Annotated in this window: 48 protein-coding genes and 3 pseudogenes; 26 read left to right on the top strand and 25 right to left on the bottom strand. The window is 69.1% G+C overall.

Going from position 1 to position 55,352, the window contains the following annotated elements:
* Positions 1–293 precede the first annotated feature (293 nt).
* The 4 genes from O1Q03_RS31865 (at position 294) to O1Q03_RS31850 (ending at position 3,515) form a co-directional block, all read left to right on the top strand.
* Entirely contained in the window at positions 294–1,577 is a 1,284-nt protein-coding gene (locus O1Q03_RS31865) for an isoprenylcysteine carboxylmethyltransferase family protein (protein ID WP_269508444.1), read from the top strand.
* Positions 1,578–1,613: 36 nt separating this feature from the next.
* Entirely contained in the window at positions 1,614–2,009 is a 396-nt protein-coding gene (locus tag O1Q03_RS31860; protein WP_269508442.1) for a hypothetical protein, read from the top strand.
* A 201-nt stretch (positions 2,010–2,210) separates the two neighbouring features.
* Positions 2,211–2,888: a histone acetyltransferase gene (locus tag O1Q03_RS31855; RefSeq protein WP_269508440.1), complete on the top strand. Its 678-nt coding sequence runs from the start codon at positions 2,211–2,213 to the stop codon at positions 2,886–2,888.
* A 54-nt stretch (positions 2,889–2,942) separates the two neighbouring features.
* Complete coding sequence (locus tag O1Q03_RS31850) at positions 2,943–3,515, top strand: NADPH-dependent FMN reductase (protein ID WP_269508438.1); 573 nt, start codon at positions 2,943–2,945, stop codon at positions 3,513–3,515.
* A gap of 19 nt (positions 3,516–3,534) precedes the next feature.
* On the opposite strand, the gene O1Q03_RS31845 is transcribed toward O1Q03_RS31850, so the two are convergent.
* The 5 genes from O1Q03_RS31845 to O1Q03_RS31825 form a co-directional block, all read right to left on the bottom strand.
* Positions 3,535–4,188 (bottom strand): DUF2894 domain-containing protein, encoded by a 654-nt coding sequence (locus O1Q03_RS31845; RefSeq protein WP_269508436.1) that lies wholly within the window; start codon positions 4,186–4,188, stop codon positions 3,535–3,537.
* A complete protein-coding gene (locus O1Q03_RS31840) occupies positions 4,185–4,829 on the bottom strand; it encodes an OmpA family protein (protein WP_269508434.1) in 645 nt (214 codons plus the stop codon). Before O1Q03_RS31840 ends, O1Q03_RS31845 begins: the two co-directional genes overlap by 4 nt.
* A gap of 3 nt (positions 4,830–4,832) precedes the next feature.
* The gene (locus tag O1Q03_RS31835; protein WP_269508432.1) at positions 4,833–7,880 is read right to left on the bottom strand and encodes a DUF802 domain-containing protein; all 3,048 of its coding nucleotides are present in this window, start codon (positions 7,878–7,880) and stop codon (positions 4,833–4,835) included.
* Positions 7,881–7,890: 10 nt separating this feature from the next.
* Positions 7,891–8,652, bottom strand: a complete 762-nt coding sequence (locus tag O1Q03_RS31830; RefSeq protein WP_269508430.1) for a DUF3348 domain-containing protein — start codon at positions 8,650–8,652, stop codon at positions 7,891–7,893.
* A gap of 184 nt (positions 8,653–8,836) precedes the next feature.
* Positions 8,837–9,475 (bottom strand): LysE family translocator, encoded by a 639-nt coding sequence (locus O1Q03_RS31825; RefSeq protein WP_269508428.1) that lies wholly within the window; start codon positions 9,473–9,475, stop codon positions 8,837–8,839.
* A gap of 150 nt (positions 9,476–9,625) precedes the next feature.
* Between O1Q03_RS31825 and O1Q03_RS31820 the strand changes: the two genes are divergently transcribed.
* Complete coding sequence (locus O1Q03_RS31820; RefSeq protein WP_269508426.1) at positions 9,626–10,090, top strand: GNAT family N-acetyltransferase; 465 nt, start codon at positions 9,626–9,628, stop codon at positions 10,088–10,090.
* A 206-nt stretch (positions 10,091–10,296) separates the two neighbouring features.
* Positions 10,297–11,679 (top strand): FAD-containing oxidoreductase, encoded by a 1,383-nt coding sequence (locus O1Q03_RS31815; RefSeq protein ID WP_269508424.1) that lies wholly within the window; start codon positions 10,297–10,299, stop codon positions 11,677–11,679.
* A gap of 136 nt (positions 11,680–11,815) precedes the next feature.
* On the opposite strand, the pseudogene O1Q03_RS31810 reads toward O1Q03_RS31815, so the two are convergent.
* Positions 11,816–12,037, bottom strand: a pseudogene (locus O1Q03_RS31810) (3-beta hydroxysteroid dehydrogenase); the annotation flags it as partial.
* Between O1Q03_RS31810 and O1Q03_RS31805 the strand changes: the two are divergent.
* The 3 genes from O1Q03_RS31805 to O1Q03_RS31795 all read left to right on the top strand — a co-directional run bounded on the left by O1Q03_RS31805 (position 11,951) and on the right by O1Q03_RS31795 (position 14,704).
* Complete coding sequence (locus tag O1Q03_RS31805; RefSeq protein WP_269508422.1) at positions 11,951–12,307, top strand: MmyB family transcriptional regulator; 357 nt, start codon at positions 11,951–11,953, stop codon at positions 12,305–12,307. The pseudogene O1Q03_RS31810 and the gene O1Q03_RS31805 sit on opposite strands and share 87 nt — an antisense overlap.
* Positions 12,308–12,561: 254 nt before the next feature.
* A complete protein-coding gene (locus tag O1Q03_RS31800; RefSeq protein ID WP_269508420.1) occupies positions 12,562–13,791 on the top strand; it encodes a cyanate transporter in 1,230 nt (409 codons plus the stop codon).
* 142 nt (positions 13,792–13,933) lie between these two features.
* Complete coding sequence (locus O1Q03_RS31795; RefSeq protein WP_269508418.1) at positions 13,934–14,704, top strand: ABC transporter substrate-binding protein; 771 nt, start codon at positions 13,934–13,936, stop codon at positions 14,702–14,704.
* 133 nt (positions 14,705–14,837) lie between these two features.
* On the opposite strand, the gene O1Q03_RS31790 is transcribed toward O1Q03_RS31795, so the two are convergent.
* Positions 14,838–15,221 carry a hypothetical protein gene (locus O1Q03_RS31790; protein WP_269508416.1) on the bottom strand — a complete coding sequence of 128 codons (384 nt, stop codon included), beginning with the start codon at positions 15,219–15,221 and terminating at the stop codon, positions 14,838–14,840.
* Positions 15,222–15,667: 446 nt separating this feature from the next.
* On the opposite strand from O1Q03_RS31790, the pseudogene O1Q03_RS31785 reads away from it, so the two are divergent.
* Both O1Q03_RS31785 and O1Q03_RS31780 read left to right on the top strand, forming a co-directional pair.
* Positions 15,668–17,142: pseudogene (locus O1Q03_RS31785) on the top strand (alkaline phosphatase family protein).
* 251 nt (positions 17,143–17,393) lie between these two features.
* Positions 17,394–18,956, top strand: coding sequence for a methyl-accepting chemotaxis protein (locus tag O1Q03_RS31780; protein ID WP_269508414.1), 1,563 nt, complete (start codon positions 17,394–17,396; stop codon positions 18,954–18,956).
* Positions 18,957–19,098: 142 nt separating this feature from the next.
* Here O1Q03_RS31780 and O1Q03_RS31775 read toward each other — a convergent pair whose 3' ends face one another.
* The 12 genes and pseudogenes from O1Q03_RS31775 to O1Q03_RS31720 form a co-directional block, all read right to left on the bottom strand.
* Positions 19,099–20,559: an amidohydrolase family protein gene (locus O1Q03_RS31775; protein ID WP_269508412.1), complete on the bottom strand. Its 1,461-nt coding sequence runs from the start codon at positions 20,557–20,559 to the stop codon at positions 19,099–19,101.
* Positions 20,560–20,662: 103 nt separating this feature from the next.
* Entirely contained in the window at positions 20,663–22,141 is a 1,479-nt protein-coding gene (locus O1Q03_RS31770) for a sodium:solute symporter family protein (RefSeq protein WP_269508410.1), read from the bottom strand.
* Positions 22,138–22,350 (bottom strand): DUF3311 domain-containing protein, encoded by a 213-nt coding sequence (locus O1Q03_RS31765; RefSeq protein ID WP_269508408.1) that lies wholly within the window; start codon positions 22,348–22,350, stop codon positions 22,138–22,140. The genes O1Q03_RS31770 and O1Q03_RS31765 overlap by 4 nt, the downstream gene beginning before the upstream one ends.
* Positions 22,351–22,389: 39 nt before the next feature.
* Positions 22,390–23,505: a porin gene (locus O1Q03_RS31760; RefSeq protein ID WP_269508448.1), complete on the bottom strand. Its 1,116-nt coding sequence runs from the start codon at positions 23,503–23,505 to the stop codon at positions 22,390–22,392.
* Positions 23,506–23,820: 315 nt separating this feature from the next.
* Positions 23,821–24,064, bottom strand: a pseudogene (locus O1Q03_RS31755) (hypothetical protein); the annotation flags it as partial.
* Positions 24,065–24,144: 80 nt separating this feature from the next.
* On the bottom strand, positions 24,145–25,497 hold the full coding sequence (locus O1Q03_RS31750) for a serine hydrolase domain-containing protein (RefSeq protein WP_269508406.1): 1,353 nt from the start codon (positions 25,495–25,497) through the stop codon (positions 24,145–24,147).
* A gap of 47 nt (positions 25,498–25,544) precedes the next feature.
* Positions 25,545–25,940 carry a BON domain-containing protein gene (locus O1Q03_RS31745; protein ID WP_269508404.1) on the bottom strand — a complete coding sequence of 132 codons (396 nt, stop codon included), beginning with the start codon at positions 25,938–25,940 and terminating at the stop codon, positions 25,545–25,547.
* 39 nt (positions 25,941–25,979) lie between these two features.
* Entirely contained in the window at positions 25,980–27,038 is a 1,059-nt protein-coding gene (locus tag O1Q03_RS31740) for a porin (protein WP_269508401.1), read from the bottom strand.
* Between the two features lie 169 nt (positions 27,039–27,207).
* Positions 27,208–28,506, bottom strand: a complete 1,299-nt coding sequence (locus tag O1Q03_RS31735; RefSeq protein WP_269508400.1) for an MFS transporter — start codon at positions 28,504–28,506, stop codon at positions 27,208–27,210.
* A gap of 44 nt (positions 28,507–28,550) precedes the next feature.
* Positions 28,551–29,693, bottom strand: a complete 1,143-nt coding sequence (locus O1Q03_RS31730) for a CaiB/BaiF CoA transferase family protein (protein WP_269508398.1) — start codon at positions 29,691–29,693, stop codon at positions 28,551–28,553.
* Positions 29,690–30,877, bottom strand: a complete 1,188-nt coding sequence (locus O1Q03_RS31725; RefSeq protein ID WP_269508396.1) for an acyl-CoA dehydrogenase family protein — start codon at positions 30,875–30,877, stop codon at positions 29,690–29,692. The genes O1Q03_RS31730 and O1Q03_RS31725 overlap by 4 nt, the downstream gene beginning before the upstream one ends.
* A gap of 11 nt (positions 30,878–30,888) precedes the next feature.
* Positions 30,889–32,442 (bottom strand): AMP-binding protein, encoded by a 1,554-nt coding sequence (locus O1Q03_RS31720; protein ID WP_269508394.1) that lies wholly within the window; start codon positions 32,440–32,442, stop codon positions 30,889–30,891.
* 101 nt (positions 32,443–32,543) lie between these two features.
* On the opposite strand from O1Q03_RS31720, the gene O1Q03_RS31715 reads away from it, so the two are divergent.
* Together O1Q03_RS31715 and O1Q03_RS31710 are read left to right on the top strand one after the other, a co-directional pair.
* Positions 32,544–33,461 (top strand): LysR family transcriptional regulator, encoded by a 918-nt coding sequence (locus tag O1Q03_RS31715; protein WP_269508392.1) that lies wholly within the window; start codon positions 32,544–32,546, stop codon positions 33,459–33,461.
* Between the two features lie 111 nt (positions 33,462–33,572).
* Entirely contained in the window at positions 33,573–34,910 is a 1,338-nt protein-coding gene (locus O1Q03_RS31710; RefSeq protein ID WP_269508391.1) for an MFS transporter, read from the top strand.
* A gap of 26 nt (positions 34,911–34,936) precedes the next feature.
* Here the strand turns inward: O1Q03_RS31710 and O1Q03_RS31705 are convergent, their stop codons facing one another.
* A complete protein-coding gene (locus tag O1Q03_RS31705) occupies positions 34,937–35,947 on the bottom strand; it encodes a 3-hydroxybutyryl-CoA dehydrogenase (RefSeq protein ID WP_269508389.1) in 1,011 nt (336 codons plus the stop codon).
* Positions 35,944–37,050, bottom strand: coding sequence for an NAD/NADP-dependent octopine/nopaline dehydrogenase family protein (locus O1Q03_RS31700; RefSeq protein ID WP_269508386.1), 1,107 nt, complete (start codon positions 37,048–37,050; stop codon positions 35,944–35,946). Before O1Q03_RS31700 ends, O1Q03_RS31705 begins: the two co-directional genes overlap by 4 nt.
* A gap of 149 nt (positions 37,051–37,199) precedes the next feature.
* Between O1Q03_RS31700 and O1Q03_RS31695 the strand changes: the two genes are divergently transcribed.
* Positions 37,200–38,174 (top strand): AraC family transcriptional regulator, encoded by a 975-nt coding sequence (locus O1Q03_RS31695; RefSeq protein ID WP_269508384.1) that lies wholly within the window; start codon positions 37,200–37,202, stop codon positions 38,172–38,174.
* Entirely contained in the window at positions 38,171–39,208 is a 1,038-nt protein-coding gene (locus O1Q03_RS31690) for a LysR family transcriptional regulator (RefSeq protein ID WP_269508381.1), read from the top strand. Before O1Q03_RS31695 ends, O1Q03_RS31690 begins: the two co-directional genes overlap by 4 nt.
* A gap of 80 nt (positions 39,209–39,288) precedes the next feature.
* Here O1Q03_RS31690 and O1Q03_RS31685 read toward each other — a convergent pair whose 3' ends face one another.
* Positions 39,289–40,428: a porin gene (locus tag O1Q03_RS31685; RefSeq protein WP_269508378.1), complete on the bottom strand. Its 1,140-nt coding sequence runs from the start codon at positions 40,426–40,428 to the stop codon at positions 39,289–39,291.
* Between the two features lie 410 nt (positions 40,429–40,838).
* On the opposite strand from O1Q03_RS31685, the gene O1Q03_RS31680 reads away from it, so the two are divergent.
* Entirely contained in the window at positions 40,839–42,236 is a 1,398-nt protein-coding gene (locus O1Q03_RS31680; protein WP_269508377.1) for a spinster family MFS transporter, read from the top strand.
* Between the two features lie 217 nt (positions 42,237–42,453).
* A complete protein-coding gene (locus O1Q03_RS31675) occupies positions 42,454–43,443 on the top strand; it encodes a PDR/VanB family oxidoreductase (protein WP_269508374.1) in 990 nt (329 codons plus the stop codon).
* Positions 43,444–43,699: 256 nt separating this feature from the next.
* Here the strand turns inward: O1Q03_RS31675 and O1Q03_RS31670 are convergent, their stop codons facing one another.
* The gene (locus tag O1Q03_RS31670; protein ID WP_269508371.1) at positions 43,700–44,617 is read right to left on the bottom strand and encodes a LysR family transcriptional regulator; all 918 of its coding nucleotides are present in this window, start codon (positions 44,615–44,617) and stop codon (positions 43,700–43,702) included.
* Positions 44,618–44,758: 141 nt separating this feature from the next.
* Between O1Q03_RS31670 and O1Q03_RS31665 the strand changes: the two genes are divergently transcribed.
* The 3 genes from O1Q03_RS31665 (at position 44,759) to O1Q03_RS31655 (ending at position 47,288) form a co-directional block, all read left to right on the top strand.
* Positions 44,759–46,042, top strand: a complete 1,284-nt coding sequence (locus O1Q03_RS31665; RefSeq protein ID WP_269508369.1) for an aromatic ring-hydroxylating oxygenase subunit alpha — start codon at positions 44,759–44,761, stop codon at positions 46,040–46,042.
* Positions 46,042–46,542 carry an aromatic-ring-hydroxylating dioxygenase subunit beta gene (locus tag O1Q03_RS31660; protein ID WP_269508367.1) on the top strand — a complete coding sequence of 167 codons (501 nt, stop codon included), beginning with the start codon at positions 46,042–46,044 and terminating at the stop codon, positions 46,540–46,542. The genes O1Q03_RS31665 and O1Q03_RS31660 overlap by 1 nt, the downstream gene beginning before the upstream one ends.
* Before the next feature lie 359 nt (positions 46,543–46,901).
* Positions 46,902–47,288 carry a 2-hydroxymuconate tautomerase family protein gene (locus O1Q03_RS31655; RefSeq protein ID WP_269508446.1) on the top strand — a complete coding sequence of 129 codons (387 nt, stop codon included), beginning with the start codon at positions 46,902–46,904 and terminating at the stop codon, positions 47,286–47,288.
* A gap of 248 nt (positions 47,289–47,536) precedes the next feature.
* Here the strand turns inward: O1Q03_RS31655 and O1Q03_RS31650 are convergent, their stop codons facing one another.
* Positions 47,537–49,090 (bottom strand): sensor histidine kinase, encoded by a 1,554-nt coding sequence (locus tag O1Q03_RS31650; protein WP_269508364.1) that lies wholly within the window; start codon positions 49,088–49,090, stop codon positions 47,537–47,539.
* Positions 49,091–49,225: 135 nt separating this feature from the next.
* Between O1Q03_RS31650 and O1Q03_RS31645 the strand changes: the two genes are divergently transcribed.
* From O1Q03_RS31645 to O1Q03_RS31625, 5 genes are read left to right on the top strand one after another with little or no spacing between them, the layout of a single operon-like run.
* The gene (locus O1Q03_RS31645; RefSeq protein WP_269508362.1) at positions 49,226–50,419 is read left to right on the top strand and encodes an acyl-CoA dehydrogenase family protein; all 1,194 of its coding nucleotides are present in this window, start codon (positions 49,226–49,228) and stop codon (positions 50,417–50,419) included.
* 60 nt (positions 50,420–50,479) lie between these two features.
* The gene (locus tag O1Q03_RS31640) at positions 50,480–50,857 is read left to right on the top strand and encodes a hypothetical protein (RefSeq protein WP_269508360.1); all 378 of its coding nucleotides are present in this window, start codon (positions 50,480–50,482) and stop codon (positions 50,855–50,857) included.
* An 8-nt stretch (positions 50,858–50,865) separates the two neighbouring features.
* Positions 50,866–51,417 (top strand): nuclear transport factor 2 family protein, encoded by a 552-nt coding sequence (locus O1Q03_RS31635; RefSeq protein WP_269508357.1) that lies wholly within the window; start codon positions 50,866–50,868, stop codon positions 51,415–51,417.
* 32 nt (positions 51,418–51,449) lie between these two features.
* Entirely contained in the window at positions 51,450–52,574 is a 1,125-nt protein-coding gene (locus O1Q03_RS31630) for an amidase (RefSeq protein WP_269508355.1), read from the top strand.
* Positions 52,575–52,633: 59 nt separating this feature from the next.
* A complete protein-coding gene (locus O1Q03_RS31625; RefSeq protein ID WP_269508352.1) occupies positions 52,634–53,377 on the top strand; it encodes an SDR family NAD(P)-dependent oxidoreductase in 744 nt (247 codons plus the stop codon).
* A 303-nt stretch (positions 53,378–53,680) separates the two neighbouring features.
* Here the strand turns inward: O1Q03_RS31625 and O1Q03_RS31620 are convergent, their stop codons facing one another.
* Positions 53,681–54,313 (bottom strand): response regulator transcription factor, encoded by a 633-nt coding sequence (locus O1Q03_RS31620; protein ID WP_269508349.1) that lies wholly within the window; start codon positions 54,311–54,313, stop codon positions 53,681–53,683.
* A 334-nt stretch (positions 54,314–54,647) separates the two neighbouring features.
* On the opposite strand from O1Q03_RS31620, the gene hpaC reads away from it, so the two are divergent.
* Entirely contained in the window at positions 54,648–55,193 is a 546-nt protein-coding gene (gene hpaC / locus O1Q03_RS31615; RefSeq protein ID WP_269508347.1) for a 4-hydroxyphenylacetate 3-monooxygenase, reductase component, read from the top strand.
* Positions 55,194–55,352: the final 159 nt, after the last annotated feature.

The following is a 55,352-nucleotide window of genomic DNA, read 5'->3' as shown; positions in this document are numbered from 1 at the left end:
GGCCAGCCCCGGCGGCGCGGCCGGCGCGGCGACGACGCCGGCCGGCAGCGGCACCGTCACGGGCGGCCTCACCGGCAGTTCGAACGGCGGCGCGGCAGGCGGCGCGGCCAACCTGCTGTCGCCGGTGACGAACCTGCTCGGCGGTGTGCTCGGCGGCACCACCAAGAAGTAACGCTTCACGTATCAGAACCACAGGCCAGCGGCCGGGCGCATACGAATCCAAAGCCCGGCCAGCGGCCGGCGTCACCCCGCCCAAGCGGGGGCGCCGGCCGACATCCGACGAGGATCCGATCATGAATTCCACGCTCGACGGCATCGCCGCGGTCCAGGACCGCCCGCCCCGTTCCGCCACGCCATTTCGCGCGGGCCTCTTCGGCATCACGGCCGGGCTCTTCGCGCTGTGGGTCACGCGCGACCACCCGACGCTCGACGCGGCCACGCGCGCCGTGATCGCGAGCCTCGCGATCATCGGCACGATCGCGCTGCACGAAATCTTCATCTCGCACGTCTATCTGCGCCCGAGCGCCGGGCTGTCGCGGCACGCCGTGCGCCCGCTTGCGCTGGCCCGCGTGACGACGCGGCTCGGCGCGCTCGCGTCGATCTACGCCGGCATCGGCGCGATCTACTGGCTGCTGCCCGAGTATCACGGCGCGTTCTACCTGCCGTTCTGGTCGCTGCTGCGCTCGCTCGCGCCGTACGTGATCGTCGCCGCGCCGTTCTATTTCGCGTGGATGGATCGCCACCAGCGCGAGACCGACGACGCGTATCTGCTGTGGGGCCGCTTCCTGTTCCGCCGCGAGACGCCCGCGAGCTGGGAACCCGTGCGCGAAATGCTCGCCGGCTGGGGCGTGAAGGCGTTCTTCCTGCCGCTGATGACCGTCTACCTGTCGAAGGACGCCGATCACCTGAGCGCGTCGCTCGCGCACGCGGTGAACGCGCCGATGACGATTGCGACCTTCGTGTTCCTGTACGACCTGTCGTTCACGATGGACCTGATGTTCGGCACCGTCGGCTACCTGTGCACGTTCCGCATCCTCGACAGTCACGTGCGCACCGTCGAGCCGACCACGCTCGGCTGGGTCGCCGCGCTGATGTGCTACCAGCCGTTCTGGTCGCTGATCTCGAACAACTACATCCGCTACGAAGGCTCGCTGTTCTGGGACAACTGGCTGCTGTCCGCGCCGACGCTGCGCGTGATCTGGGGCGCGGTGATCATCCTGCTGCTGATGACCTACGCGCTGTCGACGATCGCGTTCGGGCTGCGTTTCTCGAACCTCACGAACCGCGGGATCATCACGTCGGGCCCGTATCGCTTCACGAAGCATCCGGCCTACATCGCGAAGAACCTGTCGTACTGGATGGTGTCGGTGCCGTTCATCGAGCCGCTCGGCTGGCAGATCGGGCTCATGCACTGCGCGGGGCTCGTCGCGGTCAACCTGATCTACTACACGCGGGCAAAGACGGAAGAACGCCATTTGATGCGCGATCCTGACTATCGCGCGTATGCGGAATGGATCGCGCAGCATGGGCTGTTTGCGCGGATCAAGCAAGCGTTCGGGGGGCAGCAGGTGGCGTGATGCGCCGACGGGCGGCCGCATGCTCGGGATGCTCGAATGGCCGGGAGGACGACGCGCGCGAATGGCATCGCGTCGTCGACATCGCGAAGCGTGCCGTTCTCGCTCACCGACGACATCAGCACGATGCCGACCACGACTATCCACGTCGGCATCACGAGCACGACGAACGACGGCGCCATCATGACCGCGCATGCCTCCAGCACGCCCGCGCCGCGCCATTGCGGCCAATTGTCGCGAAACACCGTGATTCCGCGCGTTTCGTCGCTTTTCCGCGCCACTCCCGTTGCCCGCCCCCTCCCCGTCGCGTATGGTGCTGACCGTCCGCGCGCGCCTGTCGCGCGGCCTCGACCGTCGTCCCGCACGACGGCCGTGCGGGCCCGGCCCGCCATCACCGTCTCCGCGACACCGCCGTTCGGCGTCGCGCATTCTTGAGGAGAGAGGCGTGATCCATAAAGTCCTGATCCTGTTCGCACTCTGCATCGCGGGCCTCGCCGCGATCGCCGCCGGTTTCCAGCACATCCCCAGCTGATTCGCGGCCCCGGCTCGCTCGCCGAGCCCGGGGGCCGCTGCCATTCCCTTTCCCCATTGCGATGAACCCCTTTCTAGATGCGCCCGGGACGGGCGCCCTTTGCCATGCGTATCGACGTACAGCATTCCCAGCAACACATCGACGATGAACTCGACGCGCTCCATGCAGGTCTGCACCAGCCGGGCCATCGCCTGCACGATCTGCCGGCCGTCGCGCTCGGCGACTCCGGCCTGATCGTTCGCTACCGCGAGGCGGACGGCGAATACTTCCTTTACGTCGAGGATCCGTCGGCCCGGCAGCTCGCCGGTTACACGATCTTCAACCGGCTGCCCGAGCTTCCGCGTCGCGCAGACCGCTACCTGCGCGCACCGCATACGCGGCTGCGCGGCACCGCGCAACGCCGCGGCCTCGCGACCACGCTGTATCGATGGGGACTCGACGCGGGCCTGTGCCTGATCAGCGGCGCGCGCCAGTCGGTCGGCGCGGCGCGGTTGTGGCGCGCGCTCGCGCATGACTACCGGCACGGCTTCGTTGACGTCGAAGGCCGCGCGCTGCGTTATCTCGGCGAAGCCGTCGAAAGCGACGTGCACGACGCGCTGCATACGCGCAGGCTGTTGATCGGCAACGGCTGGACGCTCGCCGGTCTGGCGCGAGCAACCGGGATGACCGACGTGGCCGCTGGCGGATGCGATTCGATGACATCGCCGCCGGCCCGACGTGAATTGCATCGTGCCCGCGGCACCCGCCACGCGCATCACGCCGCGCCCGCACCGATGCGATAATCCGTCCGATCCGCGCGACGCCGCCGCGCATTCCGCCAACCGATACGCTCTTCGATGGCCACCGAACCCCAAACCGATTCCGAGCGCCGCATCGACATCGTCGCGCTGTGCGGCAGCCTGCGTGCGCAGTCGTACAACGCGGCGCTGCTCGACGCGGCCGCGCGCGTCGCACCGCGCGGCATGCGCATCACGCGCTTCGATCGCCTCGGCGAATTTCCGCTGTTCAATCCCGATGCCGAATTTCCGTCGCCGGCCGCGGTGCGCGATCTGATCGAGCGCCTGAACGCCGCCGACGGCGTGCTGATCGCGAGCCCCGAATACGCGCACGGCGTGACGGCCGTGATGAAGAATGCGCTGGACTGGATCGTCGGATGCGAAGCCGTCGTGTACAAGCCGGTCGCGGTATTGAATGCGTCGCCGCGTGCGACGCATGCGGATGCGGCGCTGCGCGAGACGCTGTCGGTGATGTCGGCATGCATCGTCGAACCCGCGTCGATCACGCTGCCGATCCTCGGCAGCCAGCTCGATGCAGCGGGTATCGCCGCGCATCCGCCGTTCGCGTCGGCGCTGAGCAATGCGTTGCGGGCGCTGCGCGCGGCGATCGACGAGCCCTCGCCACGCCGCTAAAGACGCGCGTTATCGCGTGTTATCGCGCGTTGGTGCGCGTGGTCTTGCGCGCCACCTTCGTCGATTTCGCCGGCTTCGCCGCCTTCGTGGCCTTCGCGCGCGGCGCTTCCTTCTCGGCTTGCGCGCCCCCGCCGGCCAGATCCTCGAGCCAAGCGAGCGCATCGATGTACGACATGAATTGCTGCAGGTATGCCGGCGACAGCTCGCGCATCGTCGCGAGCGACCGGTGCACGAGGCTGTTCGAATTGAGCGGCCCCGCGTTGCGCGGCACCTGATCGAGCGACTGGCGATACTGCTGTTCGGTGCGCACCTTCGACCACATCGCGCGGAAGTAGTCGATCAGTTCCGGATCGAGCCCGCGCCGGTCGGCCTGCGCATCGCGCGCGAGACGCTCGACGAGGCCGCCGAGCGCGCCGCGCGGCCGCATCTGCGCGGCTGCTTGCGCACTGTCGCACGCCGCCGCTGCGTCATCGGCTCGCGCGACGATCTGCGCAAACCCGTCCAGCAGCGTCGCGAGACGCGCATCGAGCAACGCGCGCGCGTCGCCGTCGAGCGCGGCCGCGCGCCGCTCCAGCGCGTCGAGCCGATGGAAGCGCACCGGGTCGAGCCGATCGGCGCCCTGCTCGCGCCATGCGTCGAGCAGCGCGCGCACCTGCGTCGCGGCGCCCGTCACTTCGCGCGCCCTCCGTTCGACGCGGACTTGCGCGGCACCGGCGCGATCTCCACGCGGCGATTCTTCGCACGGCCTTCATCGTCCGCGTTCGAGCTGACCGGCTGTTCGGAGCCGAACGCGGCGGCAAACACCGACGATGCAGGCACGCCCGCATCGATCAGCGCGCGCGTGACCGTCAACGCACGCTTGGCCGACAGTTCCCAGTTGTCCGCGAACTGGCGGTTGCCGGCGCGCACCTGCTGATCGTCGGCGAAGCCGCTGATCATCAGGATCTCGTCGCGCGTCTTCAGGTAGGTGGCGAGCGGCATTGCCAGCGTCTTCAGCAGATCGCTGCCCGCGGGCTGCAACTGATCGGAGTTCAGCGCGAACAGCACGTTGCCGCTGATGCCGATACGGCCGTTCACGAGCGTCACGCGGCCGGCCGCGAGCGGCCCGGCGAGCGCCTGTTCGAGCGACTTGCGCTGCTGCGCTTCCTGCTGGCGCGCGCGCACGGCTTCCTCGAGCTTCGACGTGAGCTGCAACTGCATGCCGATCACGCCGACGAGAATCAGCACGAACGCGCCGAGCAGCACCGACATCAGGTCGGCGAACGCGGGCCACACCGGCGCGGAAGGTGCGCCGTCGTCGATTTCGTCGTGCATGCGTTACGCCCCGACCGATGCCCGCCGCCCGGCGAGATGCTGCAGGTCTTCGACGATCTGCTTCTGCGACATCATGCTCAGGTCGATCACCTCGCGCGCCTGCGCGACGTAGTACTCGAGCTGCTCGTCGCTGCGCGCGAGCGACTTCTCGAGCGCGGCCTCGATGCGCTGCAGATGGGTCAGCAGCTTGTCGTTCGACTCGCCGAATACCTGCACGGCCGCGCCGAACGCATCGCCGAGGCTCGCGACCTCGACGGCGCCCGCGGTGACCTGCGCGGCGACCGAATCAAGCTTGCGCGTTTCGGCAGCGACGGTGTCGTTGAAGCGCGCGCCGACGCGATCGAGCAGGTCGGCCGACGTGCTGACGAGCGCGTCGATCGCGGTGCGCTGTTCGGTCGACGCGTGGTTGACCGCGCCGAGCAGCGTTTCGAGCGTCGCGAGCAGGCGGCCGCGCTCCTCGAGCATCTCGGTGTCGCGCACCATGCTGTCGGACAGGCGCTGGCGCAGCTCGGCGACGACGTCGGCCGCGGCCTTCGGCGCCTCCGACGCGGCCTGCACGAGACGCGCGATTTCGTTGATCGTGTCGCTCGCATGCACCTGCGCCTGCGCGGTGATGTCATTCGCGGTGCGGGTCAGCGTGTCGCAGATGTCCTGCTGGCGCGCTGCAGCCTGTGCGCTCGTCTGCGACCATTCGTCGCGCAGCGCGGCGGCCATCGCGGCGAGCGAGTCGTTCCATGCGGACAGACGCGCTTCGTCGCGTGCGGCCAGTTGCGTTTGCAGGCTCGTATGCGAATCGCGGATCGTCGACAGCAGGTCGTTCGAGCGTTGCTCGAAGGTCGCTGCTTGTGCGGTGAGATCGCGCGTGGTTTGTACGAGCGCGTCGCAGATTTCCTGCTGACGGCCGGCGCTGTGCACGCCGGCGCGCTGCCATTCGTCGCCGAGCTTCGTCGCCATTTCCGCGAGCGAAGCGTTCCATGCCGACAGGCGTTCTTCGTCGCGTGCCGCCAGTTGCGTTTGCAGACCCGTGTGCGAATCGCGGATCGTCGACAGCAAATCGTTCGAACGTTGCTCGAAGGTCGCTGCTTCTGCGGCGAGATCGCGCGTGGTCTGCGCGAGTGCGTCGCAGATTTCCTGCTGACGGCCGGCGCTATGCACGCCCGCGCGCTGCCATTCGTCGCTGAGCTTCGTCGCCATTTCCGCAAGCGACACATTCCACGTCGACAAACGTTCTTCGTCGCGTGCAGCCAGTTGCGTTTGCAGACCCGTGTGCGAATCGCGGATCGTCGACAGCAAATCGTTCGAGCGTTGTTCGAACGTCGCCGCCTGTGCGGTCAGATCGCGCGTAGTTTGTGCGAGCGCGTCGCAGATTTCCTGCTGGCGGCCTGCGCTATGCACGCCTGCGCGCTGCCATTCGTCGCCGAGCTTCTCGGCCATCGCGGCAAGCGAAGCGTTCCACGCCGCCAGACGTTCTTCGTCGCGTGCGGCCAGTTGCGTTTGCAGACCCGTATGCGAATCGCGAATCGTCGACAGCAGATCGTTCGAGCGCTGTTCGAACGTCGCCGCCTGTTGGGTGAGATCACGCGTGGTTTGTGCGAGCGCGTCGCAGATTTCCTGCTGACGGCCGGCGCTATGCGCGCCGGCGCGCTGCCACTCGTCGCCGAGCTTCTCGGCCATCGCGGCAAGCGAAGCGTTCCACGCGGACAGGCGCGCTTCGTCGCGCGCGGCGAGTTGCGTCTGCAGCGCCGCATGCGACTCGCGCATCGACGCGAGCGTCGCGCCCGAATGCCGCTCGAACGTCGCGGCGGCTTCACCCAGCGCGCGTGCATGCTGGCCGGCCAGCGTCTCGCCGACCTGCTCCTGACGCGCGAGCGCATCGCGCCACGCATCCGACAAACGCGTTTCGGTCGATTCGAGGCGCGTCGCGACGCCGTCGAGCAGGTCCGTCGAACGCTGCGCGAAGGTGTCGGTGAACTGGCCGAGCGTCGTCTGCAACTGCTGCGCGACGGCGTCGCCGGCGCGGCGCTGCTCGTCGATCGCGCGGTTCCAGACGGCCGTCACGTCGCCGGTGGTCTTCTCGAAGCCGCTGGTCAGCCCGTCGAGCTGGCGCTGCACGGCGCCCGTCACGGTGTCGCGCAGCGCGGCCATCTCCTGCGCGAGCCCGCTCATCGTCGCCGCGACGACCGGCTGCAACGCGGCCCCGGCCACGCGCGCGCTTTCGGCGGCGCTCTCCGTCAGCGCGTCGCCGACGTTCGATGCGAGGCCCGCATACGCACGCTCGGTGCGCTCGAAGAACGCCTGCTGGCTTTCGATCTGGCGATCGTGCAGCGCGACGCTGCGCGCCTCGAGCGTCGCCATCATCGTCTGCAGGCGGTCGACCAGCGCCGGCATCACGTCGGCCTGGCGCTGCAGCAGCCGGAACGATTCGTCGCGCTGATGCGCGGACGAATGCACGCGCAGCGTCGTCGCGATCTTCGCGTCGAGCTGCTGGCCCGCGTCGATCCGCTCGCGGCGCACGAGCGCCGACAACAGGCCGAGCATCGCGGACGTCGCCACACCGGCGATCGACGTGCCGAACGCGAACCCGAGCCCCTTCACCGGCGCGATCAGCGATGCGCGGATCGCGTCGAGATCGGTCGCGCTTTCGAGCGCGGCGCCCGTGCCCTTCAGCGTGACGACCATCCCGAGCAGCGTGCCGAGCATGCCGAGCAGCACGAGCAGGCCGACGAGATACGGCGTGAGCGCCGGGCCCGGCAGCGCGACGCGCGCGCCTTCGACGCGGGCGCGCACGGCGCCGCGCAGGCCCGGGTGCAGCGTATCGAGCCACGTATCGAGCCGGGCGGGCGGCTCGGTCAGCCCCGCCACCGCACGCGACAGCGTGGCGGTGGCCTGGCGGTAGCGCTGCAGTTCCCACGCACCGGCGACGTAGCACGCGCCGATCAGCAGCGTGACGGCCGCCGCGAGCGGGTTCGACGCGGCATAACCGACGCCGATCCAGCACACTGCGAGCAAGCCGGCGATGAAGACAACGAGATCGAGACGAATTCGGGACATAGCGTATTGATTAGCAGGTACGAAGGGCCGCGAGCAGCCCGTCTACCGTTTGAAACCGGAGTTCGAGTTCAGCGAGCAGGATGCTTTGCATCTCGTCGCGGAACGTGTCGAGCCACGTGCCGGGCACGATCGCCACGGCGGACGGCGCATCGGCCGCCGCCGCGGCATCGCCATCGGCGCCGGCCGCTGCCTGCGCGTCGGCGAGCGCCTGCCGCTCCGCTTCGCGCAGCCGCTCGAAGCGCGTGCCGAGCAACGCGGGCACGCCGGACAGCAGGCTGCGCTCGCGCGCGCCGAGCACGCGTTCCATGATCGCGTCGAGGGTCGCGAGCCGCGCCATGCCGGACGAGCGCGCGGCGAGCGCGACCCGCAGGCGGCCGCGCAACTGGCCGATCGCGGTCTCCATCTCCTGTTGCAGGGACAGACCACTCTGGCGGAAATCCGCGAAATCGGCCTTGTCGGCGGATGGCGGCGGCATCTCGCCGGGTCGCCGCCGCGTACGCGGGCGGTTGGCGGCCGTGATCGCCTGCGCGAGGTCGTGGCGCACGCGCGCGCAGTCGCGCTCGGCGTCGTAGCCGCGCACGCCGGCCGCGACGCCGGGCGGGCTCGCACTCAACGCGGACGACAACGTGATCGCGTCGGTCCAGCCGAGCCACTGGCTCAGCCGGTCCGACAGCGTCTGCCGGGATTCCGCGACGTCGGCATCGGTCAGGCGCGCGAGCAGCCGGACGAGCGTCGGACCGCTCAGCGCCGGGCGCGGGGGAGCTTGCACCATGCTGCAAACCGTCAAAAAGGCAGCAGTTTACACGTCGTCGGGCGGTCGACCGCCAGAATCGGGGAAGCGGCCGGTGTCGGCACACCGCGCAACGGGCGCGAACGCCCGCCGCATAAGGCTCGCGGGGCGATGGCAATGGCGGTGGCGGTGGCGGTGGCGGTGGCGATACCGCCGCCGTCGCTCGTCAGATCCCCGCTTTCGGCGCGTTCAGGATCAGCCGCAGCCCGAGCAACGTGATCGCACCGGCCGCGACGCGATCGACCCACTTCTTCGCGCGCAAGTAGAGTTCGCGCGGACGGCGCGTGGAAAAGCACAGCGCGACGATCGTGTACCAGCCGAATTCGACGCCGAACACGAGCGGCGGCAGCGCCAGATAGCACCACAGCGGCGGATGCTGCGGCAGGAGCGCCGCGAAGATGCTGCCGTACCAGATGGCCGTCTTCGGATTGCTCAGCTGGGTCGTGAGGCCCGTCCAGAACGACTTGCGCGCGCTGCCGGCGACGACGGCCTGCGGATCGTCCATCGCGATCGGCCGGTCGGCGCCGCGCCAGATCTTCGACGCCATGTAGATCAGATACACGCCTCCCGCCAGCTTGAGCCCCACATACAGCCATTCGACCGCCTGCAGCAGCGTGTAGAGCCCGGCCAGCGCGACGCCGCCGAATGCGATCCCGCCGATGCCCATGCCGAGCGCGGTGGCGAGCCCGTCGCGGCGCGACAGCCCGATCGAGTTGCGGGCCACCAGCACGAAGCTCGGGCCCGGAATCATCGCGCCAAGCCACAGCGCACCCAGAATGGCGAGTACGGCCGCCGATGCAGTCATCGAAGTCTCCTGGAAAATCGACGCCGATGCGCCGGCGCCTGCGCGTCGTTTCCCGACGGTGAAGCCAATGATTCTGGCACGCTTCGCGGGCCGCCGAAAGCGCCGGCGCGCTGTTATGCTGGCTGCCGTTCCCGCCCCCGCACCGCCGCCATGATCGAGATCCGCGCCGCCCGCTATCCGGACGATGCCGCCGCCGTCGAAGCGATCTTCCGCGAGTACATCGCGAGCCCCACCGTCAGCCTCGCGTTCCAGGACTACGAGCGCGAACTTGCCGCGCTGCCGGGCAAATACGCGGCGCCGCGCGACCAGTTGCTGCTCGCATGGAACGGCGAGCGCGCGGTCGGCTGCGCGGCGTTTCGCGAAATCGACGCGGCGACGTGCGAAATGAAGCGCGTGTACGTGCGTCCCGAAGCGCGCGGATTGAACGTCGGCCGCCGGCTCGTCGAACGGCTGGTGCACGATGCGAAGGCGGCCGGCTATGCGCGGATGTGTCTCGACGTGCTGCCCGAGTTTGCGGCTGCAAGGCAACTGTATGCATCGCTCGGCTTCACGCCCGCGCCGCCCGTCGCGTTCAATCCGGTGCCGGGCACCGAGTTCCTCGGCCGGGATCTGTGACGGAAACGCAGGGAATGAAACCTGCGCGAGCCGCGTCGTAACGCCGGCGTCGGCGCCTGCTTTCAACGCGATACGTCCCCGCCGCGCCGCACTCGCGGGCGCAGGCCAACAGGTCTACCATGAACGCTTGTCGCCGTTCGCGCGCGCCGGCGCGGCATGCGGCTTGCGCACGCCCCCTTCACGTTGAACCAGCGCAGGAGGACGTCATGACGCAACACTTCGACGCGATCATCATCGGCACCGGGCAAGCCGGGCCGCCGCTCGCCGCGCGGCTCGCCGGCGCCGGCATGAAAGTCGCGATCGTCGAGCGCGGCCGCTTCGGCGGCACCTGCGTCAACACCGGCTGCATTCCGACCAAGACGCTCATTGCGAGCGCGTACGCCGCGCAGCTCGCGCGGCGCGCCGACGAATACGGCGTGTCGGTCGGCCCCGTGAGCGTCGACATGAAGGCCGTGAAGGCGCGCAAGGACCGCATCTCCGGCCGCTCGAACCACGGCGTCGAGCAATGGGTGCGCGGGCTCGACAATACGACCGTATTCCAGGGCCATGCGCGCTTCGAGCGCCCCGACGCGGTGCGCGTGGGCGACGCGCTGCTCGAGGCGAACCGCATCTTCATCAACGTCGGCGGGCGCGCGCAGATTCCGCCGATGCCGGGGCTCGACTCGGTGCCGTACCTGACCAACTCGACGATGATGGACGTCGACTTCCTGCCCGAGCATCTCGTGATCATCGGCGGCAGCTACGTCGGGCTCGAATTCGGCCAGATGTATCGCCGCTTCGGCTCGCGGGTCACGATCATCGAGAAGGGGCCGCGGCTGATCCATCGCGAGGACGAGGACGTATCGCAGGCGGTGCGCGAGATTCTCGAGAAAGAAGGCATCGACGTGCAGGTCGACGCGAACTGCCTGAACGCGCGGCGTGACGACAGCGGCGACGGCGTCGTGGTCGGCCTCGACTGCACGGGCACCCGCCGCCAGGTCACGGGCTCGCATCTGCTGCTCGCGGTCGGCCGCGTGCCGAACACCGACGATCTCGGGCTCGAACAGGCCGGCATCGCGACCGATACGCACGGCTACATCACCGTCGACGAACATTTGCGCGCCAGCGTGCCAGGCATCTGGGCGCTCGGCGACTGCAACGGGCGCGGCGCGTTCACGCACACCGCGTACAACGACTACGAGATCGTCGCGGCCAACCTGCTCGACGACGATCCGCGCAAGGTGTCCGACCGCATCACCGCGTACGCGATGTACATCGATCCGCCGCTCGCCCGCGTCGGCATGACGCTCGCGGAAGCGAAGCGGACGGGCCGCCGGCTGCTGGTCGGCACGCGCCCGATGACGCGCGTCGGCCGCGCCGTCGAAAAAGGCGAGAGCCAGGGCTTCATGAAGGTGATCGTCGACGCGGACAGTCACGCGATTCTCGGCGCGTCGATCCTCGGCGTGACGGGCGACGAGGTGATCCACGGAATGCTCGACGTGATGGCCGCGGGCGTGCCGTATACGACGATCAGCCGCGCGATGCACATCCATCCGACCGTGTCGGAGCTCGTGCCGACCATGCTGCAGGATCTGCATCCGGTCGAATGACGACAGCGGCAGGCCGGCACGCCCGTATGTCGTGGGTGTATGACGTGCATGCGGTGCGTGCCGTTTGTGCCGTGACCGTCTGACCGCCGCCGCGACGCGCATGCCGCCCGGCAACGACCGCACGCGCGTTCGCCCGTCAGCCTTCGAAATACCGCGGCCGGTCGATGTCCGCGAGCAGGCCCGGCTGCCGCGGCGCCCAGTCGAGCAACGCACGCGTGCGCTCGCTCGTTGCGGGCGCATCCATCCGCGCGAACATCGCGAACCAGCCGAAGTGTTCGCCGGCCTGCTCCGCCGATTTCGCGACCACCGGTACGTCGAGCCTGCGGCCGATCACGGCCGCGATCTCGCGGAACGGCACGAGATGCGCGCGACGAGCGCCGAATTCGATGCGATGTGGCGCGACCACGACATCCGTTCGCACGACGAAGGCACGAAGGAAATCCGTCATCCGCAGGCCGGCCGGATCGCGCTCGAATACTCGGCGTTCTCGGTGACCGGTCGCCCGGACCTGAGCCTCGTGATCTTCACGCCCGCGTCGGCGGCCGATCGTACGCGGATCCGGGCGCTCGTCGCGGCGCGAGAGCGGGCCCGAAAGCAGGCCCGCGTATCGCAGGCGCCGGCCGCATAGCGCCGCGCGGCTCCCTCCCCCGCTCGCCGCACGCCGCTCGCCGCTCCCCACACGCCGCTCCCCGCACGCCGCAGACCGCAGACCGCTCGCCGCCCGCCCCGCCGGCCTCTCCCATCCGGCCCCGTCACACCGCGCCCAACCATCGCATTCCGCACTGATCGCCAGTCGAATATTTAATTTTCCACTGGCGACGCGCGCCTTTACCCTTTCGGCATCGCATCACAGGGCCTCTCGGCCCGCTCTGGAGCATTCCGATGACCGACCCCGGCACCGCGCAAGCCGTTCCCCGCCCGCATACGGCTTCCGTGTCCTATGGCGCGCTCGCGCTGCTGGTGCTGGCCGGCCTCAACCTGCGGCCATTCCTGACCGCGTTCGGCCCCGTGCTCGACCTCGTGCGCGCCGACACGGGCCTCGGCTTTCGCGCGGCCGCGCTGCTGACCACGCTGCCGTTCGTGCTGATGGGCGTCGTCGCCGGCTTCGGCGTCGGACTGGCGCGCCGCATCGGCGAGCAGCGCGCGCTGACCGGCGCGCTGGCGCTGATCGCCGCCGGTTGCATCGCCCGCCTGTGGACGGGCAGCAGCGCCGGGCTGATCGTCACGGCCATCGCCGCCGGCGCGGGCGTCGCCGTCATCCAGTCGCTCGCGCCGGGCCTCGCGAAACGCTGGTTCGCCGACCGGCTGCCGCTCGCGATGGGCCTCTATTCGGCCGCGCTGGTCGGCGGCGGCGCCTTCGGCGCGGTCGCGAGCCCGTGGCTCGCCGCGCACGGCGGCTGGCATCTGTCGTTGTCGGTATGGGCGGTGCCCGCGCTCGTCACGCTCACGCTGTGGCGCGCGAAGGCGCCGCACGACAGCGCGCATGCGGCAGCGGTAGCGGCGCCGGTCGCCGCGTTCGCGCAGATTCCGCGCGCATGGCAGCTCGCCCTGTTCTTCGGCCTGAGCAACAGCGGTTACGCGAGCGTGGTCGCGTGGCTGCCCGCGTTTTATCGCAGCGTCGGCATGAGCGCGCAGGCGAGCGGCAACCTGCTCGCGTGGATGGCGGTGTTCCAGGCGGCCGGCGCGCTGGCGATGCCGATGCTCGCGAAACGCGCGCACGATCGCCGCCCGGTGCTGTGGCTCACGCTCGCGCTGCAGGCGGCCGGCTTCGTCGGCTTCGCGACGATGCCCGCGCTCTCACCGGGGGTATGGGTCGCGAGCGTCGGCGTCGGGCTCGGCGGCTTCTTCTCGATGAGCCTGATCGTCACGCTCGACCACCTGCCGGACGCGCGCCTCGCGGGTGCGCTCGCCGCGTTCGTGCAGGGCATAGGATTCCTGACCGTCGCGTCGAGCCCCTGGCTGATCGGCTGGCTGCGCGACGCGGGCGGCGGCTTCGCGATCGCGTGGTGGGTGCACATCGGCGTGATCGCCGCGATGGCCGCGTTGAACGCGACGTTCTCCCCTGCCGGCTACCGGCGCAGCATGGCGCGCATCACCGGCACCTCGCACTGAACCGGATTCCCTGACCCGGACGGCCGCCGGCATCTTCCGGCGACCGGCCACCGCCCGCAGCACGGCCGGGCGCGGGCGGTCACGCCAATCGGCCGCAGTTTCGCTTCAACTCGAACAAAACCAACCGGTAAATGGAGACACCATGAAAAAGCTCGTCATGGCCGTTGCGCTCGCGCTGACGGCAGGCGTCGCAGCCGCGAAGGACCCTGCCGTCCTGCGCTTCGGCGTCGATCCCAGCTATGCGCCGTTCGAATCGCTCGCGCCCGACGGCAAGCTCGTCGGCTTCGACATCGACCTCGGCAACGCGATCTGCGAACGCATGAAGGTGCGCTGCGTGTGGGTCGAGAATGCGTTCGACGGGATGATTCCCGCGCTGAAGGCGCGCAAGTTCGACGGCGTGCTGTCGTCGATGAGCGTGACGGAGAAGCGCCTCGCGCAGATTGCGTTCACCGACAAGATCAACAACGTGCCGCCCCGGCTCGTCGCGCGGCGCGGCGCGAACCTGCAGCCGACGGCCGCATCGCTGGCCGGCAAGAGCGTCGGCGTCGAGCAGGGAACGACGCAGGAAACCTATGCGCGCACGTACTGGGAACCGAAGGGCGTGATCGTGCGCACGTACCAGACGCAGGATCTCGTCTACCAGGACCTGATAGCGGGGCGGCTCGACGCATCGCTGCAATCGTCGGTACAGGCCGACCTCGGCTTCCTGAAGACGCCGAAGGGCGCGAACTTCGAGTTCGCGGGGCCGGCGCTGCAGGATCCGAAGACGCTCGGCGTCGGCTCGGCGATCGGCATGCGCAAGGACGACGACGCGCTGCGCAAGCAGATCAACGACGCGCTCGCGAGCCTGATTCAGGACGGTACGTATCAGCGGATCGCGAAGAAGTATTTCTCGTTCGATATCTACAACTGACGAACGCGAACGGAACACGGACGGAACACGCAAAGCGGCGTCGTGCGCGAATGCACGACGCCGCTTCTTCGTTCGTCGCATCAGGCAATCGAGCCGTCGAAACCGGGCGGGCCCGACGCTCGATCATCGGGCATTACGCGGTCGATGCCAGCAATTCCGTTGCAAACGACTTCGCATGCGCGACGGCCTCTTGCGCATCGGGGAACACGCCCAGCTCGTCCCAATGCTCCTCGGCCGCGTAGGTTCCCTTCACCGCGAGCGCGCGCTGCACGCGCAACTGCGCCGCATATCTGCCGTCTTCCAGTGGCCGGGCCGCCGCGATGATCCGGTGCGGCAGACTGGTGCCCTCCGGCTGCACCAGCTCGGCCGGGCCGCCGATCGTGCCGATATCCTTCAACGCGTTCCGCGTATTGCAGTCCGGGCAGTAGAAGCACCAGCCCGCGTCCTCCTGACGGGACCGGACCTGCCCTCGAGCCAGCACCGCACGGCATTCAACGTTCTCGCAGATGAACGGCATGGCAGTCTCCGAAGTTGTTTGACGGAAATCCTAGCATGTCCGCCGGCGCGCAACCATCGGCATTGGTCGGGCCACGATACCCGCACACCGCCGGTGAGTGTCGACCGTGCGCCGTCGGCCCGGCAAGCCGTCGATTCCTTTTGACCAACGATGTGTGCAATCGCGTCGATCGATCGTTCGGCGAAGGTTTCGCGCTCAACGATCCGCTTCATGATGCAGTGCATCGAACACGTGCGACGACACCCCGTGTTTCCAGCCCGCGCCGCCGGCTTGCCGAGCGCGCGCGTCGCACTCGCGGCGATCCACATGACACGACGTATCGACCGCGTCCGACAGGCATGAAGCTTGCGCCAAGCGTCGGCTCGCACTGCTCCGAAGCAGCGAGCGCGCGTCGCATCGCGGCCGCGATGCGCGACCCCGCATCGAATAATCAAGGAGACGTTGCCATGGACGACAAGCATGCCCCTCACCACTACAATCGCCGCCGTTTTCTCGCCGGCGTGGCCGCGGTCGCCGGCAGTGTGGCGCTCCCCGGTTGCGGCGGCGGCGACGGCGACATCAATCGACCGGACGGCAACGCGCCGGCGCCGTCGGTCGGCAATGTCCCGTCGCCGGACGGCCGCGATCGCTACAGCCTGCCGCGACCGGCGCTGCCCGCCCCGGCGAACTCCGGCATCGACCACATCGTGCTGGTCACGATGGAAAACCGTTCGTTCGACCACTACCTGAGCTGGGTGCCGAGTGCGGAGGGCATGCCCGCGAATCAGCAATTCAAGGACGCGTTCGGCGGCACCAACGCGCCGTTTGCGCTGTCGGCCAATCCGGCGTACGGCTACCAGGCCTGCGGGTTCCAGGACCCGAACCACACCTACCAGGGCGCGCGCACGCAACTGGCATCGGGCGCGATGAACGGCTGGCTCCTGACGCCGGGAACGAGCCTGCACCAGGGCGATCTGCTCCCGATCGGCTATTACACGTCGGCCGACCTGCCGTTCTTCAGCGCGGTGGCGAGCAACTACACCATCGGCGACTTCTATTTCTGCGGCGCCCTGACCAGCACGTTCCCGAATCGGCTGTACCTGCACAGCGGGGCCACCGATCGCCTCGACGACAGCACGGACAATTCGTCGCTGCGCACGATCTGGGACAACCTGAGCGATGCGAAGGTGGGTTGCAGTTACTACTATCGCGACATCCCGTTCACCGCGCTGTACGGCACCCGCTATCTCGGCATCTCGCATACGTTCCCGACCTTCCTGTCGGACGCGGCGGCGGGCACGCTGCCGCCGTTCTGCATGGTCGATCCGGCTTTCACCGGCGAGGGGCAAGGCAATTCGTCGGACGATCATCCGCACGCGGACATCCGCGACGGGCAGGCGTTCCTGAACCAGGTATATGACGCGCTGCGCACGAGCCCCGCGTGGAGCCGCACGCTGATGATCGTCGTGTACGACGAATGGGGCGGCTTTCTCGAGCACGTGGTGCCGCCGATCCGGCCGATCAGCAACAACGAGCTCGCGGTCGGCAACGACGGCAAGCTCGGCTTTCGCGTGCCGCTTGCGCTGCTCGGCCCGCGCGTGCGCGCCGGCACGGTGACACGCTATCCGTTCGACCGAGCTCGATTCACGCGCTGCTGCAATGGCGCTTCGGGCTGCCGCCGCTCGGCGTGCGCGGCAGCGATCCGGCGACGGTCAATCTCGCTTACGCGCTCGACTTCAGCGACGCGCCGCGCGCGGACGCGCCGGCGTTCACGGTCGCGCCAGGGCCGTTCGGCACGCTGTGCGCGGGCGCGAGCGCGCCGGCGCCGTCCAGCTCGGTGTCCGGCATCGATCCGTCGCAGATGGCGATGAATCCCGCGGCCGACCGCTTCGCCGAACTGCGCGCGAAGGCGGCCGCGCTGGGCTTCCGCACCGGAAGCTGACGGTCACGCGGGTCCGGCGGCCGCGATCGTCTTCGATTCGGCCGCCGGATTCGCCCCGCCCCGCACGCCCGTGCGCGGTCGCATTCGTTCAGATTCGCGTCGCGTTCAGATAAAACTTCCCCGTCTTCCCCGCCGTTAACCCGTTCGCAGCCCAATCGCGCCGCGTCGTATCGCGGCGCGCGTCGTTCGTGATCCGGAATGAATCCATATCCGCCATCGGCCACCGTTCCGGCCGCCGGCAAGGGAACGTCATGCGAAAACTCTCTATCCGCGGCGGCCTCGTCGCGACCGTCGCCGGCTATACCGTCCTGCTCGTGCTGGTCGTCGGCGCCGGCATCGCCGCGCTCTATGCGGGCAACGGCTCGCTCGAAGCGATGTATCGCGACGATACCGCGTCGCTGCTGCACCTGAAGACCAGCTCCGAGCGCATGCTCGTGCTGCGCGAGCGCGTCAGCGACGTCGCGCGGATCATCAGCGCGGGCCAGCCGGCCAAGGCCGAGATCGAGCAACTCCATGCGCTCCTCAAGCAGAGCAACGACGAACTCGACGCGTACGCGCGGCTGCATGCACGCAGCGCCGACGAGCAGCAGTTGTTCGATACGCTGCAGACCCACCGGCGCGCGCTGCTCGACCAGGTGTTCCTGAAGGCGCTCTCGCAGCTCGACCAGGACAATGCATTCGACTTCCTCGATACGCAGCGCACCGCGCCGCCTGCGCTGTTCCCCGCCTACCAGCACGCGATCGACGCGCTGGAATCGTTCCAGGTGTCACGGCAGAAGGCCCGCTACGACGCGGCCGGCGAGCGCTTTCATCGGATCGTGTGGGCGATGGCGGCGGTCGCCGCACTCGCGCTCGTCGTCGGCTTCTTCGCGCAGCGCATGCTCGCGAAGGCGATCATCGAGCCGATCCATCTCGCCGTCGACCATTTCGACAGGATCTCGAAAGGCGACCTCACCGGCACCGTCGTCATTCCCGGCGAAAACGAAATGGCGTATCTGCTCGGCGCGCTGAAGCGGATGCAGGATGGCCTCGTCGACACGGTGAACCAGGTTCGCGCTAGCACGGAGACGATCGTCGGCGACGTCCGCACGATCGCGAGCGGCAACGTCGACCTGTCGGCGCGCACCGAGCAGCAGGCGGTGTCGCTGCAGCAGGCCGCCGCGAGCGTCGAGCAACTGACCGCCACCGTGCGGCAGAACGCGGACAACGCGCGCGATGCGCGCACCTACGCGGAAGGCGCGGCCGGCATCGCGGCGCGCGGCGGCGATGCGATGCAGCGCGTCGTCGAAACGATGTCGGCGATCTCGCACAGCTCCGCGCGGATCTCGGGCATCGTCGGCGTGATCGAGAGCATCGCGTTCCAGACCAACATCCTCGCGCTGAACGCCGCCGTCGAAGCGGCACGCGCGGGTGAACAGGGGCGCGGGTTCGCGGTCGTCGCGACCGAGGTGCGCGGGCTCGCGCAGCGCTGCGCGTCGGCGGCGAAGGAGATCCGCGAGCTCATCGGCCATTCGGCGCAACGCGTCGAAGACGGCAGCGGCCTCGTCGCGCGGGCCGGTACGGCGATGACCGAGCTCGTGGCCGCGGTCGAGCGCGTCAATGCGATCATGAACGAAACCAGCATCGCATTCGACGAGCAAACGTCCGGCATCGAGCAGGTGAACGCGGCGGTCATCCAGATGGAACAGACGATGCAGCGCAATGCGGCGCTCGTCGAAGAGGCGGCGGCCGCGGCGCTGTCGCTCGACGAGCAGGGCGCGCGGCTCAGCGATGCCGTCGCGCAATTTCGCCTGCGCGACGCGGTCGCCGCGTGATGCGGTTGCGCGGTGGTGCGGTTGCGGCGTGATGCGCTCGCCGTGTGATGCGCTCGCCGTGTGATGCGCTCGGCGCGTGATGCAACCGGCTCGGGCCGCGCTGGGCCCGAGCCGGCCGATCCATCGGCTTACGATCGACCGCTTAGTAGTGACTGCGCCCCCACAGCGTCTTCGGCTCGTCGAGCAGATGGCGCAACCCGCTGCGCGCGATCATCGTTTCCGCCACTTCGTTCACGCGTTCCAGAATCTCGCCTTCGTCGACCGACAACACGCGACGATCGTCCATCAGCACCCGGCCGCCGACCATCGTCATGCATACGTCGGCCGCGTTCGCGAAGCACGTCACGCGATACACGGGCATGTTCATCGGCATCATGTGCGGGCGGAACAGGTCGACGAGGATGATGTCCGCGAGCTTGCCGGCTTCGAGCGAACCGATCTCGTGATCGAGCGACAGCGCCTTCGCCGCATCGATCGTCACCATCTCGAGCACCTTGCCGTGCGGCAGCACGTCCGGATCGCGGAAGTGCCGGCGGTGGTAATGCATGCACTGCCACATGTGGCGGAACATGTCGTAGCCGCGATCGGGCGCCGCGCCGTCCGATGCGATCGCAACGGTCACGCCCGCATCGATCAGCTCGGGCACCGGGCAGCGGCCGATGATCGACATGATCGCGCTCGGGTTGTGGATGATCGCGGTGCCGGTTTCGACGCACGCGGCGATGTCGTCGTCGGTCAGGTCGATGCTGTGCGACATGAACGACGTCGGGCCGAGCAGCCCCAGCTCGCGATGCGCGAACGCGAGCGTGCCGGCGCGGTGGCCGTCCTGCGTGAAGGTCAGGCCGCGCGCGCGTGCCAGCGCGCCGTAGCGGGCCGCCTGATCGCGGAAATCGCGTTCGTATTGCGCAAGTTCAGGGTCGTGCTCGGGCCCGTACACGGGCAGCGTCAGCGCGATCCGGATCCGGCCGTCGGCATCGCCGTGGCACGCGTCGACGATGTCTTCGCATACGTCGTACATCGTGTCGAAATCGATGTCGCGCGTGTCGCTGCCGTCCGGCGTGTGGCGCGTGTACGCACGCGGCGCGGGCGGCCGCGACGGGCCCACCGCGACGATCGAGCGCGTGCCGGTGCGCACCACCGCATCGCAATGGCGACGCGCGTAGACCGGATCGTCGACGCGCATGATCGAGTTGCCGCCGCCGAGCAGCGACACGCCCGTCGTCACGCCGGCCTTCAGCCGTTCGAGCGCCGCGAGATGCGATTCGGTTTCCCAGAACGCTTCGTCCGACGCGCGCGTATAGATCGTCTCGGCCGCGGCCGACCATGCATCGCCGTCCGCGCCGCCGATCGTGCGCAGCATCGCGTGGCCCGCGTGCGCATGCGAATCGATCAGGCCCGGCAGCACGGCCTTGCGGCGTGCATCGATCGTGCGAGCGGCACGGTAGCGTGCCTGGAGCTCGGCCGTGTCGCCGACGGCGACGATGCGCTTCTCCTTCACGGCAACCGCGCCGTTCTCGATCACGCGCCGCTGCGCATCCATCGTGATCACGCAGCCGTGTGCGATCAGCGTGTCGATTGCTTCGCGCTTGTCCTCGGTAGTCATCGCTTGGTGTCCTGTTCTGATTCGAAATGAGTCGGGTGCCGTCGAATCGAAAAACCGCCGGGCGGTAACCCGGCGGCCTGGCGACCGCACGCGATACGGCGTGTTACGCGGAGCGGGCCGGCGCGGCAATCCGTGCCTTCAGCTTGCGCTGCACCGCGCTGACCGCGATGAAGATCACCGCATTCACGGCGAGCGCGACGAGCCCGGGGTTGATCGACGTGATCGTGCTCGATGCACCGGGGAACAGCGACGCGAGCGTCACGCCGTAGTAGTTGGTCATCGCGATCACGATCGCGCCGGCGACGATCCCCGCGAACGCGCCTTCGCGCGTGCCGAACGGCCGCTTCAGGAAGCTCGACGCGAGCATCGGCACGAGCTGCGTGAGCAGGCTCGACGAGAAGATCGCGAGCGTGACGAAGGTCGCGCCGCCGCGCAGCACGAAGTACACGACCACCAGCGTGAAGATCGGCAGCGCGATCCGCGCGACGCGCGTCACCTCGCGGTCGGTCGCGTTCGGCGCGAAGCCTTCGCGGTAGATGTTGCGTGCGATCGTCGTCGATGCGTTCAGCATGATCAGCGAGCCCGGCACCAGCGCCGTCAACAGGCCCGTGCCGCCGACGATGCCGACGAACCACGCGGGGAACGTCTGCTTGACGAGACGCAGCAGCGCGAGGTCGGTCTGCGCGCCTTCGAGCCCGTGCACCGTCATCACGGCCGCGAAGCCGACGAGGAACAGGAACGCGATCAGCACCTGGTACAGCGGCATCAGGATCACGTTGCGGCGCAGCGCGCGTTCGTCCTTCGCGACGTAGATCGCGGTGAAGCCGTGCGGATACAGGTAGTAGCCGAGCGACGTGAGCAGGATCGTCGAGTTGTACCAGCTCAGGTTGAAGCCGTGCTCGGGCATGCGCAGCAGCTCCGGATGCACGGCGTCGATCTTCGCGAACATCTCGCCGAGGCCGCCGTAGTAATGCATCGGCAGGTACAGGCCGAGGAAGATCGCGATCGCGAGGATCAGCACGTCCTTGAAGATCGCGATGCTCGCCGAGCCGTGAATGCCCGACACGACCATGTACACGGCCATCAGCGTCGCGGCGATCCAGATCGCGGCCGACTGCGGAATCAGCCCGTACGACATCTCCGACACGATCACGCCGAGCCCGCGCAACTGGATCATCAGCAGCGACACCATCGCGAACACCGCGACGATCGACACCAGCACGCCGATCGCGCGGCTGTCGTACTTCGCCGCGAAGTAGTCGGCGAACGACACGAGCCCGCGCTCCTTCGCGAAGCGCCAGATCGCCGGCAGCATCCAGTAGCCGATCACGAACGCGAGGCAGCCGTACGACAGGATGTAGAAGGCGGGCACGCCCTTGCTGTAGGTCCAGCCGCTCGCGCCGAGGAACGAGAACGTCGAGAACGCCTCGCCGGCCATCAGCAGGAACGTGAGCAGCGAACCGAAGCCGCGCCCGCCGACCGCCCATTGCTCGAGCGTGAGCTTGCGGCCGCGCCGCGCCATCACGCCGATCGCGAGCGCGAACACGGCGAACGCCGCGATGATGAGGATCGAAGCGTTCATCGCGCGTCTCCCGTGCGGCCGTCACGCGCCGCGTCGCGCTCGTCGAGATGGAACAGGATCGCGAGGATCGCGGCGGTCGCCGCCATCCACAGCAGGTTCCAGACGAGCAGGAACGGCAGCCCGAACAGCAGCGGCCGCACCTCGGCGATCGAGCCGCCCGTATACATCCCGACGAACGGCAACGCCGCCAGCAACAGTTTGAGTTTCATGTGTGTCTCCTCCGGAAGACGCGCGAGCGCGTCGGAACATCAGAACTTCTGGCGGATGCCGACCACCACCGCCACTTGCGACGTCGTCGACGACGGACCGTCGGTGCCGTCGATCCACGCGTGGCCGACACCCGCCGACGCCTTCTGGTAGAAGCCGTTCACGTACACGTCGGTGCGCTTCGACAGCAGGTACTGCATGCCGGCCGACACCTGCTGATAGTGACCGTCGTCATTGCCGCGCGCGACCTTCGTATACGTGTAGCCGGCCGCGGCCATCAGCGCAGGCGTGATCAGGTAGCGCACGCTGCCTTCGTAGTTGCTGAAGCGCAGCGCGCCGCCCGTCGCCTGGCCGAAGTTCGAGCCCGTGTACAGCAGCCCGAGCGTCGCCTGACCGATCGCATAGCTGCCGCCCGCGCCCCAGATCTGCTGGCGCACCGCGCCCGACAGGCCGGCGCCGAACACCGATGCCGAGCCCGGGTAGTAGTTGTCCGACGCGACGGCGCCCGTCGCGCTGGCCGCCGGATGGTTCACGCGCGTATAGGCGGCGCCCGCGTTGAGCGGCCCGCGCGTATAGGTGACGCCCGCGCTCCAGCTGTTGTCGTTCGCGAAGCCCGTCGCGTTCGAGAAGCCGTACATCAGGTTCGCCTGCAGGCCGGCGATCGTCGGCGACACGTACTTGACCGCGTTGTTGGTGCGGAACGTGTTGTTGATGTCGTCGTTGTCGAACGGGTGCGTCGAATACTGCGCGAGGAAGCTGCTCATCTGCAGCGAGCCGAGGATGTCCTGCGTCGAGTTGTACTGGCGGCCGAGCGTCACCGCGCCCCAGTTCGCGCCGCTCAGGCCGACCCACGCGGAGCGGCCGAACATCCGGCCGCCCTGGCCGAGCGCGCCATTCGCGACGTTGAAGCCGTTCTCGAGCCGGAAGTTCGCCTTCAGCCCGCCGCCGAGATCCTCGCTGCCGAGCAGGCCCCAGCGCGGGCCCGATTCGTTGCCGCCGGTGAACTGCCACAGCGCGTGACCTTTCGCGTTGTTCGTGTAGGTCACGCCGGCGTCGACGATCGCGTACAGCGTCACCGACGACTGTGCGTGCGCGGCGCCTGCAAACAGCATCGCAACGGCCGCGCTCATGCACGCGACACCCGTCTTCCTGCCCATCATTCGCACCATCTCCGTCATCTCCTCTCCAAACCTGCTTGTCGATGTTGTGTTTTGTTGATGCTGGCCATACGCGCCGGTCGGCTTGTATAGACAGTGGCTGGATGGTATCCAGCCGCAGTCGCATCAAGAAATGAAATGTTCAACTGGCCGGCAGTTGGAAATCGAATGGAGGCGAATGAAGCGGAGACGAGCGGGGAAAGTGCGCGTTCGCAAGCTAATTGAAATGGTCGAGGCCCGCCGGACGTGGCGCGTTTTGCTCTGACTTGAATGGCTCACGTAAGCAACCTGACGAAACGGTAACGCGCGAGGCGGCTATACGGTTTTCCCTGATAGCCCGTGCATCGGCCGCCGCCATGCGGTGTCGAACGGATTCGTGCGCAAGCCGATCGCATCGGCCTCGCACCGCAGCAGTTCGACGACCATCTGCATCCGGTCGTCGCGAGCGGATCGGGAACGGGCCCTCGCAGAGGTTGAGACACACCGCGTCGAAGCCGCTCTCCACGAGCAGGAAGATGGTCTCGCCGCGGCGCGCGCACAGCCGCAGCAGCGCACACCGGTAATCAACGCGCGCCGCGCAGTGCGATACGCGCTGGAACCGGCAGATCGAGCGGTAACCGCGCACGGGGCGCGGTTGCGCTAGCGCAGCTTCTCCGCGACCGCGCGCGCCACCGCGCTCAGCGCATCGCCGCGCTCGAGCACCGCACGCGGGCGGGTCGCTTCACCCTGCGCATCGAGCGCGCGCGGCGCGAAGTCCGGCGACGACGAGAACTTCACGATCGTCAGCGCGGCTTTCGGATCGACTAGGATCGCCTGGCCGAAACGCCCCGCCGCCGCGAACGAGCCGTCGCCGTCGTTGGTCTGGTACCAGTAGTCGCGATACGCGTAGCCGTCCTTGCCGGGCACCACGTTGCCCTTCGCGAACAGCGCCGCGTTGTGCGCGGGCGCCAATGCCGCGCGAATCGTCGCGGCCGGCAGCGTGCCGCGCGCACCGCCGAGACCGGTGCGCACGCGTTCCGCGAAGCGCGCGGCGTCGCGCAGCGTCGTGAAGAGCCCGCCGCTCGCCATCGCCATCGCATTGCGGTCGACCGCGACGTACGCATCGTCTTCCGCGAAATCGCGCCACAGCCACTGCTCGACCAGCGCGCTCCACGACTGCCCCGTCGCGCGCTGCATCGCCCACGCAACCGCTTCCGGCGAACCGTTCTGGTAGAACCATGCGCTTCCCGGCGCCGCGTCCGGCACGCGCCGCACGGTCAGCAGGAAATCGACGATGCTCGCCGGCGCGCCTTCGCGGCGCGGCACGAGCCCGACCGCACCGAACAGCCCGAGATCGGGCGGGACGCCGGGCGCGTACGCGGTAGGCACTTCCATGTCGAGGTTCTGCTGCAGCGTCGCGCTGCCGAACGGCGTGTCGGCCAGCTCCGGCACCGTGCGCGACAGCGGCGCGCCCGCATCGAGCACGCCGGATTCGATCATCTGCGCGGCGAGCAGCCCGGTCACCGATTTCGTCATCGACGCCCACGCGTGTTGCTGGTCGGGCCGGAAGCCGTCGAAGTAGCGCTCGTAGACGACCCGGCCGCGCTGCAGCACGATGAAACCGTCGGTGTGGGTCGCACGCAGGTACGCGTCGAGCGTCAGCGTCTCGCCGCCGATCGTCACGGGCAGCGCGTCGAGGCCGGGCGCCGGTTGCGCGGGCAGCGGCATCGGCGCGGCCGCGTGCCGGATCCCGGCTGTCGGCGCGAGCAGCCGCGTGTTGCTCAATGCCCAGCGCAGGCGGGCCGGCGTGAACGCGTTCGCGTTGTTGACGATCCGGTCGGCCGCCGGCGGGAAGCCCTGCATCATGCCCGCAGGCGCGGTGCCGTCGGCTGCGGCTGCGGCTGCGGCAGTGGCTGCGGCAGTGGCCGCGAGCGCAAGCCCGCCGGCCAGTGCAACGGTGCCGGCCAACCGGCGGCCTCGCCGGGTCGTGGTAAAGCGTCGATGAATTCGCATCGAATCATGCCTCGTAGCGGAAAAGAATCAGGTGATGCACGTGCGCGTCACGGCTGCTGACCGTCGATGCGCAACTGGTTGGCGACCGACGTCACGCCGTCGATGCGCCGCGTGACCGCCACCGCGAGATTCCCCTGCGTCGTATCGGTGACCGAGCCGGCGAGCGTCACGCCGCCGTCGCGCACGCGCACGAGGATGCGCGTCGCGTTCAGGTTTTTCGTGCGGGCGAGCGCGGTGCTGACGCGGCGCTTCAGCGCGCGGTCGGCCGCCCTGCGCTGCGCGGGCGGCACGCCGGCTGATGCCGGTGCTTGCGTTGGCTCTTGCGCGAGCCCGGCCGATGACGATGGCACCGCCGCGCTCGCGGCAGCGGGTTGCGCATGGGCGGTGAGGGTGCAGCACGCTGTCATCAACAGCCCCGCGGCCAATCTGGATGAAGTACGCATGATCGGATCACGCTCCTTGAAATCGTTGAACAGGACACCTCAGAACTGCGTCAGCAGCCCGATCGACACGCCGGTCGTCGCACTCGCGCCGCGTCGCAGGTTCAGTGCCGCGATGGTCGCCGGATCGCGCATGTACGCGCCGGTCATTCCGTTGCGGTCGACTTCGACGTACAGCTCGGTGCGCTTCGACAGAAAGTACTCGGCGATCGCGTAGGTCGTCAGCTTGTGGCCGTCCGCGCCCGACGCGTTGCCGAGATTGCGCGCGCGGTCGTAGAACGCGGCTGCGCTCAGCTGCACCGACGGCAGCGGCTGCGCGACGACGCCGAACGACGGGATATCGTCGCGTCGCGACGGCGCGCCGGCCTTGTTCGCGCGCACGTTCAGCGACGCATAGCTCAGGTAGAAGCGCGCGCGACCGAGTTGCAGCGTGCCGCCCGCCTGGATCGTCTGCGCCGACTGCGAGCCGTCCGGGCTGTACGTCTTCGCATACGACACGCCGCCCATCACGGCCGAATACGTGTACATCGCGGCCGCCGAATAGCTGGTGCCCGCATGCGAACTGCCGGCGACGCCGCCCGGCGAATAGTTCGCGCCGAAACGCAGCCCGCCCGCCTGCCCGAGATACTTGATCGTGTTGTTGAAACGCGAGTCGAGCGTGAAGAAGTTGCCGTCGAACTGCACGCCCGGCTCGACCGCGAGCGACTGCCCACGCCCGCCGAGCGGATCGAGCGCGATGCCGAGATCCTCGGCCGCGTTGAACTGGCGGCCGAGCGTCAAGCGGCCGAAATCGCCGGACAGGCCGACATACGCGGCCTGCGAAAACAGCGTGCCGGATGTCTTCAGCGCGCCGGTGCCGCTGTTGAATGCGCTGTCGAGCACGAACAGCGCCTTCAGGCCGCCGCCGAGATCCTCCTTGCCGCGAATGCCGAACTCGTTGCCCGCGATGATGTTGTTGTTGAAGCCGACCTGGCTGCCGCCCGGCAGCCCGTTGACCCAACGCACGCCGCCGCCGATCCGGCCGAACAGCGTCACGCTCGACTGCGCGTGCGCGCTCCCGCACAGCGCGCCGACCAGCGCGGCTGCGATCATCTTCTGCATGTGTCTCCTCCTGCCGCGTCGTTGCGCGGCGTATCGTGGTACTGCGCTCCTTCGGATGGCGCCGCCGCCCGGCAAGCGGGCCGCACGGCGAATGCGATGCGAGGTGCTGCGAGGTGCTGCGAGGTGCTGCGAGGTATCGCGAGGCTTCGAGGCGCTGCGATCAACTGCGTCAGCGCCCGCACGCGCCGACTGGCGGCGCGGCCGACTCCGCCTCGCCCGCGAGACGCCGCAGCGAGCGTTGCGGATCGAGGCACCACGCGCCGAGCGCGCCGCATGCGATCAGCACGACGCCGCACACGAGGCTCGCCTGTTCGAAGCCGCGCGCGACCGACGCGCCGGCGCCCTCGATCAGCATCCCGGTGATGACCGGCGCGCCGAGCCCCGCAAGCGATGCGAAGCCGTTGCTGAGCGCGAGCACGCCGCCGCGCTGCGCGTCCGGCGTCACTTCGGCGAGCATCGCCGGGCCGATCGAGTACATCGTCAGCGTGAGCCCGCTGCCGAGCGTCAGCAGCACGAGCTTCACCGCGCGCGGCACGTCCGGCAGCGGCAGCATCGCCAGCATCGCGCCGGCGATCGCCAGCGTGACCGCGATGAACGTGCCGCGTCCGTGCCGCGACGGCATGCCGCGCGCGAGCAGCGTTTGCGACAGCCACGCGAGCGCGAGACTGAGCGGCGACGTGACCGCGACGAACAGCGCGAACATGCGGCCGGCCGCGTGCGGCCCGAAGCCGAGCCCGAGCTGCAGGTAGGTCGGCATCCACGTGAGCGTCATCGCGAGAATCCAGTTCGCCGCGAAATGGCCGAGGAAGTTGCCGAGCACCGTGCGGTCGGTCAGCAGCCGCCCGTACGGCACGCGCTCGCCGCCCGCCGCGCGCGGCGCACGCCGCAGCGTGCCTTCCTCGCCGAGCACCGCCCACGCGATGCACCACACCGCCCCGAGCAGCGCGAGCACCGCGAAGTTCGCGCGCCAGCCCCAGTGCGTCGTGATGACCGGAATCGACAGCCCCGCGATCAACAGGCCGAGCGCGCTGCCCTGATGCAGCAGCGCGACGGGCAGGTTGCGCCGCGTATCGGGAAACCACTTGTAGATCGCGTGCGTGGCGACCGGCGACGCGGGCCCTTCACCGATGCCGAGCAGCACGCGGCACGCGATGACGACCCAGATCGAGCCGGCCACCAGCATCGGCAATTGCAACAGCGCCCACGCGGCCGCCATCGCGAACAGCAGCCATTTCGCGGGCCAGCGGTTCGCGGCGATGCCGCCCGCGACCGCCGCGACCGCGAACAGCCAGTTGAGGCTGCCGCCGATCACGCCGAACTGCGTCGGGCTCAGATGCAGGTCGCGCATCATCGGCACCGACACGAGGCCGAGCACGACCTTGTCGAGAAAATTCACCAGCATCATCAGCGCGAGCATCGTCGCGATCGACCACGCCCGTCCGGGGCGGTACTGCGCACCATTCATCATGGCTGTCTCCTGTTTCGTTATCGTCGGCGGCAGGCGGCGTCGCGCTATCCGCCGCCGTGCTCGCCCGGCGCCGGCACACGGTCGTCGCCGTCCGGCAGCCCCAGCGAGAATTTCACCGGGAAGCGCACCGCGAGCGTGCGGTCGGCCGCCGCCTCACGCACGACGCCACGGGCCCGCACGTGCGGATCGTCGAACACCTCGCCGGCATCGGGCACGCGCGACACCGGCAACCCGAGGCCGCCGAGCACGCGCATCCAGTCGTCCTGCGTGCGCGTCGCGAAGAGCGCGCGCAACAGCGCACCGAGTGCGTGCCGATGCTGCTGGCGGCCCGCGCGCTGCGCGTAGCGCGACTCGCGCAGCGCCGGATACACGTCGCCGAGCGCATCGGCAAACGTGGCCCAGAACTTGTCCTCGAACGTCGCGAGCACGATGTGCCGCCCGTCGGCGGTTTCGAACAGGTCGTTGTCGGGCATCACCCAGCGGGCCGTGTCGCGCGTATCGCGGCCCGTGCGCAGCGCCCACGCGGCCGGTGCGGTCCACGCGAAGATCGCGTCGTGGATCGACACGTCGAGATGCTGGCCAACGCCGTTCGCCCGCGCACTCATCACCGCGACGGCCAGCGCGAGCGCCGCATGCAGCGCGGCCGCATGATCGGCGAGCCGCACACGCGGCCGCGCGACGGTGTCGTGCAGTTGCGCGGGCACCGACCAGTAGCCGGCGTCGGCGAGAAAATTCAGGTCGTGGCCAGGGCGGTTCGCATACGGGCCGTCCTGCCCGTAGCCGGTGATCGAGCACAGCACGATGCGCGGGTTCGCGCGGGCCAGCGTCGCGTAATCGAGCCCGAGCCGCGCCATCACGCCGGGCCGGTTGCCTTCGACCACCGCATCGGCATCGCGCACGAGATCGAGAAAGCGCGCGCGGCCGTCGGGCGTCTTGAGGTCGAGCACGAGCGAGCGCTTGCCGCGGTTGAACTGCGCGAACGTGTCGGCGCCAACCTGCCGCAACGCGTCGCCGCCCGGCGGCTCGACCTTGATCACGTCGGCGCCGAGCTGGCGCAGCAGCGCGCACGCATGCGGGCCGGGCAGCAACTGGCCCGCATCGACGATCCGCACGCCGCGCAGGCACGACCACGCGGGCGCGTGGTCGTCGCCCGCAGGCCACGCGTCGTGCATGCCGCGGGCGGTCATCCGTTGCGCCCCGCGCCGGCCGGCTCGAGGATCGCCTTCGCGATCGCGTTGCGCTGGATCTCGCTCGTGCCGGTGAGGATGCGGAACATCCGCAGCTTGCGGAACGTCTGCTCGACCGGATGGCCGCGCGTGACGCCGACGTTGCCGTGGATCTGCACGGCCTGGTCCGCGACCTCGAAGCAGCGCTCCGACACGAACAGCTTGCACGCGGACGACATCATCCGCAGGTCCGCGCCCGCATCGGCGAGCGCGGCCGTGTGCGCGATCATGCTTTCGCACGCCCACAGCGCGGCGGCCATGTCGGCGAGCATGTGCTGGATCGCCTGGAAACGCGCGATCGGGCCGCCGAACTGCTGGCGCGTGCGCGCATGGTCGAGCGATGCGCGATACGCGGACATCGCGAGGCCCAGCATCGTCGCGCAATGCAGCAGCCGGTTCACGTTGATGCGCGACATGCCGAGCCGGAAGCCGTTGCCGACGCCGCCGAACACGTTCTCGCGCGGCACGCGCACGTCGACGAAGCGGATGTCCGCGTCGATGTGCTGGCCCGACATCGGCACGTACTCGTGCTCAACGCTCACGCCCGGCAGGTCGAGATCGACGAGCACGGCCGTGATCTGCGGCGGCGTCGCGGTCGCATCGGTCACGCACATCACGATCGCGAAATCCGCGAACGGCGCGCCGCTGATGTAGTGCTTGGTGCCGTTGATGACGAGCGAATCGCCGTCCCCGACCGCCGTCGTGCGGATGCTCATCGCGTCCGAGCCCGAGTGCGGCTCGGTCAGCGCGAAGCACGTCGACTTCTCGCCGCGCATCACCGGCTTGAAATAGCGGTCGAGCTGCGCGGGCGTCGCGTACTTCAGCATGTTGCCGATGCGCGGCGGCCCGCCGAGTTCGCCCAGCACGTGCGGCGCGAGCGCCGCGCCGGATGCGGCGAGGTCGGCCTTCAGCGCGCACACCTCGGCGATCGACAGCCCCTGGCCGCCGATCTCGACGGGCAGGCTCGCGGTATAGAAGCCGAGCGCGGCCGAGCGTTTCCACACGCGGCGCAGCACGTCGCGCGGCCACACGTCTTCCGAGTCGAGCCGCAGCTCGCGCTCGATCGGGCGCAGCTCGTCGTCGACGAAGCGCAGCACGGCCGCGCGCAGCGCGACGAATTCGGGGCGTTGCAGATGATCGAACATGATCGACTCCTTCAGTTGACGCGGCGCGTGACACCGCGCCAGTACGGCTCGCGCACGAGCTTGCGGGCGACCTTGCCGCTCGCGTTCTTCGGCAGTTCCGCGACGAAATCGACGGAGCGCGGCGCCTTGTAGTCGGCGAGCTGCGCGCGGCAGTGCGCGACGAGATCGGCGGCCTGCGCGCCGTGGCCGGCACGCAGCACGACGACGGCCTTCACGGCCTCGCCCCACTTGTCGTCGGGCACGCCGACGACGCACGCTTCGAGCACGCCTTCGTGCCGGTACAGCGCCGCTTCGACTTCGGTCGGATACACGTTGAAGCCGCCCGAAATGATCATGTCGTGCTTGCGGTCGACGAGATAGATGAAGCCGTCGCGATCGGTGCGCGCGAGGTCGCCGGTATGCAGCCAGCCGTCGACGAGCACCTCGCGCGTGAGCTCCGGCGCGTTCCAGTAGCCGTGGAACACGTCCGCGCCGCGAATCACGATCTCGCCGATCGCATCGCCTTCGACTTCGCGGCCGTCGGCGTCGACCACGCGCACCTCGGTCTCGCCGAGCGGCCGGCCGCACGATGCGAGCCGCTCGCGGTCGTGCAGCAGCGCGGACGCGTGATCGGCAATGCTGAGGCGCGTGACGCCCGACGTCGATTCGCTCGCGCCATAGCCTTGCGACAGCACGGGGCCGATGCGCGCCCATGCTTCCTCGATGCGCGCGGGCGCCATCGGCGCAGCGCCGTAGCCGAGCACCTTCAGGCTGCGCAGGTCGGCCTGCGCGAGCTCCGGCGTGTTCAACAGCATGCTGACCATCGCCGGCACCATGAACGTGTGCGTGATGCGCTGGCGCGCGACTTCGGCGAGGAAATGCGCGGGCTCGAACGCGTCGAACAGCACGAGCGTCGCGCCGCAGAACAGGTACGGCTGCATCAGCATCCCCGACGCGTGCGTGATCGGCCCGATCAGCGCGAGCCGGTCGCCGGGCTGCGCGGGGCGATCCATCCCGAGCACGATCTTGCGCAGCGACGCGAGCCGGTTGCCGTAGCTCTGCATCGCGGCCTTGATGCGCCCGGTCGAGCCGGACGAGAAGTGCAGCACCGCGAGATCGTCGGCCGCCGGCACGTAGTCGGGCGCCGTATCGCCGCCCTGCGCGACCAGCGTTTCGTAGTCGAGATAGCCGGCGGCCACGCCGCCGAGCGACACGAACCGCTCGACCGACCCGAAGCCCGGCGAATCGGGCGTGTAGTCCGTAAAGCCGCGCCCGCCGATGTACGCGACGGGCGTGCAGTTGCCGACGACGTCGGCGGCCTCGGCCGCCGTGAAGCGCGGGTTCAGCGCGGCCTTCACGAGGCCGGCCTTGTACAGCGCGCACTCGATCTCGACGAGCTCGATGCAGTTGCGCGCCTGCACGGCGATGCGCTCGCCGCGCGCGAAGCCGAGGCCGCGCAGCGCGTTCGCGAGCCGCGTCGAACGTTCGTCGAGCTGACGGTACGTGACCGCGCGATCGCGGTGGATCACGGCGGGCTGGCTGCCCCAGTAACGGGCCGCGCGCCGCAGGAAGTAGGTGAAGCTCAAGGGGAATCTCCTGGTCGAACAGTGCCGCCAGTCTGTAAGATGCCGGGGCATCACCACAATGCATCACCAGCTATAAAGTCATAACCGATAGGAATCCACCGATGGACACGCGCGATCTGGAGTACCTGCTGGCCGTGGAGCGGCACGGCAGCATCGGCAAGGCCGCCGACGCGCTCGGGCTGTCCCAGCCCGCGCTGACCAAGGCCATGCAGCGGCTGGAGGCGCAGGTCGGCGTGACGCTGTTCGAGCGCACCGCGAACGGGATGACGCCGACGCCGGCCGGCGCGCGCTTCGTCGCCCGCGCGCAGCGGATCGCGCTCGAATTCGACGATGCGATGCAGGAGATGCGCGCGATCCGCGGCGGCGAACAGGGCGTCGTGCGGGTCGGCTACTCGCCGACCGTGCCCAACGCGTTCGTGCTCGGCGCGTGCCGGCAACTGATCCGCGAACGGCCGGCCGCGCGGCTGCGGCTGCGCTGCCGGCTCGCCCGCGAGCTGCTCGACCTGCTCGAAGCCGGCGAGCTCGACCTCGTGGTGGCGCCCGAGCCGCAGCAGCCGGACGCCGCGCTCGACACGATCGCGCTGTTCGACGACCGGCTCACGGTGCTCGCCGACGCCGCCCACCCGCTGCAGCGCAAGCGCGCGCTCACGCTTGCGGATCTTGCCGACCAGGAATGGCTGCTGCCGGAGACGACGATTCCGGTGCGGCACCGGATCGACGACGCGTTCCGCGCGCGCGGGCTGCCGCCGCCGCGCCTGCGCGTCGAGACCGATTTCGGCAACACGTCGCTGCTGCAGCTGCTGCACGGCACGTCGCTGCTGTGCGTCGGCGGCGCCGATGCGCTGGGGCAGGCGACCGGGCTGCGCGCGCTCGACCTGCGGGCCGGCGAGCTCGAACTGGACCGCCGCATCGGCGCGATGCACCGTGCGGGCGCATACGTGCCGCCGCTCGCGCAGCGGATGATCGCGCTGCTGCGGGAAAGCGCCGCCGCGCACGCCGACCATCATTTGCGGGAGTGATGACACTCCCCTTTTTCTGCGGATTTGACCGGGGCCGCCACGGCCGACAACACTAGCCCGCAGTGCCGCGAAAGACGGCACGCGCCCGCCTTCCCCCGTTCAGAGTCCGCCATGTACCCGACCGACACCGTGCAATCCCCGAGCGCCGCCCGGCCGCTCGCCGACCGGCAACTGCGCCGGATCGTCATCGCCTCCGTCGCCGGCAACGCGATGGAGTGGTACGACTTCTTCGTGTACGGCACGGCCGCCGCGCTCGTATTCGGCCACGTGTTCTTTCCGCCCGGCGCATCGCCGCTCGCCGGCAGCCTCGCCGCGTTCGCGGCCTTCGCGCTCGGCTTCGTCGCGCGGCCGCTCGGCGGGATCGTGTTCGGCCACGTCGGCGACCGCTACGGGCGCAAGGCGTCGCTCGTGTGGACGCTGCTGATCATGGGCGCGTCGACCTTCGCGATCGGCCTGCTGCCCACCTATGCGCAGGTCGGCCTGTGGGCGCCGGCCGCGCTCGTCGTGCTGCGCCTGCTGCAAGGCATCGCGTCCGGCGGCGAATGGGGCGGCGGCGTGCTGATGATCAGCGAGAACGCGCCGCCGGAGCAGCGCGGCTATTACGCGGCGTGGAGCCAGCTCGGCGTGGGCGGCGGCTTCGTGCTGTCGTCGGCCGCGTTTCTCGCCGCGCAGGCGCTGCCGGACGACGCGTTCCGCACGTGGGGCTGGCGGCTGCCGTTCCTCGCGAGCGTCGCGATCTTCGCGATCGGCCTCTATATCCGCCGCCATCTGCCGGAAAGCCGCGACTTCGAGCAGGCCGGCAAGCGCGGCGCGCACACGCATCTGCCGATCGTCGAGTGCATCCGCCGCCATCCGAAGGAAATCCTGCTCGCGATGGGGCTGCGCGTGGCCGAGAACGGCGGCGCGTACATCTTCCTCGCGTTCTCGCTCGTGTATGGCAAATACCTCGGGATTCCGAACGGCACGATGCTGACCGGCGTGATGATCGCGATGATCGTCGAAATGGGCGCGATGCTCGCCTGGGGCCGGCTGTCCGACCGGATCGGCCGCAAGCCCGTGTACCTGATCGGCGCACTGAGCCTCGTCGCATGCGCGTTCCCGTTCTTCTGGCTGCTCGACACGCGCGTGACGCCGCTCGTGTGGCTCGCGCTGACGGTCGGCACGGCCGTGAGCCACGGCGCGATGATCGGCACGCTGCCCGCGCTCGTCGGCGAGCTGTTCAGCACCGAGGTGCGTTACTCGGGCGTCGCGCTCGGTCACGAAGTCGCGTCGATCTTCGCGGGCGGGATGTCGCCGCTGATCGCGACCGCGCTGCTCGCGCGCTATCACGCATCGTGGCCGGTGTCGCTGTTCCTCGTCGCGCTCGGCCTCGTCACGGTCGTCACGCTGTGCGTGATGCGCGAAACGCGCATCACGCGTGCCGACGGTTCGCGCGGCGACGCGGCATGACCGCGCGGCCGCGCGCCGCGCGACGCTCACGCGCCGCGTTCGCGCCGCGCCCCGTCGAACTCGGGCGCGAGCCCGAGGTGATCGAGCAGTTGCGCGAATTCGCCGAGACGCTGCCGCATGTACGCCGGCACATCCACGTGCGCATAGTCGTGGAACCCGGCGCCCGTGCGCACGCCGTCGCGCCCGGCCGCCATGTTGCGCACGACGCTCGCGGCCGGTGCGAAGCGCGGGCCGATCTCGCCGGCCAGGTACTGCGACGCGTAGTACAGGATGTCGCAGCCGCCCCAGTCGATGAATTCCAGCAGCCCGAGCACCGCGAAGCGCGGGCCGAAGCCGGTGCGGATCGCGGTGTCGATGTCCTCCGCGCTCGCGACGCCCTCCTCGACCATCCGCGCGGCTTCGTTCATCGCGAGCGCCTGGATCCGCGGCACGATGTAGCCGGGCGCCGGCCCGCAGATCACCGGCTTCTTGCCGACGCGCTCGAGCAGCGCGGCCAGTGCGTCGACGACACGCTGTTCGGTCGCGTCGCTGCGGCTGATCTCGACGAGCGGCATCAAGAGCGCCGGATTGAGCCAGTGCGCATTCAGCATCCTCTGCGGATGCACGACATGGCGCTGCAGCTCGGTGACGACGAACGTCGACGTCGTCGACGCGATCGTTGCGCGCGCATCGACATGCGCGCCGAGCCAGCGCAGCGCGTCGGCCTTCGCGTCGAGCACTTCAGGCAGCGCTTCGAACACGATGTCGGCATCGCGTACCGCGTCGGCCGCGCCGTCCCGCGCCACCAGCGCGATGCGCGCGACGACGGCGTCGGCCTGCGCGGCGTCGATGCGGCCCAGCGCGACCTGCGCATGCAGCGGCCGGGCGATCTCGTCGCGCGTGCGGTCGTCAAACGCGCGCCGACGGGCCGCATCGCGCGACTTGAAGTCGATCAGCGTCACGTCCAGGCCCGCGAATGCGAACACGAGCGCGATCCCCTGCCCCATGCGTCCCGCGCCGAGCACGTGCACGCGCGTCACGTCGGTGGCGGCCGTCATGCGGCATACCCCGCATCGAGCAGCGCGCGCATCGCGTGGCGCGACAGCGCGGCAACACCGAGCCCGTCGAGCGTGCGGCCTTCCGCGTACAAGTCGCGGCCGGTGACCGCGGATGCGACGCTCAACAGCCCCTGTGCGACCGGCGTCGGCACGTTCGCGAGGCGCCCGCACGACACGATGAACGACAGCCCGAGCCGGGTGTCCTCGAGCATGTAGCGATGCGTGCGCAGATCGATCTTCTCGCGCCAGTCGCCGCTATCGGTCAGCTTGCCGTGCGCGCCGCGCCCGTACATCCACTCGTCGCCGTCGGTCGCGTAGTGATCGGCGAGCGGGAAATGCGGCGCGCGGTAGCCGAGCGCTTCGCGCACCGCGATGCGTTCGGCGTCGAGTGCAGTCGTCACGCGGCGGATCGACGGTTGCGTGCCTTCGTTGTGGATGTCCCATGCGTCGAAGTGTTCGAGCGGGCCGGCATTCATCAGGATCAGCGGCGGATGGATCACCGGGCCTGCGTTCATCAGCGCGCCGGACAACGCATCTTCGACCGGCTCGATCGACGGATAGCCCGCGCGCAGCACGTCGAACGCCCAGCTCGCCGCATTCGCGGGAAACACGCCGGTCGGCAGCCGCGTCGCGTATGCGCTGATCACGACGTCGTTGTCGCCGTGCTTGCGCACCAGGTAGGGCAGCGTGCCCGTCTCGGCGAACGCGACGCGCGCGCCGTTGCCGGCGCGGGCGGCCGCACGGGCGAACACGAAGCTGCCGAACGTGCCGGGCGGCAGGAACACGACCTGGTCGTCTTCGAGCAACGGCGCGACCTGCGCGGCGAGCGCGTCATGCGACGTGGCCGGCAACGGCACCACGACGAGTTGCGCGCCGCGCAGCGCGGCGGCCAGATCGTCGGTCAGGCGAATCGCGCCGAGCGCGTCGCCGAGCGGCACGGTGCGCTTGCCGCGATAGTCGGTCACCTGCAACGCGCCGAGTTCGCGCAGCCGCGCATGCGGTTCGCGATCGCGCCGCCACCACGTGACGTCGTGCCCCTTCTCGAACAGATCGATCGCCGCCGCGTGGCAGCCGTGACCGCCGCCCAGTACACATACCTTCATCGTTGTCTCCCGGTGAGTGAATGTTTTCGAGACTACGCGGCGTGCCGCGGCGCGTCGCTTCAAAACGCGCAACGGCGCGCCCGTTCGCGCAACGCAATCGCGGCGACGCTTGGAGCGCCGCGCCAACGCATCCGACACGAGGCCTGCGCATGGATATCGCCCTTTCCCGACATGCACCGAACCGGCTCGGCACGCTGCACGCGCCCGACGAAGTCGAACGCGCGGTCGCGCACCGGCTCGGGCCGCACCGGATGGCCGCGCGCGGCCGCGCTCCGTTTCACGCGGAGCTGTACGAGGTGCCGCTGCATCACGGCGCGCTGCTCGAACTGTGCTACGGCCGCGAAACGCACATCGAGTTCGGCGACGATGCCGATCACTTCCTGTTCCGGTTGACGTTGTCGGGCACCTGCGAGCTGCGCTCGGGCCATCGCGTTGCACACGCCGGCCCGGGCGAGCTGACCGTGTCGTCGCCCGCGCTCGCGAGTCGCCTGAGCACGAGCCCCGACTGCCGCAACCTCGTGCTGCGGCTCGAACGCGGCGCGCTCGAACGCAAGCTGCAGGACATGCTGCATATGACGCTCGCGCGGCCGCTGCAATTCGATCTCGCGGCCGGCGGCACGGACGCGGGCGCCGCGCTCGTGCTGCCGACCTTCGAATACCTGTGCCGGCTCGGCGCACAACCGGGCATCGGCACATCGGCGGCGACGTTTGGCGCGGACCTCACCGCGTGGCTGATGTCGCTGCTGCTCACGCACCTGCCGCATTCGTACAGCGACGCACTGGCGCGCGGCACGCCGCCGCTGCCGGCCCACGTGCGCCGCGCATGCGACCACGTCGACGCGCACCTGGGCGATCCGCTCGCGCTCGCCGCACTGGCGGCCGTCGCGGGCGTCGCGCCGCGCACGCTGCAGCATGCGTTCCGCGCGTTCCTGCACACCACGCCGGCCGCGTACGTGCGCGAACGGCGGCTTGCCGCCGTGCATGCGGCGCTGCAACGCGGCGACGTGCGTAGCGTGACCGACGTGCTGATCGCGCACGGCATCCACGGCTTCGGCCATTTCGCGAAGGCGTATGCGCGGCGCTACGGCCATGCGCCCTCCGTTACCGCGAGGCAGACACGATGACGCCTTCCGCTCCCGGCCGCACGTCGGCCTCGGCCCGCACGGACCCCGCACCGCCCGACGCCGACGCACCCGACGGCCTGCGCGTGCAGGATCTCGATCTCAATCTGTTGAAGACGTTTCGCGCAGTGTATGAAGAACGGCACGTCGGCCGCGCGGCGCTGCGGCTCGGCGTCACGCAGCCGTCGGTCAGCTACGCGCTCGGCCGGCTGCGGCTGATGTTCCGCGACGCGCTGTTCGTGCGCACCGGCACCGGCGTCGAGCCGACGCCGCGCGCGCAACGGCTCGCGATCTCGGTCGACAAGGCGCTCGCGATCCTGCAGGACGTGCTCGACGAAGGCTCGCGCTTCACACCCGACAGCACGCAGCGCGTGTTTCGCCTGCACATGAGCGACTTCGCGGCGAGTGCGTTCCTGCCGACGCTGCTCGCCGAATTCGACCGGCGTGCGCCGGGCGCGGTGATCGAGACGCTGCACGTCGACGAATGCCAGCTCAACGTCGCGCTCGAATCAGGGCGCATCGATTTCGCGCTGGGGCATTTCGCCGACGCGTCGAGTCACTTCCAGCGCACCGCGCTGCTGCACGAACGCTGCGTGCTGCTGATGCCGCGCCGCACCGCGCGGCGCGTCGGGCTGCCCGACGATTTCGTGCTCGACGGCACGGCGCCCGACGCGCTGCGCTTCGTTGCCGTCACGTCGCACCCGCAGTCGATGCAATTGCTCGAACGGCACGAGCTGATGCCGCGCGTGCGTGCGGCGTTGCCCGATTTCATGGTGGTGCCGGCGCTGCTGCAGGACGGCGATTACGCGCTGATCCTGCCGGAGACGGTCGCGATCACGTTCGCCGCGCGCCAGCCGTGCGTGCTGTACGAGATCGCCGGTGCCGGCGAATGGGCCGTCAACGCATACTGGCATCGCCGCTTCGATGCGGACCCCGGCCATCGCTGGCTGCGCGCGCTGCTGCTCGAACTGTTCAATATCGGCGAGCAGGCGCCGTTCGACGCATGGCTCGCGCCGCAGCCGCCTGCCTGCGCGTAGCCGTGCGAGCGGGCGCGGGCATGGGCACGGGCACGGGCACGGGCACGAGCATGGGCGCTGGGGTGAGTCGGCCGCAACGGTCAGAACGACGTGAGGATGCCCGCGACGAGCGAACTCGCAGTCGCGCCCGGCTTGGCGACCGCGACACCGCCACCGGCCGCGCCGTTGACGACGAAGCGTGCATGCGCGCCGTTGCGCACCATCGCGGCGCCCGTGTACAGCACCGTGCGCTTCGACAGCGGATAGTCGAAGCGGATGCCGTACGAATCGGCGTTGCCGTCGCTGTCGGCGACTTTCCGGTAATGGCCGACGCTCAGCAGCAGCGACGCGCGCCCGATCGGCACCGTCGCGCTGAGTTCCATGATGTCGCTGTGCGGATACGCGCTCTGGCTGTCGATCGCGGTCGCCACATCCGGGCCGCCGCGATGGCGCAGGTACAGCGCGGCGACCTTCACGACATTGAAGTCGTACGAGATCGCACCGAGCGCGTAGTTGCCGTTCGCGGCCGTGCTCGTGGCGCCGAGCGCGGACGCCGCCACCGGGCTGAACTTCTGCTGCATGTAGTCGACGTCGACCGACAATCCGCCGCGCACGTAGTTGATGCCCGCGCCGTACGTGTCGCCGAGCGTCGCCGGCTGGCCGCCCGCGCCGTTGGTGCCGCGCGCGGCCATCGCGCGCAGCATGAAGCCCGCATAGCGCGGCGACGTGTAACGCATCGAGTTGCGCACGCGCAGAAACGCGGGGCCGACGAAGTTGTTCGTCGCATTGCCCCATGCGAGCCCCGCGCCGAGGCCGGGCAGGCTGTACGTGACGAGCGTCGTATGCAGGATCGTGTAGAGCTCGCCGAATTGCACGCCGCCGAACGGGCCGGTGATGCCGACCCATGCCTCGCGGCCGAACAGCGCGCTGCTGTTCGACAGCGCGCCGCTCGCCGCGTTGAAGCCGTCCTCGAGCTTGAAGATCGTCGCGTAGCCGCCGCCGAGATCCTCGACGCCCTTCAACCCCCACTGCGACGCCCACAGGTTGCCGCTGCCCACGCGCGCCACGTGGTTCGGCCCGGCGTTCGCGTATTCGATTGCGGTGTCGATGCGGCCGTAGAGCGTCACGCTCGATTGTGCGAAGGCCGGCTGCGCGGCACACGCCAGCAGCGCGGCGGCAAGCGTGGCAAGCGTGGCAAGCGGTACAGCAAGCCGGTCGGCTCGCCCGTTCGGATGGTTCATCTGCGTCGTCCCGTAGAAATTGCGGCGCCCATCGGCATCGCGCCGTTCGTTGTGAAGCGCGTTCGCTTTCGGACGCGAACGCTGCCGATCAAAAACGGCCCGAGTCTAGGAACGACAATTTCGGACGTCGACGCAATGCGCTCTATAACGCTTATAGATGGGCCGCATGATGCGCGCGCGCCCCGCCGCACGCGCGCTGCGCGGCGCCCTGCGCGCACGGCCTCGGTGTTTTCTTTACCGGGGTGGGTAAATGTCCGTGTGGCGCGGCTGTCACTCCGGCTGTGGCGGCAGAAATTGGCCGACTACGCTGCGTTTCCGATCGTGTCATCCGCACGCTTTCGCGCCGCGACGGCGCCCGGCCCGCGAGGCCGATGCCGCGCATTTCCACCGCCCGCTCCTGGAGAACCCGCATGTCCGCATCCACGGCCCGCGCTGCCGACGGCAAGCGCTATACGTACGAATGGTATGTCGTCGTCATCTGCATGCTCGCGTACATCTTTTCGTTCGTCGACCGCCAGGTCCTCGTGCTGATGATCGAACCGATCAAGCGCGACCTGCACCTGTCCGATACGCAGTTCAGCCTGCTCAACGGCTTCGCGTTTTCGCTGTTCTATGCGGTGATGGGGCTGCCCGTCGCGTATCTCGCCGACCGCTATGCGCGCCCGCGCATCATCTCGCTCGGCATCGCGCTGTGGAGCGTCGCAACCGCCGCGTGCGGGTTGAGCCAGCACTTCGTGCAGATGTTCATCGCGCGGATGGGCGTCGGCGTCGGCGAGGCCGCGCTGTCGCCCGGCGCATATTCGATGCTCGCCGACTACTTCCCGAAGGAGAAGCTCGGGCGCGCGATCGCCGTGTATTCGCTCGGCTCGTTCATCGGCGGCGGCATCGCGTTCCTGATCGGCGGCTACGTGATCGCGTTGCTCAAGCATGCGAGCGCGTTCACGCTGCCGGTCGTCGGGCAGGTGCATGCGTGGCAGGTCACGTTCCTGATCGTCGGGCTGCCGGGCATCCTCGTCGCGCTGCTGTTCGCCGCGACCGTGCGCGACCCGCAGCGCAAGGGGCTCGCGCAGGATCGCTCGGGCGCCGTGCGGCGCGTGTCGATACGCGATTCGCTGCGCTTCGTCGGCACGCATCGCGCGACCTTCGCGTGCCATTACCTCGGCTTCTCGTTCTACGCGATGACGCTGTACTGCCTGCTGAGCTGGACGCCCGCGTTCTATATCCGCCGCTTCGGGATGACGGCCGTCGAAGCCGGCTACACGCTCGGCATCGTGCTGCTGGTCGCGAACACCGCCGGCGTGTTCTGCGGCGGCTGGCTCAACGACTGGCTGCTGCGGCGCGGCCGCGGCGATGCGCCGATGCGTGCCGGCGCGATCGGCGCCGCGTGCATGGTGATTCCCGCGACGCTCTTCACGCAGCTCGACAGCCTGCCGGCGTCGCTCGCGATGCTGGTCGTCGCGATGTTCTTCGCGTCGTTCCCGATGCCGACGTCGACCGCCGCAATGCAGACGCTCGCGCCGAACCAGATGCGCGCGCAGATCTCCGCGCTGTTCCTGCTCGTGTCGAACCTGATCGCACTCGGGATCGGCACGACCGTCGTCGCGCTGTTCACCGATCGCGTGTTCGGCGTGCCGGCCGCGGTCGGTCACTCGATGTCGATCGTCAACGTCGCGGCGGCGACGCTCGCCGCGCTGCTGCTCGCCGTCGGCTGCCGCCACTATCGCCGCAGCCTCGAGCGCGAACGCGGTCATGCGTCGGCCGCGGCGCCGCAGGCCGCCGGGGCTGGCGAGGCGGTCGCCGTGCGTTGAGCGCCGAGCGCCGAGCGCCGAGCGCCGAGCCGCGAGCGGCGAGCGGCGAGCGGCGAGCGGCGAGCGGCGAGCGGCGAGCGCCCGACAATTATCCATTCCACTGATTCAGGTATCGCTTTTTAATCGATTTGATTTATGCGATGCCCATCCCTATTCTCGACTGCATGACGGCGCGGTGCTCTGCCGCGCCGCGTTCCTCTACCCCACGGAATTTCCCATGCAAGCGAACCGCCACCAGGTCCGGATCGACGCGCTGATCGACGCGGCGCAGGACATCCGCTGCTTCCGGGTCTCGCGCGTCGACGGCCAGCCGTTCGACGCGTACGAACCGGGCGCCCATATCGACGTCACCGCGCCGTCCGGCGTCACGCGGCAATATTCGCTGTGCGGTAACCCCGACGAGCGCGGCAGTTATCTGTTCGCGGTGAAGAAGGAAACGCAGTCGCGCGGCGGCTCGCGTTCGCTGCACGACGACGTGAGCGTCGGCGCCGAATTGTCGATCGGGACGCCACGCAACCTGTTTCGTCTGACCGATGACGCGAGCGAGCATGTGCTGATCGCAGCCGGCATCGGCATCACGCCGCTGCTGTCGATGGCGTACGCGCTGCACCAGCGCGGCGCGCGTTATCGGCTGCACTATTTCGCGCGCAGCCGCGATCACGCGGCGTTCGTCGACGAACTGTCGGCCGAACCGTTCGCGTCGCACGTGACGTTCCACTACGGCGTCGAGCCGGATGCGCTCGTGGCCGAACTCGGCCGCTGCATCGAGTCGATCGATCTGCAAGCGCATGTCTATACGTGCGGCCCCGGGCCGTTCATGGATGCAGTCGTCGCAGCAGCGGCCAAGCGAATCCCGGAAGACGCGATTCATCTCGAACGCTTCGCGGCAGAACCCGTTGCCGCGGTTGCAAGCAGTGCCGAAGCCGGCGCGAGCCCGGCCGACGGTTTCGAAGTGCGCCTGCAGCGCAGCGGCCAATCGGTACGCGTGACGCCCGACACGTCGATCGTCGACGCGCTCGCGCGCATCGGCGTCGAAGTCGATACGTCATGCGGCGAAGGCGTGTGCGGCACCTGCATGGTGCCAGTGATCGACGGCGAGCCCGATCATCGCGACCATTGCCTGAGCAAGGCCGAACGCGCGAGCAACACGGTGATCTGCTGCTGCGTGTCGCGCGCGCGTTCGGCGGTGCTCGTGCTCGATCTCTGATGCGTTGATGCGCTGATGCGCTGATGCGCTGATGCGCTGGTACGTCGGTGCTTCGTCGGTGCGTCGGTGCGTCGGTGCGTCGGTGCGTCGGTGCGTCGGTGCATCGGTGCGTCCGTGCGCTGATGCGTTGGTACGCTGATGCCCCTGGTGCGTGGTGCGCTGGTGCTTTAGTACGCTGATGCGCTGATGCGCAAATGCATTGGCGTACTGACGTTCCCCCACGCGCGCGCCTGACACAGCTCGGCGCGCGCCGCCATCACGCATCGAACCGCTCGACGATCTCGGCGAGCAGCGCGCGCATCCACGCGTTGCCTTCGTCCTCGTGGAAGTGCTCGTGCCAGTGCATCGTCACCGGCGCCGGCGGCAGCGTGACCGGCAGGTCGTACAGCCGGAACGCGTTGTCGCGGTTCAGGATCTGCGCGAGCCGCTTCGGCAGCGTCGCATACAGATCGGTGACCGACAGCACGCTCGGCAGCGCGACGAAGTGCGGCACCTCGAGCGCGATGTTGCGGCCCACGCCCTGCGCGCGCAACGCGTCGTCGAGCGCGTGGTGGCTGTGCTCGACCGATTTCACGTTGACGTGCGCGGCGCGCACGAACTGCTCGAGGCTCAGCGCGGCGGCGGTCGGCAGCCCGCGCCGGCGCCCCGTCATGCACACGTAGGTTTCCTCGAACAGCACCTGGTGGCGCGTGCGCGGCATCAGCTCCGGCAGGTTGCCGATCGCGAAGTCGAGCCGGCTCGCGCGCAGCGCTTCCTCGATCTCCTCCACCGGCAGCGGCTGCACGCTGAGCGTCACGCGCGGCGCGCGCTCGCGCAGCGCCTGGCAGATCGCCGGCAGGTACGCCATCTCGCCGGCATCCGACAGCGACAGCCGGAACGTGCGCGTGCTGGTGGCCGGATCGAACCGCTCCGCGTAGCGCAGCGCGACGCGCACCATGTCGAGCGCCTTGCCGACGATGCCCGCGAGTTCGAGCGCGACCGGCGTCGGCTGCATGCCCGCGCGCGTGCGCACGAACAGCGGGTCGTCGAACAGCGTGCGCAGTCGCCCGAGCGAATAACTGACGGCAGGCTGCGACAGCGCAAGCCGCTCGCCGGCCTTGGTCAGGCTGCGTTCCTCGACGATCGCCTGGAACACCCGCAACAGGTTCAGATCGAGATGATCGACCGATGTCATCGTGACCTCCATCATTTGCCGCATTTATTTGATTGGCAATTTTAGATCAATTTGACGGATATGTAGCAGAAGACGAGACTGGTCTCCCGACGCTGCACACAGAGCGCAGCCCGGTTTCGCGACTCTTTCCCCACGACGACGATGAGCGACACTTCCTACCAGACGATCGATACCCGCGCGTTGCATGGCTTCGCGCAGCCCGACCGCATCGCGCCCGCGATGTATCACGACCCGGCGCTGTTCGAAGCCGAGCTCGAGCGCATCTTCTACCGCACCTGGATCTGGGTCGCGCACGAGAGCGAGCTGCCGAAGCCGGGCGACTTCATCACGACGACGATCGGCCGCCAGCCGGTGATCGTCGTGCGCGACAAGACCGGCGAAATCAACGTGCTGCAGAACCGCTGCCGCCATCGCGGCGCGACCGTGTGCGAATCGCACAAGGGCAATGCGAAGGGCTTCACGTGCCCGTACCACAGCTGGTCGTACGCGCTCGACGGCACGCTGCGCGCGCTGCCGTACGGCGACGGCTACGAAGGCGTGTGCGAGAAAGGCGACCTGCCGCTCGTGAAGCTGCGCGTGGGCGTGTACCAGGGGCTGATCTTCGCGAGCTTCAACGACGACATCGAACCGCTCGCGGATTTCCTCGGCGGCGCGAAGCCGTGGATCGACCTGTTCATGAAACAGGGTGCCGGCTACCCGATCAAGGCGAATGGCGAGCACAAGTTCAAGTTCAAGGGCAACTGGAAGATCCAGCTCGAGAACACCACCGACCTCTATCACTTCCCGGTGGTACACAAGTCGTGGATGAAGTCGATCGACGACGAGACGGCCGCCGCGATCACGAGCTTCATGACGAGCGACGATGCGTTCTGCCGCTCGCTCGGCAACGGCCACAGCCTCGCGGTGCTGATGCCCGAGCTGGTCGACCTCGACGCAGACGACGGCGCGCCGCTGCCCGAGCGCTTCGCGCCGCTCGCGGCGAAGCTCGCCGAGCGCCACACGTCCGAAGAGGTGCGTCGCATCGTGCGCTCGCTGATGGGCGTCGGCTTCAACCTGAACCTGTTCCCGAACCTCGCGCTGTCGATGGCGTTCTTCCGCGTGCTGCGGCCGATCTCCGCGAACGAAACCGAGATCCGCCACGTCGCGCTCGCGATGGACGGCGGCCCGGACGAAGCGAACCGCGAACGGCTGCGCATCCACGAGCATTTCCAGGGGCCGTTCGGTTTCGGCAGCCCCGACGACGCGGAAGCGTGGGAGCGCGTGCAGCGCGGCGCGCATGCGGGCCCCGACGTGCCGATCCTCGTGAACCGCGGGCTGAACCGCGAGACGACCGCCGCGAACGGCGAAAAGACCGCGCATGCGACCGACGAAACCGGCATGCGCGAGGCCTACCAGCAATGGCGAAAAATGATGGAGCAACAGTAATGGACGACCGCAACGCCCTCCTTTCCGAGCAGACCTTCGCCCGTGCGGTGGAATTCGTATGGCGTGAAGCCGAGATGCTGGATCGCCGCGACTATCGCGCGTGGCTCGACCGGTGGGACCCGGCCGGCCACTACGTGGTGCCGATCGATCCCGACGCGACCGACTTCGCGGCGACGCTGAACTACGTGTTCGACGATCACGACATGCGCGAGAAGCGCGTGCAGCGGATGGTGTCGGGCTATTCGGCGTCGGCCGTCGACGCGGCGCGCACGGTGCGCACCGTGTCGCGCTTCACGCTGGAGAGCGGCAGCGCCGGCATCGTCGAGCTGAAGTCCGCGCAGGTCGTCGTCGCGTACAAGCGCGGCGTCGCAACGCTGTTCGCGGCCGACGTCACGCACAAGCTGCAGGTCGATGCCGACGGCGAGATGCGGATCGCGGAGAAGGTCGTGCGCCTGATCGACTCGACCGAAGCGCTCAGCGCGATCGGTTTCCTGCTGTAAGCGGGCGGCGGGTCGCCGTCGCCAGCGCAATGGTGAGCGGGTCACCTTCACCCGTGAGCACCTGTGAGCAGCCGCCGGTTCGCCGTCGCAAGCACAACGGTGAGCCGGTCACCTTCACCTGTGAGCGACTGCCGGTTCGCCGCCGCGAGTGCAACGGTGAACCGGTCACGTTCACCGGTGAGCGGCCGTCGGTTCGCCGCCGCCAGTGCAACGGTGAGCCGGTCACCTTCACCTGTGAGCACCGTCGGTTCACCGCCGCCAGTGCAACGGCGAACCGGTCGCCTTCACCTGTGAGCAATCGCCGGTTCACCGCCGCCAACGCAACGGTGAACCAGTCACCTTCACCTTTCCCGACGACCATGCCAACACTCGAAGTTTTCCTGCCGGCCGCCCATGATGATGCACGCAAGGCCGAACTGATCGCACGGCTCAGCAACGCGACCGTCGATTCGATCGGCGCGCCGATCGAATCGGTGCGCGTGCTGCTCACCGAATTGCCGGCGACGCATATCGGCCTCGGCGGCCGCACCGCGGCCGATGGCGCGCCGCCGTCGTTGCCGGTGATCGTCGCGATCCTGATCGCCGGCCGCACCGACGAGCAGAAGCGCGCGTTGATTGCGGCGCTTTCCGACGCTGCTGCGACCGTGCTCGACGCGCCGTTGCAGGCGACACGCGTGATCATCAAGGCCATCCCGAACACCGACTTCGGGATCGGCGGCCAGACCGCGCGGGCGCTGGGGCGCTGATCATGGGCCGGGTGTCGCTCCATCGTACGCCGGCGCCCTGCCGTGGCGTACGTGGCGTCTGTGATGTCCGCGACCTCTGTGACGTCCGTGACGTCCGTGATGTCCGTGACGTCCGTGATGTCCGTGATGTCCGTGATGTCCGTGACGTCCGTGATGTCCGTGACGTCCGTGATGTCCGTGACGTCCGTGATGTCCGCGATGTCCGTGATGCCCGTGACGCCCTTCTCCGCCGTGACGCAACACAGCCGCTAGGCAGCCGAACCGGCAAGCGGCAACGTCACACGGCAATCAAGCCCCCCACCCGCGGCCGGGCTCGCGACGATACGCCCGCCGTGCCGCGTGACGATGCTCTTGCACAGCGACAAGCCGATTCCATTGCCGCCGGCCTTCGACGACGAGAAGCCGTCGAACAGCCGGTCGTGCGCCCCTTCCGCCACCCCCGGCCCGTTGTCGATCGCGCGCAGCTCCGCGTGCCCGTCGACGATCGCGGTGCCGAGCGTCAGCGTGCGCGACGCACGTTCGCAACCGGCGAACGCCTCGATCGCATTGAACGCGAGATTCAGGATCACCTGCCCGATCAGCACGCGCTCGCAGCGAATCGGCAGCGGCGCGTCGGCCTGCACGATCTCGACCGTCACACCCGCCTCCTTCGCACGCAGCTCGATGAAATACGCGACGTCGGCGAGAATCTCGCGCAGGTCGGCGAGCGCGACGACCGGTTCGCGCTTCACGATGAATTCGCGCACGCTCTTGATGATCAGCGCCGCATGCTCGGCCTGCCGATCCGCGCTGCGCAGCCCCCAGATCGCATCGTCGACGGCGCCGCGCGTGTTCAGCCGCTGCACCGCGCCCTCGATGAAGTTGCGCACGGCCGCGAGCGGCTGGCTCAGCTCGTGCGCGATCACGCTCGCCATCTCGCCCATCGCGTTGTAGCGCCCCGCGTATTCGAGCATCCGCGCCTCGGCGCGGCGCGCGTCCTCGATCGCGACTTCGTCGCTGACGTCGCGGAACTGCACGAGCAGCCCGTCGAGATCGCCTTCGATCTCGACCTGTCGGCACAGGATGCGCAGCCAGCATCGCGAGCCGTCGCGCCGCACGATCCGGTAGCGCTGCGGCGCGGACGGATGCGCCGACGGCGCATCGCGCAGCTGTGCGACGAGCCGGTCGCGATCGGCCGCGGAGCAGTAGTCGAGCACCTCGCCGAGCGCTTCGTCGGGCGCGAGCCCGAGCACACGGCGGCCCGACTCGCTGATGAACTGCACGCGGCCATGCGGCGTCACGACCGCGATGCCTTCGTCGAGATCCTGCATGAATTCGCGCAGCCGCGCCTCGTAGCGGCGCAGTTGCTGGCGGACCGCCTCTTCCGCACTGATGTCGCGGAACTGCACCATCACGACATCGCGCCCGCGCAGCGGTACATACGTCGCGGTGGCCTCGGACAGCATGTCGACGCCCGTGCGCGATCGATAGCACCATTCGTACACCTGCGGGCCGTCGGCGAGTGCGCGATCCCATGCGCTCACCGCGATCTCGCGCCGGTATTTCGGTTCGGGGCGCGTCATGTCCGGCGCCTTCAGCGGCAGCAGTTCCTCGACGGAAAAGCCGAGCGCGATGCATGCGGCGCGGTTCGCCCACACGATCGCGCGAGTCTGCGCGTCGTGCAGCAGCACGCAGGTGGTCAGCGCGTCGAGCAGCCGGTGGAAATCGTCTTCGTCGGGAAAACTCATGATCGGATTCGGATGAAGGCGCGCGGCGTCGCGCGGCCGGATGTTCAACATAGCATCGGCGTGCGCGGCCCGCATCTGAAGATTTCTTTAGTCCGGCACGGAGCACCACCAGTCGCGCGGCCCTACGCACCAATTGCTGCACTTTTTAGGCGTTTCTAGACTGGCTCCATCGTCTTGCCCCGCCATCGAACCCATTCCCAGGAGACAGCCATGCCCCACGCCGCCCTCGCCATCGACGCCGCGCCCCTCTCGCCGCATGCGGTCCGCGAAGCGGCCGCGCGCGTGTCGCCGCTCGACGCCGTGCTCGAAATCGTCACCGCGCGCCGCGACGAATTCGACCGCCTGTCGCACGTGCCGCGCGACGTGATCGCGCTGTTCAAGGAGGCCGGCATCTATCGTGCAGGCACGCCGCGCCGCTTCGGCGGCGATGCGCTCGCACCGACCGCGTTCCTCGACATGATCGAGCGGATCGCGACCGCCGACGGCTCCGCGGCATGGGTCGCGAGCTTCGGTTCCGCGAACGTCTATCTCGCCGCATTGCCGCTCGATACGCAGGCCGAGCTGTACGCAAGCGGCCCCGACCAGGTGTTCGCGGGCGGGCTGTTCCCGGTGCAGCCGGCGCAAGCCGCGCCCGGCGGCTGGCGCGTGAACGGCACGTGGAAATTCGCGAGCGGCTGCAAGGGCGCCGACTGGCTCGGCGTCGGCATCGCGGTGCCCGGCGCACAGGGCGCCGCACCGAACAAGCCGCGCACGGCCGTGTTCCGCGCCGGCGAAGTCGAGATCGTCGAGAACTGGAACGTGGTCGGCATGCAGGGCACCGGCAGCCACGACCTGCGCGTCGACGACCGCTTCGTGCCCGAGGCATGGACGTTCGTGCGCGGCGGCGAGCCGACCGTCGACGAACCGCTGTACCGCTACCCGACCGTCGCGTATGCGGCGCAGGTGCTCGCCGTCGTCAACCTCGGGCTCGCGCGCGCGGCGCTCGACGTCGTGAACCGCATGTCGGGCGGCCGCCAGACGACCACCGGCGCACCTCGCCTCGCCGATCGCGCGTACTACCGCATCGAGCTCGCGAAGGCCGAGGCGCAACTGCGCTCGGCGCGCGCGTTCTTCTACGACGCGACCGATTCCGTCTGGCAATCGATCCTCGCCGGCAACCCCGTGACGGCCGAGCAGGTCAGCCTGCTGAGGCTCGCCGCCACGCAGATCGCTCGCGAAGGCGCGAGCGTGGTCGAGCGCGCGTACCGTCTCGGCGGCACGGCCGCGATCTATCGCACGCATCCGCTGCAGCGGCTGCTGCGCGACGCGATGGTCGTCACGCAGCACGCGTTTCTCGGCGAAGGCAACTTCGACGGCGCCGGCGCCGTGTTCACCGGCGTCACGCCGTTTCCGGGCTATCTGTAATCCGCGTCGATCGACCTCGACTTCGACGCAATCGCACCCCATTCTTCAGGAGAACCTGTCATGTCCGATTCGAATCCGCTGCCGCTGCGCGTGCTGTTCTGCTGCGGCGTGTCGCAGAATTTCTTCGACCTGCCGCGCGAGAAGATCGGCGAAGTGTGGCAAGCGTACGGCACGATGCTCGCCGCCATCGAGGCGATGCCCGGCGTGCGCGTGCTCGGCGTGATGGACGACGATCGTCTCGTCGTCGGCCAGGCCGACGGTGCGCCGTGGACGTTCTACATCATGGCCGACGTCGCCGACTTCGACACGACGGTCGCCGTGTGCAACCTGTATCGCACGACGCCCGTCGGCGAATACAACCTGTGGCGCTACGGCAAGATCGAGGCGCGTGTCGGTCGTGCGCTGACCGTGCCGCCGGCAGCGAAACCCGCGGCGTGAGGCATCCGATGACCGGACCTGATTCGATGCGTACGCTCGAGGCTCTCGACGTACGCGAAGCACTCGGCGCGCTCGCACGGCGCGTGGCGGCGCTCGACGCCGAACGTGCGGTGCGCGCGACGATCACGCGCTACATGGCGTTGTGCGACGTGCCCGAGGACGCCGGCGACGGCCCGGCGCTCGCCGCGCTGTTCACGCCCGACGCGGTGTGGGAAGGCATCGGCCCGCAGTACGCGAGCAAGTTCGGCCGACTCGAAGGCACGGACGCGATCGTCGCGATGCTGCACCGCTATCTGCCGCCCGCTCCGCATTTCGCGGCGAACCTGCATTTCCTGACGTCGGAGTCGATCGACGTCGACACCGATCGTGCGAACGCGCGCGGCCGCTGGATCATGCTGCAGGCATCGCGCTACGCCGACGGCACGGCCGAGCTGATCGCCGCGCGGCTGACGATCGATTTCGCACCATCGGCCGACGGCGCGACCTGGCTGATCCGCCATTTCCGCACCGAGCGCGTGCTCGACGGCCCGTGGCCGCTCGCCGCCGCGCCGCGGTCCTGAACCCTTTCACCGTATTCGCAGGCCATCTCACCATGACAGGCTTCATCGATACCTTCACGCTGGGCGGGCCGGGCCCGACGATCGCGATCAAGGACACGATCGACATCGCCGGCCATCCGACCCGCGCGGCAAGCCGCGCGCTCGCCGACGCGCCGCCCGCCGCGCAGCATGCGGACGTGGTCCGGCTGCTGCTCGATGCCGGCTGGCAGATCGCCGGCAAGGCGAACATGCACGAGCTCGCGTTCGGGATGACGGGCATCAACGACTACACGGGCACGCCGGTCAATCCGCAGGATCCGACGCGCATTCCGGGCGGCTCGTCGAGCGGGTCCGCGTCGCTCGTCGGGCTCGGCATGGTCGACGCGGCGCTCGGCACCGATACCGGCGGCTCGATCCGCGGGCCGGCCGCGTGCTGCGGCGTGGCGGGGCTGAAACCGACGTTCGGCCGCGTGTCGCGGCGCGGCGTCGCGCCCGCCGATACCACGCTCGATTGCGTCGGCCCGTTCGCACGCGATATCCGCACGCTCGCGGCCGTGATGGCCGCCATCGCACCCGGCTTCGATCGGCCGAGTGCGGCCGCGGCCGCCGCCGACTGCACGATCGCGCGCGTGATCGTCGATGCCGATCCTGCGATCGCGGCCGCGCTCGACGCGGCCGTGCGCGCTTCGCGGCTGCGTGCGCACGATGTCGTGCTCGACGACATGCCCGCCGCGTTCGCGGCGGGGCTCTCGGTCATCAACGCGGAGACGTCGCGCGCGTTCGGTCATCTCGTCGCAACCGGCAAGCTCGGCGCCGATCTCGATGCACGGCTGCGCGCGGCCGCGACGACAACGCCGGCCGCGCTCGCGGAAGCCGAAGCCGTGCGCGCGCGCTTCACCGCGCAAGTCGACGCCGCGCTCGAACGCGCGGACGTGCTGGTGCTGCCGACGCTGCCCGCGCTGCCGATCACGCTTCAGCAGGCACGCGACGGCGTATCGGTGATTGCGATGTCGTCGCTGATCCGACCGTTCAACCTGAGCGGCCATCCGGCGCTCAGCCTGCCGCTGCCGCTCGCGGGGACGCCGTTGAAGGCCGGCTTGCAGATCGTCGGACGCAAGGGCGCGGACGAACAGGTGTGTGCGATCGCGGCACACTTCGAAACGGCATTGGCCGCATGAACCACGATGCGGGCGCCGCTGCCACCGGCGTGTGCCCGCGAACCACGGAACCCCACACCATGTCAGATCGAGTTGTTGTCGTCACCGGCGCCGCGCGCGGGCTCGGCGCCGTCATCGCCGAACGCTTTCATGCGGCCGGCTATCGCGTCGCGCTGGGCGATATCGCTGGCGATGCCATTCACGCGCATGCGCGCGAACTCGATGCGAGCGGCGAACGCGCGATCGCGCTGCCGCTCGACGTCACGTCGAAACGCGATTTTGAAGCCGCGCGCGATGCGCTCGTCGCACGCTGGGGCACGATCGACGTGCTCGTGAACAATGCGGGCGCGTCGAAGGTCGTGCCCGCGATGGAAATCACGGCCGAGCAGTTCGACCAGGTGATCGACGTTAACCTGCGCAGCGTGCTGTTCGGGTGCCAGGTGTTCGGTCAGTACTTCGCGACGCAGGGCGCAGGCCGCATCGTCAACATCGCGTCGCTCGCCGGGCAGAACGGCGGCTCGGCGACGGGTGCCCACTATGCGGCCGCGAAAGGCGGCACGCTGACGCTGACCAAGGTGTTCGCGCGCGATCTCGCCGCGCACGGCGTGACCGTCAATGCGATCTCGCCGGGCCCGCTGGATTTGCCGATCGTGTACGAAAGCGTTGCACCGGAAAAGCTGCGGCAGGTGCTCGCGAGCCTGCCGGGCGGCAAGCTCGGGTCGGCCGGCTTCGTCGCGGATGCGGCCGTGCTGCTCGCGTCGGGCGACGCGCATTTCGCGAACGGCGCGTGCTGGGATATCAACGGCGGGTTGTATATGCGTTGAGCGGTGGCACGCATCGAGCGCGGTGGCGTGCGGTGCCGTGCGCAGGTGCGCGCGCGGCGCGTGTTTGCCGTTTGCCGTTTGCCGTTTGCCGTTTGCCGTTTGCCGTTTGCCGTTTGCCGTTTGCCGTTTGCGGTGTGCGTGGCGCATGCGCGTCAGTTGCATGGGCTGCATCGCGTACTTGGCGCACTTGGCGCACTTGGCGCACTTGGCGTGCTTGGCGTGCTTGGCGTGCTTGGCGTGCTTGGCGTGCTTCGCGTACTTGGCATGCTTCGCGTCGCGCGGCCAGTATGCGCGAGCCGCCCGCTAGCGCGACGACTCCCCGCCGTCGCCCCACACGACCATCACGTCGCGCACCAGCGCGGCGATCGACGTCGCGCCGAGTTTCTCCTTGATGCTCGCGCGATGCACGTCGACGGTCTTCACGCTGATCGACAGATCCGACGCGATCTGCTTGCTGCCCTTGCCGTCGACGACGCCGCGCAGCACTTCCTTCTCGCGCGCGGTCAGCGCATCGAGCCGCTGGCGCAGCTCGCGGTGGCGCTGGCTCACGGCATGCCGCTGCTGCGCGAGCCGCAGCGCGCGTTGCACGCGCTCGAGCATCTGCTGCGAGTTGTACGGCTTCTCGACGAAATCGATCGCGCCGTTCTGTAGCGCGCGCACCGACATCGGGATGTCGCCGTGCCCGCTGACGAAGATCACCGGCAGCGTCGCGCCGCGCGCATTCAATTCCGCCTGCACGTCGAAGCCGCTTTTCTCCGGCATCCGCACGTCGAGCACCAGACATGCGGGCTGGTTCACGTCGAAGCGCGCAAGAAAATCGGCCGCGTTCGCGAACCCTTCGGACGCGATGCCGACCGATTCGAGCAGCCACGCGAGCGACGTCCGCATGCCGCTGTCGTCGTCGACGATGTATACGATCGGAGCGGGTGACGTCATCGGGGTGTCTCGCAAAATATCGATATCGGTATCACGCGCGACGCAGGGGTGATGCAGGCGTCGTTCGTCGGGGTATGCGGCACATCATAGCGAGCCGAAAATCCGCTGAATACCCCTTCACGTACCGCGTCAACGCACAATCGCTGATTTTTTCGCGCAGCGTGCCGCGCATCTAGGTAGAACCTTTAGATACGTTGGCGCGAACGCCATCTTCGTCATCGTTCGTGCGAATGGTCGACGGCATTTTCGCGACGTACGCTTGGGTCATCGTCGGCCGAGCGATGCTGCATCGACAGCGCCCGCGTTCGCCGCCTTCATCCAACCAGGAGCGCCCATGTCCGCAACGACCGATACCCCGCAACCGGCGCGCGCCGAACCGACCGACGCGCAAAAGGCCTTCCGGCAAGCGATGGCCCACCTCGGCGCGGCCGTCAACGTCATCACCACCGCGGGGCCGCACGGCCGCTGCGGGATCACCGCGAGCGCCGTGTGCTCGGTCACCGACGCACCGCCGACGCTGCTCGTGTGCCTGAACCGGTCGAGCGCGATGCATGCGATCTTCCAGCGCAATCGTCACGTGTGCATCAACGTGCTGCCGGCCGAGCACGAACAGCTCGCGCGGCATTTCGCGGGCATGACCGAGCTGCCGATGGCGCGGCGCTTCGAGCTGCCGGTGTGGGATCGCGGCGAACAGGACGTGCCCGTGCTGCGCGATGCGCTCGCGAGCCTGCAGGGCACGATCGCCGAGATGAAGGAAGTCGGCTCGCATTCGGTGATGTTCATCGAAGCGACGTCGATCCGCGTGCGCCACGACGGCGACAGCCTGATCTACTTCAGCCGCGCGTTTCATCGCGTGTCGCGCACGGCCTGCGTGCAGTAACGATGCCGGCGCGCCACCGCGCCAGGTGCGGACCGTGCCGGGTACGGACCGTGCCGCGTACGGACCGCGGCGGGTGCGTGGCCGTGCCGGCTGCGGGACCGTGCCGGCTGCGTGGCCGCGCCGGGTGCGGGGCCGCGCCGGCTGCGTGGCCGCGCCGGG

Source organism: Burkholderia sp. IMCC1007, from assembly GCF_027257875.1.
In the GTDB taxonomy this organism is placed as follows: Bacteria; Pseudomonadota; Gammaproteobacteria; order Burkholderiales; family Burkholderiaceae; genus Burkholderia.
Note: the sequence above shows the minus strand (reverse complement) of the source record. Positions and strands in the feature narration are given on the sequence as shown.

What these genes read in the sequence shown, in the direction of transcription:
- O1Q03_RS31865 (WP_269508444.1), top strand. Translation starts at nt 294, where the DNA reads ATGAATTCCACGCTCGACGGCATCGCCGCGGTCCAGGACCGCCCGCCC.
- O1Q03_RS31860 (WP_269508442.1), top strand. Translation starts at nt 1,614, where the DNA reads ATGGCCGGGAGGACGACGCGCGCGAATGGCATCGCGTCGTCGACATCG.
- O1Q03_RS31855 (WP_269508440.1), top strand. Translation starts at nt 2,211, where the DNA reads ATGCGTATCGACGTACAGCATTCCCAGCAACACATCGACGATGAACTC.
- O1Q03_RS31850 (WP_269508438.1), top strand. Translation starts at nt 2,943, where the DNA reads ATGGCCACCGAACCCCAAACCGATTCCGAGCGCCGCATCGACATCGTC.
- O1Q03_RS31840 (WP_269508434.1), bottom strand. Translation starts at nt 4,829, where the DNA reads ATGCACGACGAAATCGACGACGGCGCACCTTCCGCGCCGGTGTGGCCC.
- O1Q03_RS31835 (WP_269508432.1), bottom strand. Translation starts at nt 7,880, where the DNA reads ATGTCCCGAATTCGTCTCGATCTCGTTGTCTTCATCGCCGGCTTGCTC.
- O1Q03_RS31830 (WP_269508430.1), bottom strand. Translation starts at nt 8,652, where the DNA reads ATGGTGCAAGCTCCCCCGCGCCCGGCGCTGAGCGGTCCGACGCTCGTC.
- O1Q03_RS31825 (WP_269508428.1), bottom strand. Translation starts at nt 9,475, where the DNA reads ATGACTGCATCGGCGGCCGTACTCGCCATTCTGGGTGCGCTGTGGCTT.
- O1Q03_RS31820 (WP_269508426.1), top strand. Translation starts at nt 9,626, where the DNA reads ATGATCGAGATCCGCGCCGCCCGCTATCCGGACGATGCCGCCGCCGTC.
- O1Q03_RS31815 (WP_269508424.1), top strand. Translation starts at nt 10,297, where the DNA reads ATGACGCAACACTTCGACGCGATCATCATCGGCACCGGGCAAGCCGGG.
- O1Q03_RS31800 (WP_269508420.1), top strand. Translation starts at nt 12,562, where the DNA reads ATGACCGACCCCGGCACCGCGCAAGCCGTTCCCCGCCCGCATACGGCT.
- O1Q03_RS31795 (WP_269508418.1), top strand. Translation starts at nt 13,934, where the DNA reads ATGAAAAAGCTCGTCATGGCCGTTGCGCTCGCGCTGACGGCAGGCGTC.
- O1Q03_RS31790 (WP_269508416.1), bottom strand. Translation starts at nt 15,221, where the DNA reads ATGCCGTTCATCTGCGAGAACGTTGAATGCCGTGCGGTGCTGGCTCGA.
- O1Q03_RS31780 (WP_269508414.1), top strand. Translation starts at nt 17,394, where the DNA reads ATGCGAAAACTCTCTATCCGCGGCGGCCTCGTCGCGACCGTCGCCGGC.
- O1Q03_RS31775 (WP_269508412.1), bottom strand. Translation starts at nt 20,559, where the DNA reads ATGACTACCGAGGACAAGCGCGAAGCAATCGACACGCTGATCGCACAC.
- O1Q03_RS31770 (WP_269508410.1), bottom strand. Translation starts at nt 22,141, where the DNA reads ATGAACGCTTCGATCCTCATCATCGCGGCGTTCGCCGTGTTCGCGCTC.
- O1Q03_RS31765 (WP_269508408.1), bottom strand. Translation starts at nt 22,350, where the DNA reads ATGAAACTCAAACTGTTGCTGGCGGCGTTGCCGTTCGTCGGGATGTAT.
- O1Q03_RS31760 (WP_269508448.1), bottom strand. Translation starts at nt 23,505, where the DNA reads ATGGGCAGGAAGACGGGTGTCGCGTGCATGAGCGCGGCCGTTGCGATG.
- O1Q03_RS31750 (WP_269508406.1), bottom strand. Translation starts at nt 25,497, where the DNA reads ATGCGAATTCATCGACGCTTTACCACGACCCGGCGAGGCCGCCGGTTG.
- O1Q03_RS31745 (WP_269508404.1), bottom strand. Translation starts at nt 25,940, where the DNA reads ATGCGTACTTCATCCAGATTGGCCGCGGGGCTGTTGATGACAGCGTGC.
- O1Q03_RS31740 (WP_269508401.1), bottom strand. Translation starts at nt 27,038, where the DNA reads ATGCAGAAGATGATCGCAGCCGCGCTGGTCGGCGCGCTGTGCGGGAGC.
- O1Q03_RS31735 (WP_269508400.1), bottom strand. Translation starts at nt 28,506, where the DNA reads ATGATGAATGGTGCGCAGTACCGCCCCGGACGGGCGTGGTCGATCGCG.
- O1Q03_RS31730 (WP_269508398.1), bottom strand. Translation starts at nt 29,693, where the DNA reads ATGACCGCCCGCGGCATGCACGACGCGTGGCCTGCGGGCGACGACCAC.
- O1Q03_RS31725 (WP_269508396.1), bottom strand. Translation starts at nt 30,877, where the DNA reads ATGTTCGATCATCTGCAACGCCCCGAATTCGTCGCGCTGCGCGCGGCC.
- O1Q03_RS31715 (WP_269508392.1), top strand. Translation starts at nt 32,544, where the DNA reads ATGGACACGCGCGATCTGGAGTACCTGCTGGCCGTGGAGCGGCACGGC.
- O1Q03_RS31710 (WP_269508391.1), top strand. Translation starts at nt 33,573, where the DNA reads ATGTACCCGACCGACACCGTGCAATCCCCGAGCGCCGCCCGGCCGCTC.
- O1Q03_RS31705 (WP_269508389.1), bottom strand. Translation starts at nt 35,947, where the DNA reads ATGACGGCCGCCACCGACGTGACGCGCGTGCACGTGCTCGGCGCGGGA.
- O1Q03_RS31700 (WP_269508386.1), bottom strand. Translation starts at nt 37,050, where the DNA reads ATGAAGGTATGTGTACTGGGCGGCGGTCACGGCTGCCACGCGGCGGCG.
- O1Q03_RS31695 (WP_269508384.1), top strand. Translation starts at nt 37,200, where the DNA reads ATGGATATCGCCCTTTCCCGACATGCACCGAACCGGCTCGGCACGCTG.
- O1Q03_RS31690 (WP_269508381.1), top strand. Translation starts at nt 38,171, where the DNA reads ATGACGCCTTCCGCTCCCGGCCGCACGTCGGCCTCGGCCCGCACGGAC.
- O1Q03_RS31685 (WP_269508378.1), bottom strand. Translation starts at nt 40,428, where the DNA reads ATGAACCATCCGAACGGGCGAGCCGACCGGCTTGCTGTACCGCTTGCC.
- O1Q03_RS31680 (WP_269508377.1), top strand. Translation starts at nt 40,839, where the DNA reads ATGTCCGCATCCACGGCCCGCGCTGCCGACGGCAAGCGCTATACGTAC.
- O1Q03_RS31675 (WP_269508374.1), top strand. Translation starts at nt 42,454, where the DNA reads ATGCAAGCGAACCGCCACCAGGTCCGGATCGACGCGCTGATCGACGCG.
- O1Q03_RS31670 (WP_269508371.1), bottom strand. Translation starts at nt 44,617, where the DNA reads ATGACATCGGTCGATCATCTCGATCTGAACCTGTTGCGGGTGTTCCAG.
- O1Q03_RS31665 (WP_269508369.1), top strand. Translation starts at nt 44,759, where the DNA reads ATGAGCGACACTTCCTACCAGACGATCGATACCCGCGCGTTGCATGGC.
- O1Q03_RS31660 (WP_269508367.1), top strand. Translation starts at nt 46,042, where the DNA reads ATGGACGACCGCAACGCCCTCCTTTCCGAGCAGACCTTCGCCCGTGCG.
- O1Q03_RS31655 (WP_269508446.1), top strand. Translation starts at nt 46,902, where the DNA reads ATGCCAACACTCGAAGTTTTCCTGCCGGCCGCCCATGATGATGCACGC.
- O1Q03_RS31650 (WP_269508364.1), bottom strand. Translation starts at nt 49,090, where the DNA reads ATGCGGGCCGCGCACGCCGATGCTATGTTGAACATCCGGCCGCGCGAC.
- O1Q03_RS31645 (WP_269508362.1), top strand. Translation starts at nt 49,226, where the DNA reads ATGCCCCACGCCGCCCTCGCCATCGACGCCGCGCCCCTCTCGCCGCAT.
- O1Q03_RS31640 (WP_269508360.1), top strand. Translation starts at nt 50,480, where the DNA reads ATGTCCGATTCGAATCCGCTGCCGCTGCGCGTGCTGTTCTGCTGCGGC.
- O1Q03_RS31635 (WP_269508357.1), top strand. Translation starts at nt 50,866, where the DNA reads ATGACCGGACCTGATTCGATGCGTACGCTCGAGGCTCTCGACGTACGC.
- O1Q03_RS31630 (WP_269508355.1), top strand. Translation starts at nt 51,450, where the DNA reads ATGACAGGCTTCATCGATACCTTCACGCTGGGCGGGCCGGGCCCGACG.
- O1Q03_RS31625 (WP_269508352.1), top strand. Translation starts at nt 52,634, where the DNA reads ATGTCAGATCGAGTTGTTGTCGTCACCGGCGCCGCGCGCGGGCTCGGC.
- O1Q03_RS31620 (WP_269508349.1), bottom strand. Translation starts at nt 54,313, where the DNA reads ATGACGTCACCCGCTCCGATCGTATACATCGTCGACGACGACAGCGGC.
- hpaC (WP_269508347.1), top strand. Translation starts at nt 54,648, where the DNA reads ATGTCCGCAACGACCGATACCCCGCAACCGGCGCGCGCCGAACCGACC.